Annotated in this window: 53 protein-coding genes and 1 tRNA gene (2 of these 54 cut by a window edge); 27 read left to right on the top strand and 27 right to left on the bottom strand. The window is 62.3% G+C overall.

Translation table 11 applies throughout. The annotated features are described in order from the left end of the window. Both AC0J41_RS23280 and AC0J41_RS23275 read left to right on the top strand, forming a co-directional pair. Positions 1-741, top strand: the 3' portion of a protein-coding gene (locus AC0J41_RS23280) for an MFS transporter (protein ID WP_473013718.1). The gene continues 657 nt to the left of window position 1, outside the view; the window shows 741 of its 1,398 coding nt (coding positions 658-1,398); its start codon lies beyond the left edge, outside the window; its stop codon occupies positions 739-741. A gap of 9 nt (positions 742-750) precedes the next feature. Continuing rightward, positions 751-1,269 (top strand): single-stranded DNA-binding protein, encoded by a 519-nt coding sequence (locus AC0J41_RS23275; RefSeq protein WP_003228709.1) that lies wholly within the window; start codon positions 751-753, stop codon positions 1,267-1,269. Between the two features lie 200 nt (positions 1,270-1,469). Here the strand turns inward: AC0J41_RS23275 and AC0J41_RS23270 are convergent, their stop codons facing one another. The 7 genes from AC0J41_RS23270 to AC0J41_RS23240 form a co-directional block, all read right to left on the bottom strand. Continuing rightward, on the bottom strand, positions 1,470-2,627 hold the full coding sequence (locus tag AC0J41_RS23270; protein WP_473013717.1) for a glutathionylspermidine synthase family protein: 1,158 nt from the start codon (positions 2,625-2,627) through the stop codon (positions 1,470-1,472). Between the two features lie 2 nt (positions 2,628-2,629). Then, positions 2,630-3,313 (bottom strand): DUF1190 domain-containing protein, encoded by a 684-nt coding sequence (locus tag AC0J41_RS23265; protein ID WP_025109508.1) that lies wholly within the window; start codon positions 3,311-3,313, stop codon positions 2,630-2,632. Positions 3,314-3,330: 17 nt separating this feature from the next. Next, positions 3,331-3,756, bottom strand: coding sequence for a DUF350 domain-containing protein (locus AC0J41_RS23260; protein ID WP_025109509.1), 426 nt, complete (start codon positions 3,754-3,756; stop codon positions 3,331-3,333). Between the two features lie 14 nt (positions 3,757-3,770). Further along, positions 3,771-4,418, bottom strand: a complete 648-nt coding sequence (locus AC0J41_RS23255) for a DUF2491 family protein (RefSeq protein ID WP_025109510.1) — start codon at positions 4,416-4,418, stop codon at positions 3,771-3,773. A gap of 209 nt (positions 4,419-4,627) precedes the next feature. After that, positions 4,628-5,326 (bottom strand): PspA/IM30 family protein, encoded by a 699-nt coding sequence (locus tag AC0J41_RS23250; RefSeq protein ID WP_025109511.1) that lies wholly within the window; start codon positions 5,324-5,326, stop codon positions 4,628-4,630. A 17-nt stretch (positions 5,327-5,343) separates the two neighbouring features. Continuing rightward, positions 5,344-6,012, bottom strand: a complete 669-nt coding sequence (locus AC0J41_RS23245) for a YjfI family protein (protein ID WP_025109512.1) — start codon at positions 6,010-6,012, stop codon at positions 5,344-5,346. 151 nt (positions 6,013-6,163) lie between these two features. Next, positions 6,164-6,712: a cysteine hydrolase family protein gene (locus AC0J41_RS23240; protein WP_473013716.1), complete on the bottom strand. Its 549-nt coding sequence runs from the start codon at positions 6,710-6,712 to the stop codon at positions 6,164-6,166. Positions 6,713-6,812: 100 nt separating this feature from the next. On the opposite strand from AC0J41_RS23240, the gene AC0J41_RS23235 reads away from it, so the two are divergent. From AC0J41_RS23235 to AC0J41_RS23225, 3 genes are all read left to right on the top strand, one after another. Beyond that, entirely contained in the window at positions 6,813-7,793 is a 981-nt protein-coding gene (locus AC0J41_RS23235; RefSeq protein ID WP_102354617.1) for a GlxA family transcriptional regulator, read from the top strand. 298 nt (positions 7,794-8,091) lie between these two features. Continuing rightward, positions 8,092-9,201, top strand: coding sequence for a DUF3182 family protein (locus tag AC0J41_RS23230; RefSeq protein WP_473013715.1), 1,110 nt, complete (start codon positions 8,092-8,094; stop codon positions 9,199-9,201). Next, a complete protein-coding gene (locus tag AC0J41_RS23225; protein ID WP_025109516.1) occupies positions 9,191-9,949 on the top strand; it encodes an alpha/beta hydrolase family protein in 759 nt (252 codons plus the stop codon). Before AC0J41_RS23230 ends, AC0J41_RS23225 begins: the two co-directional genes overlap by 11 nt. 114 nt (positions 9,950-10,063) lie before the next feature. On the opposite strand, the gene AC0J41_RS23220 is transcribed toward AC0J41_RS23225, so the two are convergent. The 5 genes from AC0J41_RS23220 to AC0J41_RS23200 all read right to left on the bottom strand — a co-directional run bounded on the left by AC0J41_RS23220 (position 10,064) and on the right by AC0J41_RS23200 (position 15,447). Beyond that, complete coding sequence (locus tag AC0J41_RS23220) at positions 10,064-11,038, bottom strand: lysylphosphatidylglycerol synthase domain-containing protein (RefSeq protein ID WP_473013714.1); 975 nt, start codon at positions 11,036-11,038, stop codon at positions 10,064-10,066. Continuing rightward, on the bottom strand, positions 11,035-12,309 hold the full coding sequence (gene clsB / locus AC0J41_RS23215) for a cardiolipin synthase ClsB (RefSeq protein ID WP_025109518.1): 1,275 nt from the start codon (positions 12,307-12,309) through the stop codon (positions 11,035-11,037). Before clsB ends, AC0J41_RS23220 begins: the two co-directional genes overlap by 4 nt. Continuing rightward, on the bottom strand, positions 12,306-13,103 hold the full coding sequence (locus tag AC0J41_RS23210) for an endonuclease/exonuclease/phosphatase family protein (protein ID WP_473013713.1): 798 nt from the start codon (positions 13,101-13,103) through the stop codon (positions 12,306-12,308). The genes clsB and AC0J41_RS23210 overlap by 4 nt, the downstream gene beginning before the upstream one ends. Next, a complete protein-coding gene (locus tag AC0J41_RS23205) occupies positions 13,100-14,026 on the bottom strand; it encodes a DUF72 domain-containing protein (protein ID WP_473013712.1) in 927 nt (308 codons plus the stop codon). The genes AC0J41_RS23210 and AC0J41_RS23205 overlap by 4 nt, the downstream gene beginning before the upstream one ends. A 215-nt stretch (positions 14,027-14,241) precedes the next feature. After that, positions 14,242-15,447, bottom strand: coding sequence for an MFS transporter (locus AC0J41_RS23200; protein ID WP_473013711.1), 1,206 nt, complete (start codon positions 15,445-15,447; stop codon positions 14,242-14,244). A gap of 233 nt (positions 15,448-15,680) precedes the next feature. Here AC0J41_RS23200 and AC0J41_RS23195 point away from each other — a divergent pair, with 233 nt between their 5' ends. After that, positions 15,681-17,774, top strand: a complete 2,094-nt coding sequence (locus AC0J41_RS23195; RefSeq protein WP_473013710.1) for a mechanosensitive ion channel family protein — start codon at positions 15,681-15,683, stop codon at positions 17,772-17,774. Positions 17,775-17,890: 116 nt separating this feature from the next. Here the strand turns inward: AC0J41_RS23195 and AC0J41_RS23190 are convergent, their stop codons facing one another. Beyond that, on the bottom strand, positions 17,891-22,192 hold the full coding sequence (locus AC0J41_RS23190; RefSeq protein WP_473013709.1) for a DEAD/DEAH box helicase: 4,302 nt from the start codon (positions 22,190-22,192) through the stop codon (positions 17,891-17,893). Between the two features lie 239 nt (positions 22,193-22,431). Between AC0J41_RS23190 and AC0J41_RS23185 the strand changes: the two genes are divergently transcribed. Together AC0J41_RS23185 and AC0J41_RS23180 are read left to right on the top strand one after the other, a co-directional pair. Continuing rightward, positions 22,432-23,316 carry a sugar nucleotide-binding protein gene (locus AC0J41_RS23185; protein ID WP_025109524.1) on the top strand — a complete coding sequence of 295 codons (885 nt, stop codon included), beginning with the start codon at positions 22,432-22,434 and terminating at the stop codon, positions 23,314-23,316. Then, the gene (locus AC0J41_RS23180; RefSeq protein WP_473013708.1) at positions 23,309-24,238 is read left to right on the top strand and encodes an NAD-dependent epimerase/dehydratase family protein; all 930 of its coding nucleotides are present in this window, start codon (positions 23,309-23,311) and stop codon (positions 24,236-24,238) included. Before AC0J41_RS23185 ends, AC0J41_RS23180 begins: the two co-directional genes overlap by 8 nt. Positions 24,239-24,420: 182 nt before the next feature. On the opposite strand, the gene AC0J41_RS23175 is transcribed toward AC0J41_RS23180, so the two are convergent. The 5 genes from AC0J41_RS23175 to AC0J41_RS23155 form a co-directional block, all read right to left on the bottom strand. Next, positions 24,421-25,119 (bottom strand): OmpW/AlkL family protein, encoded by a 699-nt coding sequence (locus tag AC0J41_RS23175; protein WP_025109526.1) that lies wholly within the window; start codon positions 25,117-25,119, stop codon positions 24,421-24,423. 223 nt (positions 25,120-25,342) lie between these two features. Next, positions 25,343-25,861: a DUF3299 domain-containing protein gene (locus AC0J41_RS23170; RefSeq protein WP_025109527.1), complete on the bottom strand. Its 519-nt coding sequence runs from the start codon at positions 25,859-25,861 to the stop codon at positions 25,343-25,345. A gap of 11 nt (positions 25,862-25,872) precedes the next feature. Next, positions 25,873-27,138, bottom strand: a complete 1,266-nt coding sequence (locus tag AC0J41_RS23165; RefSeq protein WP_025109528.1) for an ABC transporter permease — start codon at positions 27,136-27,138, stop codon at positions 25,873-25,875. 1 nt (position 27,139) lies between these two features. Further along, positions 27,140-27,850, bottom strand: coding sequence for an ABC transporter ATP-binding protein (locus tag AC0J41_RS23160; protein WP_473013707.1), 711 nt, complete (start codon positions 27,848-27,850; stop codon positions 27,140-27,142). 140 nt (positions 27,851-27,990) lie between these two features. Continuing rightward, positions 27,991-28,593: a DUF2796 domain-containing protein gene (locus tag AC0J41_RS23155; protein WP_473013706.1), complete on the bottom strand. Its 603-nt coding sequence runs from the start codon at positions 28,591-28,593 to the stop codon at positions 27,991-27,993. A 135-nt stretch (positions 28,594-28,728) separates the two neighbouring features. On the opposite strand from AC0J41_RS23155, the gene AC0J41_RS23150 reads away from it, so the two are divergent. Beyond that, positions 28,729-29,088: a hypothetical protein gene (locus AC0J41_RS23150; RefSeq protein WP_473013705.1), complete on the top strand. Its 360-nt coding sequence runs from the start codon at positions 28,729-28,731 to the stop codon at positions 29,086-29,088. 4 nt (positions 29,089-29,092) lie between these two features. On the opposite strand, the gene trxA is transcribed toward AC0J41_RS23150, so the two are convergent. The 3 genes from trxA to AC0J41_RS23135 form a co-directional block, all read right to left on the bottom strand. Further along, on the bottom strand, positions 29,093-29,965 hold the full coding sequence (trxA, locus tag AC0J41_RS23145; protein ID WP_025109531.1) for a thioredoxin: 873 nt from the start codon (positions 29,963-29,965) through the stop codon (positions 29,093-29,095). A gap of 175 nt (positions 29,966-30,140) precedes the next feature. Beyond that, on the bottom strand, positions 30,141-30,797 hold the full coding sequence (locus tag AC0J41_RS23140) for a class I SAM-dependent methyltransferase (RefSeq protein ID WP_025109532.1): 657 nt from the start codon (positions 30,795-30,797) through the stop codon (positions 30,141-30,143). Next, entirely contained in the window at positions 30,794-31,258 is a 465-nt protein-coding gene (locus AC0J41_RS23135) for a YbaY family lipoprotein (protein WP_025109533.1), read from the bottom strand. The genes AC0J41_RS23140 and AC0J41_RS23135 overlap by 4 nt, the downstream gene beginning before the upstream one ends. Positions 31,259-31,386: 128 nt before the next feature. Between AC0J41_RS23135 and nrdR the strand changes: the two genes are divergently transcribed. The 12 genes from nrdR (at position 31,387) to AC0J41_RS23075 (ending at position 40,223) form a co-directional block, all read left to right on the top strand. Then, entirely contained in the window at positions 31,387-31,851 is a 465-nt protein-coding gene (gene nrdR, locus AC0J41_RS23130; RefSeq protein WP_007910946.1) for a transcriptional regulator NrdR, read from the top strand. Then, a complete protein-coding gene (ribD, locus tag AC0J41_RS23125; protein WP_473013704.1) occupies positions 31,848-32,981 on the top strand; it encodes a bifunctional diaminohydroxyphosphoribosylaminopyrimidine deaminase/5-amino-6-(5-phosphoribosylamino)uracil reductase RibD in 1,134 nt (377 codons plus the stop codon). The genes nrdR and ribD overlap by 4 nt, the downstream gene beginning before the upstream one ends. Before the next feature lie 47 nt (positions 32,982-33,028). Beyond that, complete coding sequence (locus AC0J41_RS23120; protein WP_473013703.1) at positions 33,029-33,691, top strand: riboflavin synthase; 663 nt, start codon at positions 33,029-33,031, stop codon at positions 33,689-33,691. A 31-nt stretch (positions 33,692-33,722) separates the two neighbouring features. Then, a complete protein-coding gene (ribBA, locus tag AC0J41_RS23115) occupies positions 33,723-34,814 on the top strand; it encodes a bifunctional 3,4-dihydroxy-2-butanone-4-phosphate synthase/GTP cyclohydrolase II (protein ID WP_025109536.1) in 1,092 nt (363 codons plus the stop codon). Between the two features lie 91 nt (positions 34,815-34,905). Further along, positions 34,906-35,382: a 6,7-dimethyl-8-ribityllumazine synthase gene (gene ribH, locus AC0J41_RS23110; RefSeq protein WP_003228649.1), complete on the top strand. Its 477-nt coding sequence runs from the start codon at positions 34,906-34,908 to the stop codon at positions 35,380-35,382. Continuing rightward, entirely contained in the window at positions 35,379-35,879 is a 501-nt protein-coding gene (gene nusB, locus AC0J41_RS23105; RefSeq protein WP_025109537.1) for a transcription antitermination factor NusB, read from the top strand. Before ribH ends, nusB begins: the two co-directional genes overlap by 4 nt. 18 nt (positions 35,880-35,897) lie before the next feature. After that, on the top strand, positions 35,898-36,863 hold the full coding sequence (gene thiL / locus AC0J41_RS23100; protein ID WP_473013702.1) for a thiamine-phosphate kinase: 966 nt from the start codon (positions 35,898-35,900) through the stop codon (positions 36,861-36,863). Next, complete coding sequence (locus AC0J41_RS23095) at positions 36,860-37,363, top strand: phosphatidylglycerophosphatase A family protein (protein WP_003228639.1); 504 nt, start codon at positions 36,860-36,862, stop codon at positions 37,361-37,363. Before thiL ends, AC0J41_RS23095 begins: the two co-directional genes overlap by 4 nt. 34 nt (positions 37,364-37,397) lie before the next feature. Beyond that, complete coding sequence (locus AC0J41_RS23090) at positions 37,398-38,135, top strand: ABC transporter substrate-binding protein (RefSeq protein ID WP_473013701.1); 738 nt, start codon at positions 37,398-37,400, stop codon at positions 38,133-38,135. A gap of 254 nt (positions 38,136-38,389) precedes the next feature. Next, positions 38,390-39,007, top strand: coding sequence for a GTP cyclohydrolase II (gene ribA / locus AC0J41_RS23085; RefSeq protein WP_007968177.1), 618 nt, complete (start codon positions 38,390-38,392; stop codon positions 39,005-39,007). Continuing rightward, on the top strand, positions 39,004-39,423 hold the full coding sequence (locus tag AC0J41_RS23080; RefSeq protein ID WP_473013700.1) for an MFS transporter: 420 nt from the start codon (positions 39,004-39,006) through the stop codon (positions 39,421-39,423). Before ribA ends, AC0J41_RS23080 begins: the two co-directional genes overlap by 4 nt. After that, positions 39,423-40,223: a cobalamin-binding protein gene (locus AC0J41_RS23075; RefSeq protein ID WP_473013699.1), complete on the top strand. Its 801-nt coding sequence runs from the start codon at positions 39,423-39,425 to the stop codon at positions 40,221-40,223. Before AC0J41_RS23080 ends, AC0J41_RS23075 begins: the two co-directional genes overlap by 1 nt. Before the next feature lie 229 nt (positions 40,224-40,452). Here the strand turns inward: AC0J41_RS23075 and AC0J41_RS23070 are convergent, their stop codons facing one another. The 4 genes from AC0J41_RS23070 to AC0J41_RS23055 form a co-directional block, all read right to left on the bottom strand. Continuing rightward, positions 40,453-42,336, bottom strand: a complete 1,884-nt coding sequence (locus AC0J41_RS23070; RefSeq protein WP_473013698.1) for a TonB-dependent receptor domain-containing protein — start codon at positions 42,334-42,336, stop codon at positions 40,453-40,455. 141 nt (positions 42,337-42,477) lie between these two features. Further along, on the bottom strand, positions 42,478-44,376 hold the full coding sequence (dxs, locus tag AC0J41_RS23065; RefSeq protein WP_473013697.1) for a 1-deoxy-D-xylulose-5-phosphate synthase: 1,899 nt from the start codon (positions 44,374-44,376) through the stop codon (positions 42,478-42,480). Positions 44,377-44,467: 91 nt separating this feature from the next. Beyond that, the gene (gene ispA, locus AC0J41_RS23060) at positions 44,468-45,355 is read right to left on the bottom strand and encodes a (2E,6E)-farnesyl diphosphate synthase (RefSeq protein WP_473013696.1); all 888 of its coding nucleotides are present in this window, start codon (positions 45,353-45,355) and stop codon (positions 44,468-44,470) included. Then, positions 45,352-45,594, bottom strand: coding sequence for an exodeoxyribonuclease VII small subunit (locus AC0J41_RS23055; RefSeq protein ID WP_003228627.1), 243 nt, complete (start codon positions 45,592-45,594; stop codon positions 45,352-45,354). The genes ispA and AC0J41_RS23055 overlap by 4 nt, the downstream gene beginning before the upstream one ends. A gap of 364 nt (positions 45,595-45,958) precedes the next feature. Here AC0J41_RS23055 and AC0J41_RS23050 point away from each other — a divergent pair, with 364 nt between their 5' ends. Beyond that, positions 45,959-46,750: a YfaP family protein gene (locus AC0J41_RS23050; RefSeq protein ID WP_025108662.1), complete on the top strand. Its 792-nt coding sequence runs from the start codon at positions 45,959-45,961 to the stop codon at positions 46,748-46,750. 537 nt (positions 46,751-47,287) lie between these two features. On the opposite strand, the gene AC0J41_RS23045 is transcribed toward AC0J41_RS23050, so the two are convergent. Continuing rightward, positions 47,288-47,376: transfer RNA gene (locus AC0J41_RS23045), tRNA-OTHER, on the bottom strand. Between AC0J41_RS23045 and AC0J41_RS23040 the strand changes: the two genes are divergently transcribed. From AC0J41_RS23040 to AC0J41_RS23020, 5 genes are read left to right on the top strand one after another with little or no spacing between them, the layout of a single operon-like run. Beyond that, complete coding sequence (locus tag AC0J41_RS23040; RefSeq protein ID WP_473013695.1) at positions 47,347-48,501, top strand: DUF2138 family protein; 1,155 nt, start codon at positions 47,347-47,349, stop codon at positions 48,499-48,501. The two genes, AC0J41_RS23045 and AC0J41_RS23040, sit on opposite strands and share 30 nt — an antisense overlap. Continuing rightward, entirely contained in the window at positions 48,486-49,136 is a 651-nt protein-coding gene (locus tag AC0J41_RS23035) for a DUF1175 domain-containing protein (protein WP_034153738.1), read from the top strand. The genes AC0J41_RS23040 and AC0J41_RS23035 overlap by 16 nt, the downstream gene beginning before the upstream one ends. After that, complete coding sequence (locus tag AC0J41_RS23030; protein WP_473013694.1) at positions 49,133-53,707, top strand: alpha-2-macroglobulin family protein; 4,575 nt, start codon at positions 49,133-49,135, stop codon at positions 53,705-53,707. Before AC0J41_RS23035 ends, AC0J41_RS23030 begins: the two co-directional genes overlap by 4 nt. A gap of 1 nt (position 53,708) precedes the next feature. Next, positions 53,709-55,328: a DUF2300 domain-containing protein gene (locus AC0J41_RS23025; protein WP_473013693.1), complete on the top strand. Its 1,620-nt coding sequence runs from the start codon at positions 53,709-53,711 to the stop codon at positions 55,326-55,328. Positions 55,329-55,331: 3 nt separating this feature from the next. Beyond that, positions 55,332-56,144, top strand: a complete 813-nt coding sequence (locus AC0J41_RS23020) for a YfaP family protein (protein ID WP_473013692.1) — start codon at positions 55,332-55,334, stop codon at positions 56,142-56,144. On the opposite strand, the gene AC0J41_RS23015 is transcribed toward AC0J41_RS23020, so the two are convergent. Continuing rightward, positions 56,131-56,350: the 3' portion of a GGDEF domain-containing protein gene (locus AC0J41_RS23015; RefSeq protein WP_473013691.1), read on the bottom strand. 956 nt of this gene lie beyond the right edge of the window; 220 of the gene's 1,176 nt are visible here — the last part of the coding sequence; its start codon lies off the right edge, out of view; it ends in the stop codon at positions 56,131-56,133. The two genes, AC0J41_RS23020 and AC0J41_RS23015, sit on opposite strands and share 14 nt — an antisense overlap.

The following is a 56,350-nucleotide window of genomic DNA, read 5'->3' as shown; positions in this document are numbered from 1 at the left end:
CTGGATCTGGGCATCTTTGTGTTACATGCCATGTTGATGTCGAGCTTCGTTGCCTTGCCGCTGGCATTGGTGGAAAAAGCCGGGTTGCCCAAAGAGCAGCACTGGTGGGTCTACCTGACCGCGCTACTGATTTCTTTCTTCGCCATGATCCCGTTCATCATCTACGGCGAGAAGAAACGCAAAATGAAACGAATTTTGCTCGGCGCCGTCCTGACGCTGATGCTCACTGAGCTATTCTTCTGGCAGTTCGGTGACAGCTTGCGGGCGCTGGTGATCGGCACGGTGGTGTTCTTCACCGCGTTCAATCTGCTGGAAGCTTCGTTGCCGTCGCTGATCAGCAAGGTTTCACCGGCAGGCGGGAAGGGCACGGCGATGGGCGTGTATTCCACCAGCCAGTTCCTCGGTTCGGCACTCGGCGGGATACTCGGCGGCTGGTTGTTTCAGCATGGCGGTCTGTCGGTTGTGTTCCTCGGATGTGCCGGTCTGGCTGCCATCTGGCTGGCCTTTGCTGTTACCATGCGCGAACCTCCCTACGTGACGAGCCTGCGCTTGCCGTTGTCGCCCGAGGCGATCCGCGAAGCGGGTCTGGTCGAGCGCCTCAAGGCCCTCGTAGGGGTAACAGATGCAGTGATAGTTGCTGATGAAGCGGCTGTTTACATCAAACTGGACAAAGAATTAGTGGATCGCGACACCCTCGAACGCCTGGTGAACAACCCGGCCGAGGCTGCTTGCGAAGCCTAGGAGAACGTTATGGCCCGTGGGGTTAACAAAGTCATATTGGTCGGCACTTGCGGCCAGGATCCCGAAGTTCGCTACCTGCCTAACGGTAACGCCGTGACCAACCTGAGTCTGGCAACCAGCGAACAGTGGACCGACAAGCAAACCGGTCAGAAGGTCGAGAAGACCGAATGGCACCGTGTTTCGATGTTCGGCAAGGTTGCCGAAATCGCCGGCGAATACCTGCGTAAGGGTTCGCAGGTCTACATCGAAGGCAAACTGCAGACCCGCGAGTGGGAAAAAGACGGTATCAAGCGTTACACCACCGAAATCGTGGTCGACATGCAAGGCACCATGCAACTGCTCGGTGGCCGTCCACAACAGGGCGACCAACAAGGCGGTGGCAACAACTACCAGCAGCAGGCACCGCGTCAGCAGGCTCCACGCCCGCAGCAGTCGGCTCCTCAGCAGCGTTCGGCCCCGGCTCCACAGCAGGCTGCGCCGCAACCAGCTCCGGATTTCGACAGTTTTGATGATGACATTCCGTTCTGATTCGATGCTGTATCTGCGCTGAATAAAAAAGGCCCGTCGTTCAAAACGACGGGCCTTTTTCATTGCGCAAGGTCCGCGATTACCACCGATCTCCTGTGGGAGCGGGCTTGCTCGCGAAGGCGTCGGGTCAGTCGCCGCACTGGTTGAATGGCAATCCCCTTTCGCGAGCAAGGCCGCTCCCACAGGAGCCGATGTGTTCCTCAATCGAGGATCAGGTGCGGCAGAAACCGACTCGAATCCTTGGTGATCAGACTGTTGTCTTCGCGCACGCCAATCCCCGCCGCCTGATCGCCGATCACCCATGAGCCGATCAGCGTGTAGCTGTCGTCGAATTTCGGCAATGGCGCAAATTCCTGCAGGATGAACGGCGCATCGGTGTAAGGGCCGTCCTCTTTGACGATCAGGCCTTGCGCCGTTTGCAGTTCGATGTTGGCGCCTTCGCGGGAGAAGTACGGTTTGCGTACCCAGCCCCTAGGCACGGCGTTGGCCGGGTTCGGATCAAGATGCGCCGCGAGCAGATTTGGATGGCCCTTGTGCAGCTCCCACAGTAGCGGCAGTGCGCCTTTGTTCGACAGGATCGACTTCCACGCCGGTTCAAAAAACTGTGTATCGCACTCGGCAATCGCCGCGCCGAACGGTTCGTGGAAGATGAACTCCCAGGCGTGCAGCTTGAACAGGTGCGGAATCCAGCGATCTTCGAGGTCGACGAAACGACCTTCGGCGGTCAGGCCGATGTCTTCAATGTCGATGTGCCGGGATTCGATGCCGACTTTTTCCGCGATCAGCCGCAGGTAGTCGGTGGTGCCCTTGTCCTCGACCGAGTCTTTCATCGAGGCAAAGTAGAACGGCCGCTTGAGCTGCAATTCGGCGAACGCCTGATGCAGCTTGCTATCGATGCTGTTGAACTGGTCGGCATGGCGCGGCAGCATTCCGCGCTCGATGCATTGTTCCAGCCAGCCCCACTGAAACGCGGAGGCTTCATAGAGGCTGGTCGGCGTGTCGTAGTTGAGTTCCAGCAGCTTGGCAGGGCCGTTGCCGCTGTAGGAAAAGTCCATGCGTCCGTACAGATGCGGATGACCTTCCAGCCAGGACGTGCGAATCATGTCGTAGTACGAGGCCGGGATGCTCAGGCGATCCAGCAATTCTTCGCTGTGCACCACGCGGTCGACCAGGTCCATGCACATCTCGTGCAGTTCGGTGGTCGGGTCCTCCAGATCGTTTTCGATCTGCGCGAGCGTGAACTGGTAGTAGGCGCTTTCGTCCCAGTACGGCTCGTCGTCGATGGTGTGGAACAGAAAGCCGAGGCCTTCGGCAGTCTGTTTCCAGTCGGGGCGCTCGGCGCAGTGGATCTTCTTCATGGTCAGCTGCTCGAACGTCCGGAACTGCTGCCCCAGCCACCCCAACCGCTGCGGGCGGAGGACTGGCTGCCGAAGCCGCCACGGGAGGTCGACGAGGCGACGTTCACCGGTTTGCTTTTGCTGCTCTCGTAGTCCGGTTGACTGCGCGGTGCCGATTCGATTTTGCGGTACTGCGTCGAGGTGTTGTAGGTCTGACGCGTGTCGCGATCGCGGTAAACGGTGCGGTTGGCGTTGTTGCTCATCGCATTGCCGATCAGCCAGCCTGTGAGCCAGCCGTTGCCGCCACCGGATGAATGGGAAGTGCTTTGCGCGTTCTGCGCGGCGGCCGCTTCACCGGCAGGCATCTGCGCGTTGGCGATCGCATTCAGATCCTGCGGCGCCTCGCCGTTCTGCGGCACCTTGAAACCGCCGAGCTTGGGCACGAAGCGGCCGTCGGAGTTTTTCTGGCACCAGTCGGCGGCGAAGTCCGCGTCGCACTTGGCCTTGTCGTCGTAGGCCGGCGCAATGCGTCGGTGCTCGGTCAATGCCGCGACATAGGCGTTGGAGCAGACATCGGCGGCCACTTCGGCGCCGACGCACTGCTCGACCGTTTGAAATCGTTGCTGATCCTGCGCGGCAACCTCGCCGGAAATCGCCAGCGCCACCGAAGCGGCGAGGGACAGTTGAACGTACTTGCTGCGTTTCATCGAAGGCTTCCTGCCGATCAGTTGGACGGGGTCATGCACGCGGCGTTGAGCATGCCGACGCTGATGGCCACTGCGGCCACATAGATACCCGAGGCGATTTCACCGTTGGCAATGCGTCTGGATGTGCCCTTGAGCACCAGGCCGGTGGCGAGGAACGCCAGCAGTTGCACGACGGCAGCGATTACCGCCCACAGCACGAAGTCGAGGACATTGACCGAAAACGCGATGACATTGCTGGCTGGAATCGCAAAACCGATGATCGCGCCGGACAGGGCGATGGCGGCGGCGATGTTGCCGGAGCGGATCAGCTCGAACTCTTTGTGTGGCGTGATACGGGTGTAGACGAACTGAAACAGCATGAACAGCAGCACGGCGCCGATCAGGTAGACGACGAAGCCTACCAGCGCGGTCTTGTTCAGGGAAACGGCCAGCACTTCCAGCATGGAAAACTTCCTTTTTAAATGGTGCTCAGATCAGTCGTGTACAGCGAAATGCCCAGCGAGGTGCTCAGGCTGACGGTGCCTTCCTCGTCCTGTTCGACGGAGAACAGCAGCAATTCGCGGCGATCGGTCAGGCCGGTCTCGCGCGCGTAAAGCATGGAGTGGTGTTCGATGGTGTAGCTTTCGTCCGGGTTGACCACGTGTTCGGTCAGCGGCACCAGTTCGGTCTGGCCCAGCTCGGTGCCCCATTCGCGGCTGTACTGGACGCCCTCGTGAGTGTAGGTCGGCAGGCCGATCGGGCTGTCGGGGCCGGCGAGGCGCTGCAGCTCGGCGTCACTGTTGACGGTCACGTAGCTGAGGTAATTGAACAGCGTGACCGACTCGATCTGGTCGTCACCGGTGACGTGGATCTGCAGCCAGAAGTCCTCGTTGTTGAGGTAGTAGCGATGCAGCTTGTTGGATTGGCCGAGGTCGATCCAGCCGGCGCTCCAGATCGCCTCTGCTGCCGGAACCTGCACCGAGGTGCTGCCATCGAGCAGCAAGGCCAGGGTCGAATCGAACCGCACGCCTTTGCCTTGTGCCATTCCGAGTGGGCCGCCGGCTACTGGAGCGGGCGCGGCAGTCTGCCAGTTGCTGGTGCCCAGCAAATCTTTGAACCATCCCATGGGTACATTCCTTGAGGCGGGTGGAGGTGTTCGTCATAAAAAGCGCCGCTAGTGTACCGGGCCGGGCGACGAACTAGCAGAGTGATTTGCACAGCACAAACCCTGTGGGAGCGGGCTTGCTCGCGAATACAATGTGTCAGTGGGCAAATTATTCGCTGACACACCGTATTCGCGAGCAAGCCCGCTCCCACAGGTTTTTTATCGCGTTGTTACTGAGCGGATTTTTGTTTCAGGCGCTCAAGAATCGCATTGGCGCTGCCTTCGTTCGGCGTGATGCCGGCGTCGCGCAGTTTGCGTTCCAGGTCGTTGCCGGTCGAAGCGTCGGCCAGCTCATCGGCGGCGCTCAGCTCGGCGGCGCGTTGCTGCTGCTTGGCTTGCAGACGGTTCAGGGTACCGACGGCAGTTTCCAGTTTGCCGTTGGCGCCGCCGCTGGCGATGGACGCGCTGACTTGCGCCTTCTGCACGCTGTCGCGGGCCTTGGCCATGTCCACCTGCTGACGCAGGCTCTTGATCCGCGACTCGGCCTTGCTGATGTCTTTGCGCATGTTTTCGGCGTAGGTACCGAACTCATCGCTCTGGGCTTTTTCAGCAGTCAGGTCGTTGGTCAGGGTCGAAATCGCTTCCGCCACTTCCATTGCCAGGTCTTCGCGGCCGGCGTTCAGTGCGGAAACAGCCTTGGCTTCCAGGTCCTTGATCTTGGCGTCGTACTCGCTCACGCGGTCAGCGGCCAGTTTGTGCTTGGCCATGATGGTGACCAGTTCGCGACGGGCGTTGGACAGCGCGGTGTCGGCGTCGCGGATTTCCTGATCGAGGATGCGCAGGGCCTGTTGGTCGACGATCGCTTCGCCGACTTCATTGGCTCCGCCGCGCAGTGCGGTGAACAACTTGCTCCAGATGGACTGAGTCATTGGATATTCCCTGTTGATTACTTGAAGAAGTGTTCGAAGGCTTCACTCGCGCGCTGCACGTTGTCGACCAGGGTTTTCACCTCGGTGACGACGTTGGTCAGGCTCGAGTCGGCGCTGAGGGCGCCAAACATGTTGTAGACCGTCTGCCCGTTCGGCATCGACTCGATACCGATCGACGACAGCGGGAACATTTCCCGGCTGCGCAGCACGGCGTCGTTGAAGGCGCGCACGTCAGTGATCGAGTCGATGTCCACCAGCACGGTGTCGACGATGATCTGTGCACCGGCCACGGCGATGTGAATCGGCAGACCGCCGAATTCGTTCATTTCCAGCTTGATGCTGGGTTCGGAGCTCTGGATCAGAGACAGTGTGATCTCGTGCGAAGCCACCTCGTCCAGTGCCTTGAGGGCGTTGAAGAGGCTATCGATGTTCCAGTTGTTGCCTGCGCTCATGTAATTCTCCGACATGAATGAGCCAGCCAGAATCGGTTGGCGTAGCTGTTGCTCCATTAGCTTGAGCAAGCTTCGGTTTTCCGGAAGCACCCAAGTTTCGTGTTTCACATAACCGGCGGCAGCCAGGCCCGCGCGCATCTGCTTCATATAGAAGCTCGACGGCTTTTTCGCGGACGGTTTCGAGCGCTCTCCCTTTGGGCTCTCTGACGCAACAGTGGGGGAGCGACTTTTCATGGCAATGACTCCGTTATGAACATCTCACGCGTGAGCCACACTACAACCAATTCAAAGTGCCATCAATGGCTCACGCGTGAGATTTTCATGACAGGCGAAAAAACGCCCGCGATGGGGCGGGCGCAAGTTTTGCCAAGTGTGTCGTGATGGATCAGCGCCCTAGAAACTCCTCGGCCGAGACCACGCTGGCATAGGCGAAACCCAGCGCCGACATGAACGCGGCGTGAACCTGGGCGGCCGGTACGGTGACGCCGTTGAACTCGAGATCGCGGCTGGCGCAGGCGTCGTGAATCACCGTGACGCCGTAGCCCAGATCCGCTGCGGCGCGGGTGATGCCGTCGATGCACATGTGGCTCATGCTGCCGACGATCACCAGGTCCTTGATGCCTTGTTCGTCGAGGATCGATTGCAACTCGGTCTCACGGAACGAATTGACGAAATGCTTGAGCACCACCACCTCGTCCGGGCGATTGAGTACTTTGGAGTGCAATTTTGCGCCGTCCGAGCCCGGGGTGAAAAACGGTGCATCCGCCGAGGTGAATTCGTGGCGAATGTGCACCACCGGATCGGCTGCCTCGCGGAACGCGGCAAGCAGCCGCGTGGCGTTGTCGGCGGCGGCTTCAGCCCCCACCAGCGGCCACTTGCCTTGAGGGAAGTAGTCGTTCTGGATATCGACTACGATGAGCGCTTGTCTGGTCATGGGTGTGTCCTCGATGCATGGGCTGGAAGTGGATTCAGTATTGGCGCTGGCCGGCGTTTCGAGGATTGGCCGTACCGACAATAAGCAGGGGAAAACTGACATGGGCGTTGAAAGAGCCGCCACGGTGGAACTGGGCGTACTGATTTACCCGGGCGCGCAGCTGGCAGCGGTGCATGGTCTGACCGATCTGTTTGCGGTCGCCAACCGGATAGCTGCCGAGCATCAGGCGGCGCAGTTGCCCGTGCTGCGCGTGAGCCACTGGCAAGCCGACGCCGAGCTGGCGCCGCAGCGGATCCACGATAGTCATCCGGGCAGCGACTGTGGTTTACAGGCGGTGCTGATTCCACCGTCCCTCGGCGGCTTTTCTGCGGCCAGCGTTTCAGCAGCGCTGCTGCAATGGCTGCGGGATCAGCATGCCCGTGGCGCAACCCTCGGCGGTGTCTGTGTGGGGTCATTGCTGCTGGCCGAAAGCGGCTTGCTCGATGGTCGCAGCGCCACCACGCATTGGACCTCGACCAAGGCGTTTGCCGAGCGTTATCCGAACATCCGGCTCAAGGCGGATACGCCGATTGTCGATGACGGCGACCTGATCACCACGGCCGGGCTGATGGCTTGGTCGGAGCTGGGTTTGCGTCTGGTCGATCGCCTGCTCGGGCCGAGCATCGCCAGCGGTACCGCGCGGTTTCTGGTGATGGAACACAGCGACAGCGCCAGTGCCTGCGGCAGCAATTTTGCGCCGATCCTGGGTCATGGCGATGCGCCGATTCTCAAGGTTCAGCATTGGCTGCAAAGCACCGGCGCGACCGACGTTTCGCTGACTTCGATGGCCGAGCGGGCGGGGCTGGAAGAACGCACGTTTCTGCGTCGCTTCCGTGCTGCGACCGGGTTGAAACCGACCGAATACTGCCAACATCTGCGGGTCGGCAAGGCGCGAGAGTTGCTGGAATACACCAACGGCACCATCGACCACATTGCCTGGACAGTGGGCTATCAGGACCCGGGAGCGTTTCGCGCGATCTTCAAGAAAATCACCGGGCTGGCGCCGAGTGATTATCGGGCGCGGTTTGGTGTCACGGGATAGTCCCGACACTACATACCCTGTGGGAGCGGGCTTGCTCGCGATGAGGCAGGGGCCGTCAACATTGATGTCGACTGATACACCGCCTTCGGGAGCAGGCCCCTCCCACATTGGATTGTTGTGCTGCGGAAATCGTGCAAATTACCGGGGGGAGACGCCCGGTCGTGCAGATTGAAACAGGCCTGATGCCAGCACGTTTTCGCCAAGTTTTTGATTAGTCGAATATTTCGCCAGCGCCACCATTGGCCTGATCTCTGCACCGTTCATCACTACATCCACCGAACCGCTGCAAGGGGAACACATGACCCCGACACCGAGCAGGAAAATAGTCGTCGCGTACTCGGTGCGCGCTGGCGCGCCGCCACATGAGGTGCAGACCAACAAGGCGCTGGCCCGCTGGCTGGCGCACATTCTCGGGCTCAAGTTTGGCGGCAGCTACGACCCGGAAAAACACCGCGGTCGTGACCTTTACTGGCTGCCGACGCAAACCCTTGTCGGTGCCAAACAGGCACAGGCCTTGGGCATCAAAAGCGCGGACGACTTGTGGGGTGGATTCGTCGAACACGATTTCATCTGTACCAAAGCCATCAGTCACGGCCTGCGCAGTCATCTGGCCCATGCACCTCAAGGCTGGGCGCCGCTGTTCTCCGAACGTGTACGTGACGTGGTGCTCGATGGCCTGACCGTGTTCGCCCTGGAAGACGCGCGGCCTGCTGCCGAGCATTTGCTGTACAGCGGGCCGATCCGTCTGAAGCCGATTCACGCCTGTGCCGGTCGCGGCCAGGAAGTTATCAACAGCCTCGACGCGTTCGATGAAGTGCTCGCCCGTACGGAGGCAGCCCGGTTGTTTCGCGACGGTGTAGTGCTGGAGCAGGACCTGAGCAAGGTTTTCACCCACAGCGTCGGCCAGTCATTCATCGGCGGCAAGGTGTTGAGCTACTGCGGTGATCAATACTTGACCAAGGACGCTCACGGCGAAGACGTCTACGGCGGCTCGAATCTGCTGGTGGTGCAGGGCGGTTATGCAGAGCTGCTGGCGCTGGCGTTGCCGGACGAAGTCCGTCTGGCCATCAAGCAGGCGCAGATTTTCGACCGGGCGGCAGATGAGGCCTATCCGGATTTCTACGCCTCACGGCGCAACTACGACATAGCCCAGGGCCTGGACAGCAATGGCAAACCCCGCAGCGGTGTGCTCGAACAATCCTGGCGCATGGGCGGCGCCAGCAGCGCGGAACTCGCGGCGCTGCAAAGCTTCGTCAACGATCCGCAGATGCCGGCGATCCGTGTGTCGACGGTGGAAACCTACAGCGATCGAACCTTGCCGGCAGACGCCATCGAAATCTATCGCGGGCCGGCCGAGAACAGCGACTTTCTCCTCAAATACGTAACGGTCAAACCCTATGACGGCTAGAAGCGAAAGCATTCAAATCGACATTGATGACGAACAGATGAGCGGGACGTTTCTCAGTCCCAAATCGAAAGTGCCTGGCGTGTTGTTTGTCCACGGTTGGGGCGGTAGCCAGGAGCGCGACCTTGAGCGCGCCAAGGGCATCGCCGGTCTTGGCTGCGTATGCCTGACCTTCGACCTGCGTGGGCACACCGGTGGTACTGGCATCCCGCTGACCCGGGTGACCCGAGAAGACAACCTGCGCGACCTGCTTGCCGCTTACGATCGCTTACTGGCGCACCCGGCGCTCGACACCTCGGCGATTGCGGTGGTCGGCACCAGTTATGGCGGTTATCTCGCCTCGATCCTCACTTCATTGCGCCCGGTGCGCTGGCTGGCGCTGCGGGTGCCGGCGCTGTATCGCGACGAGCAATGGCACACGCCCAAGCGTGATCTGGACAAGGCGGATTTGCGTGATTATCGGGCGACGTTGGTGCGTGCCGACAGTAACCGTGCGCTGCATGCCTGCTCGCAATTCACCGGGGATGTGTTGCTGGTGGAATCGGAAACCGATGATTACGTGCCCCACACGGCGATCATGAGCTATCGCGCGGCGTGTCAGCAGACGCATTCGTTGACGCACCGGATCATTGACGGCGCTGACCATGCCTTGAGCGAGCCGGTTTCGCAGCAGGCCTACACCTCGATTCTGGTGGACTGGATTACCGAGATGGTGGTCGGTGAGCGGTTGAGCATTATTCAGTCCTCATGATCGGCGGTGTCCTCTGGGGCGCCTTCGCGAGCAAGCCCGCTCCCACAGGTTGGAATGCGTTCCCCTGTAGGAGTGAGCCTGCTCGCGATAGCTTTTTCAGCTTCGACAACGCAATCAGGAAGGCTTCTTCTCGATCTGCAACGCCTTCGCCTTGGCCTCCACCAACAGATACATCACCACCGTGATCAACAGCGGCAACAGAAAATAAATCGCCCGATACGCCAGCAGCCCCGCCACCAGGCTCCCGCGTGAAGCCTCGTGTTGCAGCAGCGCGACGAACACCGCTTCCAGCACCCCGAGCCCCGCCGGAATGTGCGTGATGACCCCGGCAATTGCACTGATCAGCAATACTCCGAGCACCAGCGGGTAATCCAGTTTGCCCGGCAGCAAGGTGAAAATCACCGCCGCCATCAGCGACCAGTTCAGCGCACCGAGCAGCAATTGCAGGACGGCCATGCGCAGCGACGGCAGGTTGATTTCTACCCCGCGAATCGACCACTCGCGGCGCTTCGAGAACTGGCACGCGGCGAGGTAGCCGGCACTCGACAGCAACAACAGCACACCGATGCCCTGCAGCGCGTCGCTGCTGACTTTCCAGCCCGGCGGCATGCTCACCAGGCCACTGCTGAACACCGCGCCGGCAATCGTCATGTAGCCGAACCAGTTGGTCGCCAGGCTCAGGCCGAGGATTTTGGCGATGTTGCCTTTGCTCACACCCAGGCGCGAATACAGCCGATAACGCATGGCGATGCCGCCGACCCACGCGCTGAGATTGAGATTGAAGGCATAGCTGATGATGCCTACCGGGAGTATCTGCTTCCAGGTCAGGTCCTGGCGGATGTAGGTGCGCCCGATCAGATCGAAACTGGCGTACACCAGAAAGCTCAGCAAGGTCAGGCTGGCGGCGATGAGCAGCGTGCGCACCTTGAACTCGGTCAGGGTTTGCAGCACTTCTGCCCATTCGATGCGCGTGGCGAACAGCGTCAGCAACACGATCAGCGCAAGGAAGAACAGCAAGGTCAGTGGACGTTTCCAGCGATGCCATCGCGAGTGCGTGGCCGGCGCCGATTGCGCGTGGGAATGGCTCATGACGCGTCACCTCGAAACGGCTTGAGCCGAGGTTTATGCGCCGGCAACCAACCAGCCATTGCCGGGAAATGGCGCAGGAAGTGGAACACCAGAAATCCCACGGTCATGTGCCAGATCCGCCCGCGTGGCGACTTGCTCGGGTCCATGGCCTTGCAGTGGTTCTGGCTCAGGTCTTCGAGGCGCTGGAACAAATGCTGATTGAACGCGCGATCGCGGATCAGCACGTTGGCTTCCAGGTTCAGTGACAGGCTCAACGGATCGAGATTGCTCGAACCGACCGTGCTCCATTCCTCATCCACCAGCGCGACTTTGCCGTGCAGCGGCCGCTGGCAATATTCGTGGATCTGCACGCCGGCCTTGAGCAGGTAGTCGTAAGTCATGCGTGCCGCCAGTTTCGCCACCAGCATGTCCGGCTGGCCTTGCAGGATCAGCCGGACATCGACGCCACGGCGCGCGGCATTGCGAATCTCGCGCAGCAGGCGATAGCCGGGAAAGAAGTAGGCATTGGCGATCACCACCCGGCGCTGGGCCCGGCGCAGCACCTGCAAGTACACGTCTTCGATATCGGTGTGGTGCTGATCGTTGTCGCGAAACACCAGACGCACTTGGCCGTCGTGGTCGCTGAAAGCCATTTCCGCGCGACGCTGGCGCCGACGCTGCCACCAGAACCGTGCGCGTCCCGGCCGACCGCTTTGCAGCAGGGCAAAGTGATGGATGTCAGCGACCGCCGGCCCCTGAACCTGCACGGCGTAATCCTGTTTCGCCTCAGGGCCGAAGTCGGCGAGGTGATCGCCGGAAAAATTGATCCCGCCAATGAACGCGACCAACCCGTCGACCACCACGATCTTGCGGTGCAAACGGCGAAACCAGTTGGTGCGAAAACCCAGGTGTTTGGGCGCCGGATCAAACATCTGCAGGTGCACGCCCGCGTCGCTCAACGCCGCGAGATAACCGGTGGTCAACTCGCCACAGCCGAAGCCGTCGAGGCTGACGGTGGTGCGCACGCCGCGCCGGGCTGCGTCGATCAGGACCTGCTGCAATTGCGCGCCGACCTTGTCTTCGAAGACGATGAAGGTCTCCAGCAGGATTTCACTCTTCGCCGCTCGCAGGGCGTCGAACACCCGGGGGAAATATTCCTCGCCGTTTTCCAGCAACTCGACACGGTTGTTGCCCTGCCAACTGTACTCGACGTCGACATGGCCGGGCTCGCGTACTGGCGGGTTGATGCTGATCGGTTCCACGGTGGATTTCTCCAGCGGCGCACTGCTCATAATTCGATCTCCACCGACAGCGGGGCGTGGTCGGACAGATGGGACCAGGGGCTGTTCGCCAGGACTTTCGGCTGGCGGGTCTTGAGGTTACGCACGTAGATGCGGTCCAGGCGCAGGGTTGGCAGCCGCGCTGGAAAGCTGCGCGCCGGTTTGCCGTGATGCTCGGCGAACACCTCGCGCAGACCGCAGGGTTTGAGCAACGCATCGGCGCGCTGGCGCCAGTCGTTGAAGTCACCGGCAACGATCACCGGCGCTTCAGCCGGCAGCTCCGCCAGATGCTGCCCGAGCAGCTTCAGTTGTGCATGGCGATGGCTTTCGCGCAGGCCCAGATGCACACAGATTGCATGCACCTCAACGCCATCGCCAGGCAGGCGCAGTACGCAATGCAGCAGGCCACGATTCTCATGGCCATTGATCGAGACGTCGAGGTTGTCGTGGCGGATGATCTGGAACTTCGACAGCAGCGCATTGCCGTGATCGCCCTCCGGGTATACCGCGTTGCGCCCGTAGGCGAATTGCGGCCAGAGGCTGTCGGCGAGGAACTCGTACTGCGGCATCGTCGGCCAGTTGCTGTAGCGCTTGGGATGGTGTTCGTGGGTGCCGTGGACTTCTTGCAGAAACACCACGTCGGCGGCCACACTGCGCACCGCTTCGCGCAATTCGGGGAGGATGAACCGTCGATTGAGCGCGGTAAAACCCTTGTGCGTGTTGACCGTCAGCACGGTGAAACTGCGCACTGATGGCGCGACGATCGAGCCTTCATCGGTGAAGCCCACCGGCTCTGGAATACTCATGCCAGCACACCTTCGTCAGCAGGCTCGCCAGGGGTGGTCGCGAGGTGTTTGTCGAGGGCGAAACGCTGGAGAAGATTGCGCGCGTCGTAAGGGGCGCGGACTTTGATGTCGTTGTCGAAATAGCAAAACACTTCACGGGATTTGCGCGCCCGTGGTTTGAGGCGCGGCGCGATCAGGTGCGCATCACCGGGCTGTCGACCGTGATGCCAGGCGTCGATGCGTTCAGCCCAGCGCTTCAGTGCGGAGTCGGTGTAGCCGCTGGCGTAAAGCGCTTCGGCGCCGTGCAGGCGCAGGTAGACGAAGTCACTGGTGAGGTCTTCGCGGTACGGCCATTTGCCGGCGGTGTCGGCGATCACCAGAGCGGTGTTGTAGCGTTTCAACAAACGAATGAAGTCGGGATCGATGAAGGTGTCGTTGCGCACTTCCACAGCATGGCGCAGCGGTTTTTTGCGCCAGGCTTTGAGGCTGGCATGGCTGTGCAGGTGGGCGTCGTGCTGACGGGCGAGGGCGGCTGCGGCCTCAGTGTCGTGGGGCAGCAATGACAGGAAGTGTTCGAAACGCTCGGGATCGAATTTGAAGTTTGGCGGAAACTGCCAGAGGATCGGCCCGAGCTTTTCCTTGAGTTCCAGCACCCCCGAGGCGAAGAAATTCGCCAGCGGCTTTTCGATCTCGCGCAAGCGGCGGATGTGCGTGATGAAACGCGGCGCCTTGACGCTGAACACGAAGTCGTCGGGCGTTTCGCTGTACCACTGGGCGTAGCGTTCGGGCCGTTGCAGGGCGTAGAACGATCCATTGATTTCGATGCTGTTGACCGCCCGTGAAGCGAATTGCAATTCACGCTTCTGGGTCAGTCCCTTGGGGTAGAAATCCCCGCGCCACGGGGCATAGCGCCAGCCGGAAATACCGATGTGAATCGTTGCCATGTCGCCCTCCCGTTGTCAGTCCTCGTACAGCCTGTGTCTGTTGATGACTGTGGGCGGTTCGGGAAAGTTTCGGTGGCGTTACGGACGGTACACATTCTGCAAAAAGCACGGATCGCAATGTGGGAGGGGGCTTGCTCCCGAAAGCGGTGGTTCAGTCGCTATCGATGCTGACTGACCCTCCGCCTTCGGGAGCAAGCCCCCTCCCACAGGGTTACTCAGTGCCCCGTGAATAATCGGCCTTGAGCCGGTTCGGCATAGGTCGGACCGAGGCGATCAAGGCGTCCGCTCCACGCTGTGAGCGCCAACGCCACCAACACCACCAGACCACCGATCCACGCCGTGTGAATCAGGCCAAGGTGCTCGACGATCAGTCCGCCGCCCCACGCACCGCCGGCAATCCCGAGGTTGAACGCAGCAATGTTCAGCCCCGATGCCACGTCCACGGCCTGCGGTGTGTGATGCTCGGCCTGACGCACCACATACACCTGCAGGCCCGGTACGTTGCCGAACGCCACCGCGCCCCACACCAGCACCGTGGCCAGCGCCAGCCATGGATTGCCAGCGGTGAAGGTCAGCACCAACAGCACCGCCGCCAGCAGGGAGAAAATGATTTTCAGGGCGCTGATCGGCCCGCGTTTGTCGGCCAGTTTGCCGCCCCAGATGTTGCCGACCGCCACCGATACGCCGTACACCAGCAGCACCAGGCTGACGGTGCCGGCGCTGAAGCCGGAGAGGTCCTGCAGGATCGGCGCGAGGAAGGTGAAGGCGATGAACGAGCCGCCGTAACCGATGGCGGTCATGGCGTACACCAGCAGCAGGCGCGGTTGTTTCAACACTTGCAGTTGCTGCAGCAACGATGCCGGTTTGCTGTGGGCGATGTTGTTCGGCACATACAACAGGCTGCCGATGAAGGCGATCACACCCAGTGCCGAGACGGCGAGGAAGGTTTCCCGCCAGCCGAAATGCTGACCAATGAACGTGCCCAGCGGCACGCCGGTGACCAGGGCCACGGTGAGGCCGGTGAACATGATCGCAATCGCACTGGCGGCTTTTTCCTTGGGCACCAGGCTGGTGGCGATGGTCGAGCCGATGGAGAAGAACACCCCATGCGCCAGGCCGGTGACGATCCGCGCCAGCACCAGCGATTCATAACTCGGCGCCAGCCACGCCAGCAGGTTGCCGAGGGTGAACAGCACCATCAGCGACAGCAGCAACAGTTTGCGCGGGACTTTGCCGGTGAGGGCGGTCAGCACCGGCGCGCCGATGGCAACGCCCAGCGCATAGAGACTGACCAACAATCCGGCGGACGGCAGGCTGACGCCCAGATCGGCGCCGATGGTAGGTAGCAGGCCAACGATGACGAACTCGGTCGTCCCGATGGCGAATGCGCTGAGGGTCAGCGCGAGCAAGGCAATGGGCATGACAGCACTCCGGTAGAGGTTTGAATGGAGCGCAGTGTCGGGGTTTGGGTTGTGCGGAAAAATACGGGGGTGAGCATTTGATATTTGCCTTGGGCGCAAAGATCAAAAGCGCTCCCCCTCACCCCATACCTCGCGAAACGTCGTACCGCTGCCAATGGGGTAAGGGGGCTCTTGAACTTGCCGTGCAATTACTGATCAGTTCCTTACAGGTTCAGCCAACGGAGAATGGAGTTTTGATCAAGTTCAGGATCGCCATTGTGCTGGGAGCACTGCTGTTTCTCGGCGCCAGTGAACTGGAAGCCGCGGCATTGCCCGGCGTGCCGGCCACCGCCACCAAGGCCGCCGAGCCCGAGCCGATAGTGCAGGGTGGTCTGCTCGGCGCGATCAGTTCGAGCATCGACGACGTGCAGGACAAACTCGACCTCAACGAGCACCTGGTCGACGCCTGGCGCCTGCGTGCCGACCGCGCGGCGGACGAAGTCGACAAGTTGGTCAACCAGCCATCGGATCGCTCGGGCTGGAGCGTCGCCGGGGATTTCCTGATGTTGTCCGGGGTGTGGCTTGGCGCCTTCGCACTGCTCACGGTACTGGGCAGCCTGCTGGCCAAACGTCTGCGCGAAGGTCGTTGGCTGCGCACCCGCCAGCGCAGTCAGGACCTGCTCGGTTATCTGCTGCCGTACACACTGCCGGCGCTGGTCTGCCTGCCGCTGACGCTGTACTTCAGCCACTTTCTGCAAGCCTCGGTTGGGCGGGCGCTGGCGCTGTGTCTGGCGTATGCCACCAGCAGCGGTATTTTTTCCACCTCGATGTTGCTGTGTGTGGTGGTGCTGTTCAACGTCGGCCACAAACGGCCCGCCGCGCGGATCATCCGCGATTACTGCCCGAAACCACTGTTCCTGATCGGCTTCCTCGCCGCCCTCAGTGACGCGTTGACCAGCCCGCAGATCGCCCGCCAGCTGGGCGGCAACATCACCAGCAGCATCGCTGTGTTCACCGGATTGATCGCTTCAATCATTTTCGGTCTGCTGGTGATTCGTCTGCGCCGGCCGGTGGCGCACCTGATCCGGAACCGGCCGCTGGCGCAGCGCTTGAAACAACCTTCGTTGCAGGAGTCACTGCGGATTTTTTCCGGGCTCTGGTACTGGCCGATCGTGCTGATGGTGCTGGTCTCGGCGGTCAATCTGATCGGCATCGGCGAGGACAACCAGAAAGCCCTGCGCTGTGCGTTGTTCACCACGGTGCTGCTGATCGGCACGGTGTTCCTCAGCACCATTCTTCAGCACCTGTTCAAGTCGCGAAAGGCCGAAGCGATCCAGCGCAGCAGTGCTTACAAGGAGCGGTTTCTCAGGCTGTTGCACGCCTTGTTGCGGATCGTCATCGCCGTTGCCTTTATCGATATTCTCGGGCGTATCTGGGGCGTCTCTCTGCTCGATTTCGCCCAGAGCAGCACCGTCGGCCGCGCGATCAGCAACGCGTTGAGCAGCATCGGCCTGATCTTCCTCGTCACCTGGCTGTTGTGGGTAGTGCTCGACACGGCGATTCAGGAAGCGCTGAAACCACCGGTCAGCAAACGCTCGTCGCGCCAGCCCAGCACCCGGGTCAAAACCATCCTGCCGCTGCTGCGCAACGCGATCAAAATCATCCTGGTGGTGATCTGCGCGATCACCACCATGGCCAATCTGGGGATCAACGTTGCGCCACTGCTGGCCGGTGCCGGGGTGGTCGGGCTGGCGATCGGTTTCGGTTCGCAGCAACTGGTGCAGGACGTGATCACCGGGCTGTTCATCATCATCGAAGACACGCTGTCGATCGGCGACTGGGTGGTGCTCGATTCCGGGCACGCCGGCACGGTCGAGGGCCTGACCATTCGGACCCTGCGCCTGCGCGACGGCAAGGGTTTCGTGCACTCGGTGCCGTTCGGCCAGATCAAGGCGGTCACCAACCAGTCGCGGCAGTTTGCCTATGCGTTTTTCTCGGTGCAGTTCACTTACGACACTGATGTCGACAAGGCCATCGAACTGATTCGCGAGACCGGCGATTCGATCCGCGAAGACCCGTTCCTCAAGTACAACCTGCAAGGGCCGCTGGATGTGTTTGGTGTGGACAAGATGGATTTGAACGGGGTCGTGCTGACCGCGCAGTTCCGTACCGTGTCGGGCGGGCAGTATGCGGTGAGCCGGGCGTTCAACCAGCGTTTGAAAAAGCTTGTGGATAACAGTCCGGTGGTGCATTTCGCGCAGACTTATCCACAGCAGGTTTTGTTGCCCAGGCGTCAGGGTGAGGAGGAGCTGATGGCGAGCAAGATGCCGCAGGAATCGCGGACCTAGCGCAAATTTCTGGAGTGGGATTGCTGGCCCTTTCGCGAGCAGGCTCGCTCCCACAGGGGGAACGCGATCAAACTGTGGGAGCGAGCCTGCTCGCGAAGACGTCCGTCCAGCTCACATCAATGCCGTATCAGCTTGCTGCGCACCTGTTCCATGGCGATCTGATCCAGCGCTGTCCAGAAAACCTGCTTGCCGGCAATTTCGGCAGCGACAGGCAGACCGTCCCGATACACCAGCCGATTACTCGCCAACGCTGGCACCTTCGCCCCCGGCAACAACGTCCCGGCCAGATTCAGCGGATCCACCCCGCACACGGCGATCAAGCTGCCGTCATGGGGCCGTCGCCGTACCTCGCGCAGCAGCGCAATCGCCTCCGGCAAGGCAAATTGCTCCCCCGCCAGACCACTGACAAATCGTCCGCCGCGAATCTCGCCACGGGCCTCCAGCCGATGAAATGTGCGCAGCAATTCGCGCCAGCTCGGCAGCCAATCCGCCTCGCGTTCCAGCAGGCGCCAGAACACCACGCCGTAGCGCCGCAGCAAGGTCATGGCGATGTGTTCCAGGGTTTGCGGCGAAGGCGTCTGGCTGTTCTCCACCAACGGCCCTCGGCGCAGCAATGCCCAGCGTCCGGCATCGTCCATGCCACCGACAAACGCGCCGCGTCCGCGTCGGCTGCTGCGCTGCTGGCGCTTGCTCGCCGGGGTGATCAGCGCGCGCAGGCCGGCGAAGCTGTCGGCGTTTACCAGACCGGCGCCAACCAGTTCCTGCAAGGCGATTTCCAGCTCGGTGCGCAGCAGGTGCGCTTCATGAATCAGTTCATCAAAAAACAGTGCCCCGTGCTGACTGAGCGCCGCGTGGACCTTTTGGGTTTTCGGCGACAGCTCGCTGACCGGCGTCTGCTCGGTCAGTGCACTCCACAACCCGACCTGACTGCGTGGCAGCAGCACAATCGGCGTACTGCGCAGGGCCGTGCCGCTGACTTTCTGCCGGGCACTGAGCCGCGTCCACACCCGTTTGCCGTTGCGGCACAGGTCATCCAGCCAGCTCGGCGAATAGTCCCTGAGCCGTGCCGGGAGAATGTCGCTGTCCCACGCCGAGGCCGCCGCCGGGTAGCCTTCGAACTGGCCGACAATTGCCGGCAACACCGCGCTGCCCTGACCGCGCGTGGTACTGGACAGGTGCTGCCAGTCGAACAGGAAACGCATGAAGTCCTGCAACGCCACCGGTTCGATTTCCCGGCGCAAACGCTTGACCGTGTAACGATGGATACGCGCCAGCAGATGCCGTTCGCACCATTCTTCGACCGCCACGCCCGGGGTGAAACGACCGCGCAGCACATAACCTTCGCGTTCCAGTTGCGCGAGGGCTTGCGAGGCTTGCGCTGTGGGCAGCGCCAGCGGTCCGGCAATCGCCGCGAGCGGCAGCGGACCAAACGCGCCGAGCCGTGCGCGGATCACTTCGACCTGTGCGTCATCGAAACTCCAGGGTTCGTCGAAACCGGGCAAGGCCTCCTGCTGCGGTTGCAGCGTAGCCTGTGGATAAAGCGCCAGCAGGCAGGTCAGGCGTTCTCGCGCCAGCCACAACCAGCACTGTGGCGCGATCATCAGGCGGCAGGCGCGGCCACTGTCTGTCAACGTGTTCAACCATTCGCGCCAAGATTCGTTGGCCTGCAATTCGGCCTCGCTGACGCACGCCAGGCTCATCAGCGCCTCGTGCATTTCATCGATGTTGGCCGGCGTCGGCCACGCTTCTTCACGCACCGCGCTGATGGCGTCGGCATCCAGTGCACCGAGATCATCGGTGGATTGCGGATCGCTCCAGCGCCGATTGATGACCGCCTGGGTCCGGCGCTCCTCCAGCGGTGCGTCGTCGAGAAAGGTGTATGGCCGCGCGCTGAGAATCTCTGCCGCCAGCGGTGACGGCGCCGGCAGATCACGGCTGAGCAAACGCACCTCGCCACGCTCCATGCGCCGCAGCAGCGCCAGCCAGCCTTTGCTGTCCATGGCCTCGTGCAGGCAGTCGTCGAGGGTTTGCTCCACCAGCGGATGCTCGGGAATTTCCCGCTCGCCCGCGAGGTTTTCCAGACAGGCGATCTGATCGGGAAATACGCTGGCGATCAGGTCTTCGCTTTTCATCCGCTGCAACTGCGGCGCGACTTTGCGCCCACCGGTAAAACGCGGCAACGCCAGTGCCACCCCGGCATTCCAGCGCCAGCGCACGCCGAACAACGGCGCGTCCAGAACCGCTTGAATCAGGATGTGCTCGGCGCTGTTGCTGTGCAGGTAACGCCAGACGTCATCGAGTTCGAAACTGTGGCTTGTGGACAGCGACAGGACGATCGCGTCTTCGCTGGCGGCAGCCTGTAATTCGAAGTTGAAGGTGCGACAGAAACGCTTGCGCAAGGCCAGGCCCCAGGCGCGGTTGATGCGGCTGCCGAACGGTGAGTGGATGATCAACTGGGTGCCGCCGGACTCGTCGAAAAACCGCTCCATCAGCAGCGTGTCTTGTGAGGGCAGGGCGCCGAGGGTCAGGCGAGCGCGGGCGAGGTATTCCACCAGTTGCTCGGCGCTGGCGGCATTCAGGCCGAGGATCTCGGTCAGCCAGTCGAGCGCCGGTTGCAGGTCGCCGGGGCTGGCGCCGAGCAGGTTGTCGAGGGTGGCCTGCAGGCGCGCCACCGCCGAGGACAATTCGTCGCTGCGTCCCGGGGCTTCGCCGAGCCAGAATGGAATGGTCGGCGGCTGACCCTGGGCATCCTCGACCCGCACCTTGCCGGTTTCCACCCGCAGGATGCGATAGGACGTATTGCCGAGCTGGAACACGTCGCCGGCAATGCTCTCCACAGCGAAGTCTTCGTTGACGCTGCCGATGTTCAGGCCTTGCGGCTCCAGCAGCACGCTGTAGTCGGCGTTGTCCGGGATGGTGCCGCCGCTGGTCACGGCGGTCAGTTGCGAGCCACGGCGGCCACGCAGAGTGCCGCTGACGGCGTCGCGATGCAGGTAGGCGCTGCGGATGCCCTGACGACCGTTGTAGCCTTCGGCGAGCATCGTCAGCAGCGCCAGATAGTGTTTTTCGTCGAGATCGCGATACGGCGAGGCTTGGCGAAATAGCGCCAGTAGCGCGTCTTCCGACCATTCCTGGCAGCTGACTTCGGCAATGATCTGCTGCGCCAGTACATCCAGCGGCGCTTCGGGAATGTGCAAGGTGTCGAGTTCGCCACGGCGCACGCAGTCGAGCAGGGCGGCGCATTCGATCAGGTCGTCGCGGGTGGTGGCAAACAACCGGCCTTTGGGCGTGCCGCCGACCTGGTGCCCGGAGCGCCCGACTCGTTGCAGAAATCCGGCAATCGAACGCGGCGAGGCGATCTGACAAACCAGATCGACTTCACCGATATCAATGCCCAATTCCAGCGAGGCGGTGGCGATCAGCACTTGCAGCTCGCCGCGCTTGAGCCGCTGTTCGGCGTCGAGGCGAAACTCCTTGGCCAGACTGCCGTGGTGCGCCGCTACCGCGTGTTTGCCCAGACGCTCGCTGAGGTGTCGGCTCAAGCGTTCAGCCAGACGCCGGGTATTGACGAAAATCAGCGTGGTGCGGTGTTCGCGGCCCAACTCGGCGAGGCGGTCGTAGACCCGTTCCCAGACATCGTTGGGCATCACCGCCGACAACGGCACTGGCGGTACTTCGATGCCCAGATCCCGCGGACGGGCGTGGCCGATGTCGATGATTTCGCAGGGGCGATCATGGCCGACGAGAAATTGCGCCACGGCTTCGACCGGTTTCTGTGTGGCGGACAAGCCGATGCGGGTCAGTGGTTCGGCGCACAGCGCTTGCAGTCGCTCAAGGCTCAGGGCCAGGTGACTGCCGCGCTTGCCGGCGGCCATGGCGTGGATTTCGTCGACGATTACCGTGCGCGCGGTGCCGAGCATTTTGCGCCCGGATTCGGAGCCGAGCAGCACGTACAGCGATTCCGGGGTGGTCACCAGAATGTGCGGCGCACTTTTGCGCATGGCGGCGCGTTCTTTTTGCGGGGTGTCGCCGGTGCGCACGGCCGTGGTGATCTGCAATTGCGGCAGGCCCATCTGGCGCAACTGCTCGGTGATCCCCGCCAACGGGTTCTGCAGGTTGATGCGGATGTCGTTGGACAGCGCCTTGAGCGGCGAAACGTAGACCACCAGGGTTTCGTCGGGCAGGCCGTCGGGGTTTTCCAGGCCACGGTGGACGAGATCGTCGAGTACGGCGAGAAACGCGGTGAGGGTTTTACCGGAGCCGGTGGGCGCGGCGATCAGCGTCGAGCGGCGCAGGCGGATCAACGGCCATGCGCGGGCCTGGGCGGCGGTGACCGTCGGGAAGGTGCTGCTGAACCAGGCGCTGACGGCGGGGTGAAAGCCTGCCAGGGCCGCGTCCTTGGAGATGGGCAGATTCATGCTTAAGTTATGCGGGTGGGGGCGGCAAGATGCAAGTACCGCTGGGATCTCCAGTGGCTGGCAGGGCTTCATCGCGAGCAGGCCAGTTGATTCAGCACAATTCCCGGCGATCTACACTTTACGGGTGACGGTTGCGCACTAAACCCGCAAAATGCAACGATTCCGGCAATTATCGACGGCGGTGTCACAAACACTGTCGTTAAAGCCATCGTTCCAATCAGACTGGGCCTGCTGACTCTATGCGAATGCGCCTTATGTTACTGGGCGGCGGAAATGCCCTTGGGCAGGCGCTGATTCGCCTCGGTGCAGAGGAAGACATCGGTTTCCTCGCCCCCCGCCCGCCAGAAGACGGCTGGGATGCCGCGAGCCTGACGCAACTGCTCGACGACACCCGTCCGGATGCGTTGATCAACCTCGCCTACTATTTCGACTGGTTCCAGGCCGAAACCGTCAGCGAAAGCCGTCTGGCCGGGCAGGAGCGCGCCATCGAGCGGCTGGCCGAGCTGTGCCAGCACCACAACATCATCCTCGTGCAGCCTTCCAGTTACCGGGTGTTCGACGGTTCGCGGGCGACTGCCTACAGCGAAAAAGACGAGCCGGTGCCCTTGGGCCTGCGCGGTCAGGCGCTGTGGCGCATCGAACAAAGCGTCCGTGCGACGTGCCCGCAACACGTGCTGTTGCGCTTCGGCTGGCTGCTCGATGACAGCCCTGAAGGCACCCTCGGGCGCTTCCTCGCCCGCGCCGAACAACCGGACGAATTGCTCATGGCCGACGACCGTCGGGGCAATCCGACGCCGGTGGATGACGCGGCGCGGGTGATCATTTCGGTGCTCAAGCAACTCGATTGCGCGGCGCCGCTGTGGGGCACTTACCATTACGCCGGCCATGAGGCGACCACGCCGCTGGCGCTCGGTCAGGCGATTTTGACCGAAGCTCGCAATTTGCATCAGCTGGCGATCGAAGCCCCGACCGCCCAGGCACATGCCGCGCGACCGGACGCCGCCGAAGAACCGCAGCACGCGGTACTCGCCTGCAAGAAAATTCTGCACACTTTCGGGATCAAGCCACGCGCCTGGCGCGCGGCACTCCCGGCTTTACTGGATAGGTTTTATCGTCATGGCTGAAGGCCCTGTTTTAATCACCGGTGGCGCCGGTTTCATCGGCTCGCACCTGACGGATGCGCTGCTCGCCAAGGGCCACTCGGTGCGGATTCTCGATGATCTGTCGACCGGCAAACGCGCCAACCTGCCGCTGGACAATCCGCAGGTCGAGCTGATCGTCGGTGACGTCGCCGATGCCGCGCTGGTCGCACAGGCGATGCAAGGTTGCAGCGCGGTGGCGCATCTGGCAGCGGTGGCCTCGGTCCAGGCTTCGGTGGACGATCCGGTGAAGACTCACCAGAGCAATTTCATCGGCACCCTGAATGTTTGTGAAGCCATGCGCAAAGCCGGTGTGAAGCGTGTGCTGTTCGCTTCCAGCGCTGCCGTCTACGGCAACAACGGTGAAGGCGAGTCGATCGACGAGGAGACGCCAAAGGCTCCGCTGACCCCGTACGCTTCGGACAAACTGGCCGGCGAGCACTACTTCGATTTCTACCGCCGCCAGCATGGCCTGGAACCGGTGATCTTCCGCTTCTTCAACATCTTCGGGCCACGCCAGGATCCGTCCTCGCCGTACTCCGGAGTCATCAGCATTTTTAGCGAACGGGCGCAGAAAGGCCTGCCGATCACCGTGTTCGGCGATGGCGAGCAGACCCGCGATTTCCTCTATGTCGAGGATCTGGTCGATGTGCTGGTGCAGGCGATCGACAAGCCTGAAGTGGAAGTGGGCGCGATGAACGTCGGCTGGAATCAGGCAATGAACCTCAAGCAGATGCTGCAAGCGCTGCAGGAAGTGGTCGGCGATTTGCCCCCGGTCAGCTACGGCCCGGCGCGCTCCGGTGACATCCGTCATTCGCGGGCGAACAACGCGCGTTTGCTGGAGCGTTTCAAGCTGCCAGAGCCGACGCCGATGCGTGTGGGGCTGGCGCGGTTGCTCGACAAGTAGGTTTATCGCAGACATGAAAAAGGCGCCTTTTTACAGGCGCCTTTTTCACGGCCGGAATATGTCGCTATTCCTGTGGCGAGGGGATTTATCCCCGATCGATCACACGTGATCGTCGTCAGTTCCAAGCCTGCTCACCCAAAGCCTCATTCACCACCACGTGAACGTTCTTGGTTGAATCTGCCTTAGAACTTGTAGCCCAGACCCACCATGTACACAAATGGATCGACATCAACATTCACCTTGGCACGGGTGCCCGGCGCCACGGCGTTGTTCTCGACGGTGGCGCGGGTATCGATGTCGATGTAGCGCACCTGGGCGTTGAGCATGATGTTGTCGGTCAGCATGTAGTCGGCGCCGACCTGCCAGGCCAGACCCCAGGAGTTTTTCGCCTTGAAGTTGCTGAAGCCGTTGGATTGGGCTTCGCTGCCGACGTGCTCGTCGTAGATCCAGGTGTAGTTGATGCCGCCGCCGATGTACGGCTGGAACGGCGACTTGGCATCCAGCGGGTAGTACACGACGCTGAGGGTTGGCGGCAGGTGTTTCAGGGTACCGAGTTTGCCGTTGGCAGCTGGCAGCGCGGTGCCTTTGATTTTTACGTCATGCTCGAACGGCGAGGCGGCCAGCAACTCGATACCGATGTTGTTGGTCAGCATGTAGGCGAAGTTCAGACCCAGTTGGGTGTCGCTGCTCATGGTCGCCTTGCCGCCCAGATTGGTGCCGCTCAACGGACCCTGATCGACCTTGACGCTGGAGCTGTCGGCCTTCGGGTTGACGGTGATCGCACCGGCGCGAACGATGATGTCGCCGGCTTCGTGGGCGTGGGCGAGCGGGGCTGCGAGCGCGAATGCAAACAGCGAAGCGCTGAGCAAGGACTTGTTCATGGGAGCTCCAAAAGGACGTTAAAAATGTCTGATGCCCTATGGTATGAAGCCAACTGATACGGTCTTTTGACTCAGCTCAATGAAACAGTGAAGGGGTGGTTTTTTGTGGAACCTTTGCCGCCCCTTCGCGAACAAGCCCGCTCCCACAGGTGAATGCTTTTCAAATGTGGGAGCGGGCTTGTTCGCGAAGGCGATTGATCAACCGGTACAAAACTCTCGGGATTCACTCCGGCAGTTCATACACATAAATCTTGTCGGCATCCATCTGATACCCGGCATCGGCCAGTTCGCTGGTGGACGCCTTGACCTGCAGCGGCCCCTCGACCCAGTACGGCTGATACAGCTCGTCGAGCTTTACGCCGACTTCGCTTTTCACATGCACGATCTGGTTCGACGGCGGTGGCGGCACGTGGATGCAGGCGCCGAAGTACGGCACCAGCAGGAAGTCCGTGGTGCGCCCCTCTTCGTTGACTTCCAGCGGCACGATGTAGCCCGGCAGGCGGATGTTCTGCCCGTCGAGGCTCGGCACCACCGGCGCGTTGGGCAGGTCCTGCCTGGCGGCTGGCGCGGACTCGGCGGAGAGTGCATCACTCATCTTCGACATGTCGTGCAGAGGCGTCATGTTCGGCACTTCCGGCGCGGCGTCCGGCGGGATCATTTCCGACCAGGTCAGGTCTTTCGGCGCCGCTGCCCACACGGGCAGGGCAACCAGCAACAGCAGCGCAAGTACAGCGCGGGGCATGGTGAGCATCCTCATAAACGGATCGACAGGCCATCAGCCAGGGATTGGCGATATGCACGCCAGGCCGGCACGCTGCCCATCAGCAGCGCGGCTGCCAGAATGCCACCGAGCAGCGTCCATTCATACTCGCTCGGCCACGCCAACGGCAGGTACAGCCCGTAATTGGCCTGCACGTAACCCTGCGCAGCGGCGATGCCGATGTACAGCAGCGCCAGCCCGGCGATCACCCCGGTCAGCGCCAACGCAAAGGCTTCCAGCACCAGCAGGCTTGCGATGTGCCACGGCCGCGCACCGACCGAACGCAGAATCGCCATCTCCCGGCGACGCTCGTTGAGGCTGGTGAGAATCGCCGTGAGCATGCCGATCAACCCGGTCAGCACCACGAACAACGAGACCACGAACAGCGCTTTTTCAGCGGTGCTCATCAGGCTCCACAACTCCTGCAAGGCCACGCCCGGAAGGATCGCCAGCATCGGCTCGCCACGGTATTCGTTGATCTCGCGTTGCAGGGCGAAGGTGGAAATCTTGCTGTTGAGACCGAGCATGAACGCGGTGATTGCCTGTGGCGTCAGGTCCATGTTGCGCGCCTGATCGGCGCTGATCCGCCCGTTGCCCCGGGCCGGCACACCGTTGTGCCAGTCGATGTGAATCGCTTCCATGCCGCCGAGGCTGATGTGCAACGTGCGATCCACCGGGGTGCCGGTGCGCTTGAGAATGCCGACCACGGTGAACGGTTTGTCGTCGTGTTTGACCAGACTGATCGCCGCCACACCGTGGGCCAGCACCAGTTGGTCGCCGAGCTTGTAATGCAGCGCCTCGGCCACTTCGGCGCCGAGCACCACTTCGAACGGGTCGGTGGCAAACGCCCGGCCATCAGCCAGTTCCAGATGTTGCTGGCGGCCGTACTGGTAATGCTCGAAATACGCCTCGGTGGTGCCCATCACCCGGTAGCCACGATGCGAGTCGCCGAGGGACATCGGGATCGCCCACTTCACTTTCGGGTTGCTGGCGAAGTGTTCGAAGCTGTCCCAGCGAATGTTGTTGGTCGCATTGCCGATACGGAACACCGAGTACAGCAACAGGTTCACCGAACCGGAGCGGGCGCCGACGATCAGGTCGGTGCCGCTGATGGTGCTGGCGAAACTGGCTTTGGCTTCGGTGCGCACGCGCTCGACGGCGAGCAGCAGACACACCGACAAGGCGATCGCGAAAGCGGTGAGCAGGGCGGTGAAGCGGCGGTTGGCCAGGCTGGCCATGGCCAGACGAAACAGATACATCTCAGACCTCGGCAGACGTGGCGGCGCGATTGAGCTCGGCCAGGGACAGGTGACGGTCGAACAGCGGCGCAAGGCTCTGATCGTGGCTGACGAACAACAGGCTCGATCCGGCTTCGCGGCATTCGGCGAACAACAGGCGAATGAAGTTTTCCCGGGCGTCGTAATCCAGCGCCGAGGTCGGTTCGTCGGCGATCACCAGTTCCGGTTGGCCGATCAAGGCGCGCGCGGCGGCGACCCGTTGCTGCTGCCCGATCGACAGTGAGTCGGCGCGACGACCGAGGATGCTTTCATCCTTCAAGCCCAAGTGGGCGAGCAGGGTGGCGGCGGCCTGATCGACACTGCCGTGACGTTGTTTCGCCCGTTCGGCACGCAGTTTCGAGAAGTGGCAGGGCAGCTCGACGTTCTCGCGCACCGAGAGAAACGGCAGCAGGTTGAACTGCTGGAAAATGTAGCCAGTGTGATCGACACGAAAGCGATCGCGGGCGCCGGCACCCAGTTCGGTCAGCTCCTGGCCAAGCAGGCGAATGCTGCCGCGCCCGGGTTTTTGCACCCCGCCGAGCAGGCCGAGCAGGGTGGTCTTGCCACTGCCGCTGGGGCCTTTGAGGAACAGGGTTTCGCCCGGTTCCAGGCGAAATGCCGGGATGTCCAGCAGCGGCGGGTGACCGGGCCAGTTGAAGCCCAGGTTGGACAGTTCGATGAGTGCTTGGGTCATGGCACCAGTTTCTTGAAGTGAACACATAACCCCTTGTGGGAGCGGGCTTGCTCGCGAATGCAATGGATCAGCCAAATCTTTGTTGACTGATCCACCGCATTCGCGAGCAAGCCCGCTCACACAGGGGATCGTCGGTGTGATCAGAATTTCAGGGCAGCCGCCTTGGCCGTCACTTCCGTCCCTTGCTGGCCGCTCGGACCGATCAGTTGTACCTGAATTTTCTGGGTCGCCGGGAAGGTATTGAAGATGTTCGCCAGATCCAGCGTCTTCAGAGCACCCGGGGTCGCGCAGCTGAATTGATAGTGGGCGTGGATTTCGCTGTGATCGTGGTGATGCGCTTCACCGCCCTTGGCATCTTCGTCGTGGTCATCATCGTCATGGTCGTCGGCATCCGGCTTGTCGCCGAACAGCGGGCTTTGCAGTTCCTGACTGGTGACTTTGCAACCGGCGGCGGCTGGCAGGTTGAACAGCGCCAGTGGGTTTTCCAGTTTGGTGCGCGCGGCCACGACCTTGGCCTTGTCGGCGTCGGTGGTGGCAGCGTGTTCGAAGCCGACCAGGTTCATTGCCGGGCTTTCCAGTTCCAGCTCCAGGGTCTGGCCGTCGAGCGCAGCGTTCAGCCGGCCGACGCCATGTTCATGGGCGCCGAGGCTGCCGTGCTCGTGGTCATGATCGTGCTCATCGGCGGCGTGGGCGATGGCCAGCGGCAACAGGGCAAACGGCAAAGCGAGCAGCAGACGGCGCATGGCGATCTCCGGAAAGTAAAGTGAAGAGTTTGTTATGTAATCTTATAACGAAAGTGCGCAGAGTTTGCCCGCCTGCTTGGCGTTGCACAAGTCCCGTGGGAGCATGCAGGTCAGAAATGTGCAGGAGCGAAGCAGATGTTGCGGATACGTGGAACCGTCGGCGCGATGCCGGTGGATTTGACGGTGGAGCTGGATGACAGCGATTGGGCGAAGCTGGGCGCGGCGCTTGGGGCGCACACGCAGAGCGAGCAGCCGCAGGCGGCAGTACTGACCCCGGCAGCCAAACCGCAGAACCAGGACGATGCGTTGTGGCAAGTCGCGCAGGACCTGTTGCGCAAGGCCGGTCAGCTCAGCGGCCCGGACTTGCTGGATCAGCTTGAGGGCCTGACCGGCAGCGCGGCGGCGGGCAAACGCCTGCTGGTGCGCTTGCGCCATAGTGCACGGGTGAAAGTGGCGAGCGGCGGGGATACGCCGCTCTACAGCTGGATCGAGTGAGCGCTTAATAAAGCGCCGCAAACACCTTGCGCCGGTAAGCGGTCACCAGCGGGTGATCGTTGCCCAGCAGTTCGAACACTTGCAGCAGGGTCTTGTGCGGCAACCCTTCGCCGTAGCTGCGGTTGCGGATGAACAACTTGAGCAAGGCTTCCAGCGCCGCCTCGTATTGCTGGCGCGCCAGCTGCTGGATCGCCAGTTGATACACCGCTTCGTCGTCCTGCGGATTCTGCGCAAGACGCGCCTTGAGGTCAGCGGCATCCGGCAGGTCGCGAGCCAGGCCGAGGAACTTGATCTGCGCCTTGGCCCCGGCCAGTGCAGCCTTGTGCTCATCGCTCTTGACCGCGTCGAGCACGGTTTGCGCTTCGCCCAGTTCGCCGCGTTCGGTCAGGCAGCGGGCGTAGAGGATCAGCGCCTTGGCGTTGCTGTTGTCTTCGGTGAGCATCACCACCAGCGCCGCTTCGGCATCGGCGTAACGCCCTTCATCGAACAGCGCCTGAGCCTGCTCGAACGGATCGGCAGCGGTTGGCGCCGGCATCTGCACATGCGGTTCGAGCAGGGCGCGCACCGCGGATTCCGGTTGCGCACCGGCAAAACCGTCCACCGGTTGGCCGTCCTTGAACAGCACCACGGTCGGCAGGCTGCGGATACCGAAGCGGGCGACGATGTCCTGCTCGATGTCGCAGTTGACCTTGGCGAGCAGCAGTTCGCCCTGATAGCTCTCGGCGATGCCTTGCAGCATCGGCATCAGCGCCTTGCACGGCGCACACCATTCGGCCCAGAAATCCACCAGCACCGGTTTGTTGAAGGAAGCTTCGATCACCGACTGGTCGAAATCGGCAGTCGTGGCGTCGAAGATGTACGGCGTTTGCTGACTCATGGGGGATCTCGTAAAAGCGTGGATGGGGCAACTATACGGCTTGGCGGGGTGTGGCCGGAAGCGGTGCAGGTTTGAGCGTGGTGCCGCCTGGCAGGACGCTTTCGCGAGCAAGCTCCCACATTGGATCTCTGACGTTCACCCACCCCTTGTGGGAGCGAGCCTGCTCGCGAAGCTTCTAGTCACGCCGCGCATGGTAAAGGCTGACATGTCTGAATTCTTCCGGCTCGGCCAGATCCGGCAGGGTCATGGCTTCGAGCATTTCGATGCGCCGGTACAACGGATGGCGAAAATCGCGAACCCGCGAATCCGCCACCAGCGCCTCACGCCCGCGGCTGAGAAACGCATCGAGCAATGGCAGGTTCTCGCGGTCGTACAGCACGTCTGCCACGAGGATCAGGTCGAAACGATCGGCCTCGGCGAAGAAATCCGTCGAGTAACTCATTTGCACATCATTGAGTGCGGCGTTGGCCCGGCAGGCAGCAATCGCCAGCGGATCGAGGTCACACGCCACCACTTCCAGCGCGCCGGCCTTCACGGCGGCAATCCCGGCAATCCCGGAGCCAGCGCCGAAATCCAGTACCCGCTTGCCGCGTACCCACTCGGGAAACGCCGCCAGATAACGCGCCACCGCCAGACCACTGGCCCAGCAGAAGCTCCAATACGGTGGCTCGTGGAGAATACGGCGGGTTTCGTCGGGGCTGAATTCGCGGTGCATGTTGTCTCCGTCGATCAGCCATAGCTGCAAGTCAGTGCCCGGCAATGCACAGGCTTTGAGCCTGGCATCGCCGAGCAATTCACCTAACGCCTGTTGCAGGTCGAGCGGTGCCGTCATGGTGCTTTGACAAATTGCAGTTGGCCCAGCGCCTGAGTGGTCGGCTGGGTGATGGTTTGCGACGGCAGATGCAGGATCAACTGGCCGGACTGCGTGGCCCGACCGCGCAGCTCAACCCTGGCGCCGGCTGGAAAGGCTTCCGGATTGAAACGCAGGCGGAACGGCAGGATCTGGTTGTTACCGATCAGGCTGGAACTGGCGAGCAATTGCTGCGGGCGCGACTTCTCGTCGATCACCAGCAGCGCCAGTTCGACTTCGGCACCGGCCGGCACGCCTTGCAAAGTGCCGCTCAGTTCACGTTGATAGGCCGGCAGCGGACCCAGATCGGCAGCCTCTTTGGCTTTTTTCTGCGCCTGTTGCGGCGCAGGGCCTGGTGTCGGCGGCTGCGGCTTGGGCTTGTCGCTGCCGCAGGCCACCAGCAGGGCGAAAAGACTGAGCAAAACGAGCGGTCGTAGCGGCATTGGCAGCTCCAGCAAAATGAAATCCATGGATCAAACGATCATGGCAGTCTGTATACCGCAAACCCTATGGCTTGTCTTGCCACCGGGATGCGCTACCATGGCCCTCCCTTTTTTTGTTGCCAGCCACCATGCACTGTCCCTTCTGCGGTGCCAACGACACCAAGGTCATCGACTCGCGTCTGGTCGCCGAGGGCGAACAGGTGCGCCGCCGGCGTGAATGCCTGGCCTGCGGCGAACGTTTCACGACGTTCGAGACGGCCGAACTGGTGTTGCCGCGCCTGATCAAAACCGACGGCAGCCGCCAACCGTTCGACGAAGAAAAACTCCGCGCGGGCATGCAACGCGCCCTGGAGAAGCGTCCGGTGAGCGTCGAGCGCCTCGAATCCTCTCTGGTCCACATCAAGCACAAGCTGCGCGCCACTGGCGAGCGCGAGGTCAAGTCCCTCGTGGTCGGCGAACTGGTGATGGCCGAGCTGCAAAAGCTCGATGAAGTGGCCTATATCCGTTTCGCGTCGGTGTACAAGCGCTTTCAGGACCTCAACGAATTCCGCGAAGAGATCGACCGCCTTGCCCGCGAGCCGGTGAAAGAATGACCAGCGCCACCGAGCAGGCCATCCTCGACGCTCACTTCATGGCGCGCGCGCTGGAACTGGCGCGCAAGGGCCACTACACCACGCACCCCAATCCTCGGGTTGGCTGCGTGGTTGTGCGCGACGGGCAGATTGTCGGCGAAGGCTTCCACGAGCGCGCCGGCGAACCCCACGCCGAAGTCCACGCCCTGCGCGCTGCCGGTGAACTGGCCCGGGGCGCGACGGCTTACGTCACCCTTGAGCCGTGCAGCCACCATGGCCGCACGCCGCCGTGTGCCGATGCGTTGGTCAATGCCGGTGTCGGCCGGGTGGTCGCGGCGATGCGTGATCCGAACCCGCAAGTTGCCGGGCGTGGCTTGCAGCGTCTGGCTGATGCCGGCATCGCCACTGAAAGCGGGGTGCTCGAAGCTGAAGCGCGCCAGCTCAATCAAGGTTTTCTGAAGCGCATGGAACACGGCTTGCCGTTTGTGCGGGTCAAACTGGCCATGAGCCTGGACGGTCGCACAGCGATGGAAAGCGGCGAGAGCCAGTGGATCACCGGCCCGGCCGCGCGTTCCGCCGTGCAGCGTTTGCGCGCTCAGGCCAGCGTGGTGCTGACCGGCGCCGACACCGTACTGGCTGACGGTGCTCGCCTGACCGTACGCGCCGACGAACTGGGTCTGGATGCCGAAAAAACCGCTTTGGCCATGAGTCGCCCGCCGCTGCGAGTGCTGATCGACGGGCGTCTGCGGGTGCCGCTGGATGCGCCGTTCTTCAAGGCCGGCCCGGCATTGGTCGCCACCTGCATGGCGGTCGAGGAACAATATGCCAACGGCCCGGAATGCCTGATCGTGCCGGGTGACGACGGTCAGGTCGATCTGCATCAATTGCTCATCGAACTGGCCAGCCGTGGCGTCAACGAAGTGCTGGTCGAGGCCGGCCCGCGACTGGCTGGTGCGTTTGCCCAGCTTGGTCTGGTCGACGAATTCGTGATCTTCATCGCCGGCAAGTTCCTCGGTTCCACGGCGCGTCCGCTGCTGGACTGGCCGCTGGCCTATATGAAAGACGCTCCCGAGCTGAAAATCACTGAAATCCGCGCGGTTGGCGATGACTGGCGAGTCACTGCGACGCCGGTGCTTTCGGCGAGCGTATAATTCCCGGCCATCGCCTTAGCGCTGGCTTCGTTCTCAAGGAGAACCCCATGTTTACCGGCATCATCGAATCCATCGGCAGTATCCGCGCACTGACCCCCAAGGGCGGTGATGTACGGGTGCACGTCGCAACCGGCAAGCTCGACCTGAGCGACGTCAAACTCGGCGACAGCATCGCGGTCAACGGCGTGTGCCTGACGGCGGTTGAGCTGCCGGGCGACGGCTTCGCCGCCGATGTCAGTCGTGAAACCCTCGACTGCACTGCCATGAATGACCTGAAAAGCGGCAGCCCGGTCAATCTGGAAAAAGCCCTGACCCCGACCACCCGTCTCGGCGGGCACCTGGTCAGCGGTCACGTCGACGGTGTCGGCGAAATCGTCTCTCGCAGCGACAACGCCCGCGCCGTGGAATTTCGCATTCGCGCGCCGAAGGAGCTGGCCAAGTACATCGCCCATAAAGGCTCGATTACTGTCGACGGCACCAGCCTCACCGTGAACGCGGTCGATGGCGCCGAATTCATGCTGACGATCATTCCGCACACCTTGAGCGAAACCATCATGGCGTCCTACAAGCCAGGTCGCCGGGTGAACCTGGAAGTCGACTTGCTGGCGCGTTATCTGGAGCGCCTGCTGTTGGGCGACAAGGCTGCAGAGCCAACGTCCGGTGGCATCACTGAAAGTTTTCTGGCCCAAAACGGCTACCTCAAATCCTGAAGCTCTAAATTCGAAAGAAGGGGGGTGCCTTGTGGCGCTCAATAGCATCGAAGAACTGGTTGAAGACATCCGCCAAGGCAAGATGGTCATCCTCATGGATGACGAAGACCGCGAGAACGAAGGCGACCTGATCATGGCCGCCGAATGCTGCAAGGCCGAGCACATCAACTTCATGGCCAAGCACGCTCGTGGCCTGATCTGCATGCCGATGAGCCGCGAGCGCTGCGAACTGTTGAAGCTGCCGCTGATGGCGCCGCGCAACGGTTCCGGTTTCGGCACCAAGTTCACCGTGTCGATCGAAGCCGCCGAAGGCGTGACCACCGGTATCTCCGCCGCTGACCGCGCGCGCACCGTGCAAGCGGCTGCCGCGAAAGACGCGAAAGCTGAAGACATCGTCAGCCCGGGCCACATCTTCCCGCTGATGGCCCAGGCCGGTGGCACCCTGGCCCGTGCCGGTCATACCGAAGCGGCTTGCGACCTGGCGCGCATGGCCGGTTTCGAGCCGAGCGGCGTAATCTGCGAAGTGATGAACGACGACGGCACCATGTCCCGTCGCGCTGAACTGGAAGCCTTCGCCGCCGAGCACAACATCAAGATCGGCACCATCGCCGACCTGATTCACTACCGGATGATCCACGAACGTACCGTTCAGCGGATTGCCGAGCAGCCACTGGACAGCGAACTGGGCCAATTCAACCTGGTGACCTATCGTGATTCGGTGGAAGGCGACGTGCACATGGCCCTCACTCTGGGCACCGTTTGCGCCGAAGAGCCGACCCTGGTTCGCGTGCACAACATGGACCCGCTGCGCGACCTGCTGATGGTCAAGCAACCGGGCCGCTGGAGCCTGCGCGCCGCGATGGCCGCGGTCGCCGAGGCCGGCAGCGGCGTGGTGCTGTTGCTCGGTCACCCGCTGGACGGTGACGTGTTGCTGGCGCACATCCGCGAAACCGGTGATCAGGCGGCGGTGAAAAAACCGACCACCTACAGCATCGTCGGTGCCGGTTCGCAGATCCTGCGTGACCTCGGTGTGCGCAAAATGCGCCTGATGTCGGCACCGATGAAATTTAATGCGATATCCGGTTTCGATCTGGAAGTTGTAGAATACGTGCCCTCCGAATAATGACCGGTTGTTTCCGGCCCCGAATTCGCGGCAAATAAATCACTGAGGGACGCGAAACAGACGCGTCCCGGCTCTTTAAGAGATCTGACGAATGACCCTGAAGACCATCGAAGGTACCTTCATCGCCCCTAAAGGCCGCTACGCTCTGGTAGTGGGCCGCTTCAACAGCTTCGTAGTTGAAAGCCTGGTCAGCGGTGCAGTGGATGCCCTGGTTCGCCACGGCGTGAGCGAAAGCGACATCACCATCATCCGCGCACCTGGCGCCTTCGAAATCCCGCTGGTTGCGCAGAAAGTCGCCCAGAAAGGCGAGTTCGCAGCCATCATCGCCCTCGGCGCGGTCATTCGTGGTGGCACTCCGCACTTCGAATACGTGGCAGGCGAGTGCACCAAGGGCCTGGCCCAGGTGTCCATGGAGTTCGGCGTACCGGTCGCTTTCGGCGTCCTGACCGTTGATTCCATCGAGCAAGCCATCGAACGTTCCGGCACCAAGGCCGGCAACAAAGGTGCTGAAGCTGCCCTGTCCGCTCTGGAAATGGTCAGCCTGCTGGCGCAGTTGGAGGCCAAGTGATTAGCGACGATAGCGATCGTTTCAACCCGCGCGATCCAAAACCTGCGGCCGCCGGCAAGCCATCGAAGAGCGTCAAGCGCCGCGAAGCCCGTCAGCTCGCGACGCAGGCCCTGTATCAATGGCACATGGCCAAGCAGTCGCTGAACGAGATCGAAGCGCAGTTCCGGGTCGATAACGATTTCACCGATGTCGATGGCGCTTACTTTCGCGAAATCCTGCACGGGGTTCCGCAGTTCAAGAGCGAAATCGACACCGCGCTCAAGCCTTGCCTGGACATCGAAATCGAAGAGCTGGACCCGGTTGAACTGGCGGTTCTGCGCCTGTCCACCTGGGAGCTGCTCAAGCGCGTCGACGTGCCGTATCGCGTTGTGATCAACGAAGGTATCGAGCTGGCGAAAGTCTTCGGTTCGACCGACGGCCACAAGTTCGTCAACGGCGTACTCGACAAGCTGGCTCCGCGCCTGCGTGAAGCTGAAGTCAAGGCGTTCAAGCGCTGATCAGCGCTTGATATCGCAATGGGCGAGTTTGAGCTGATCCGCAACTTCTTCGCCGCCGCGCCTTGTGCGCAGGGCGGCGAGGGCGTTGCACTGGGGATCGGTGACGACTGCGCCTTGCTGGCGGTTCCCCCCGGGGAACAGCTGGCGATTTCCACCGATACGCTGGTGGCCGGCGTGCATTTCGCCGATCCCTGCGATCCGTTTCTGCTCGGTCAGCGCTCGCTGGCCGTCGCGGTCAGCGATCTGGCCGCCATGGGCGCCACGCCCGTTGCCTTTACCCTTGCCCTGACTGTACCGACGGTGACTGCCGATTGGCTGCAAGCCTATGCCCGCGGTTTGAACCGCATGGCGCAGAGCTGCGGCGTGGCACTGGTCGGCGGCGACACCACGCGTGGGCCGTTGAGCCTGACGGTCACGGTGTTCGGTCGCGTTCCGTCCGGCCAGGCCTTGACCCGCAGCGGTGCGCAACCGGGGGATCTGCTGTGTGTCGGCGGTGAGTTGGGCAATGCCGCTGGTGCCTTGCCACTGGTACTCGGTCAGCGTGAAGCGGATGCTGAGATAGCCGAGCCGCTGCTCAGTCATTACTGGTCACCGCAGCCACAACTGGCGCTCGGTCAGGCGTTGCGCGGCAAGGCCACTTCAGCCCTCGACATCTCCGATGGCCTGCTCGCCGACTGCGGGCATATCGCCCTGGCCTCGCAAGTGCGGCTTGAGGTTGAACGTGAGCGCGTCCCGTTGTCGAACGCCTTAGTGGCGTTTCTTGGTCAGCGCGGCGCGGAACGGGCGGCGTTGAGCGGCGGCGATGACTACGTACTGGCCTTCACCCTGCCGTCCGTCGAGTTGTCGGCGTTGCTGGCCGATGGCTGGCCGATTCATGTGATCGGGCGGGTGGCGCAGGGCCAGGGTGTGGTGCTGCTGGATCGCGAAGGACACGACATCACCCCGCAAATCCGGGGTTATCAACATTTTCAGGAGACACCGTGACAGATCACCCGAAACAGGTTCCGGCCGAATTCGTTCCGCCGTCGGTCTGGCGCAATCCCTGGCATTTTCTCGCGTTCGGCTTCGGTTCCGGCACCTTGCCGAAAGCGCCGGGCACGTGGGGCTCGTTAGTTGCGCTACCCTTTATCCCGTTGTGGCAGATGCTGCCCGACTGGGGTTACTGGCTGATGCTCGGGATCACCATGCTGTTCGGCTTCTGGCTGTGCGGCAAGGTCGCCGACGATCTGCGGGTACACGACCACGAAGGTATCGTCTGGGACGAGATGGTCGGGATGTGGATCACCCTGTGGCTGGTGCCGGAAGGCTGGTACTGGTTGCTTGCCGGTTTCCTGATGTTCCGTTTCTTCGACATTCTCAAGCCATGGCCGATCCGCTGGATCGACCGGCATGTCCACGGTGGCGTCGGCATCATGCTCGATGACGTGCTGGCCGGCGTGTTCGCCTGGCTGGCAATGCAGGGACTGGTGTGGATTTTCGCCTGATCCGGATCGTCAGGGTTAAGTGAGGAGAGTAGGGATGGCTCGACGCTGGCTGGCGCTGGTGTTTCTGATCTTGCTGGGCACTGTTGCCAGTGCGCAGGAAGCTGCGCCGACGCCTGCGGTCATCCACCTGGCCAGTGAAGAATGGGAAGATTACACCGCCGCCGACGGTCATGGCCTGGGCTGGGACGTGCTGCGCAAGGTGTTCGAACCGGCCGGGGTGAAGCTCGACATTCGCAGCGAACCGTATACCCGCTCGGTCGGTCTGGCCGAGCGCGGTGAAGTCGACGCCTGCGTCGGCTCCTATCATGACGAGGCCAGTGATCTGCTGTATCCGCGCTGGAATTTTGATACCGATCACATCTACGCCCTGGGCCTGGCGAGCAATCCGCCGCCGAGCCAGGACACCCTCGGCAGCTATCGGCTGGCCTGGGTTCGTGGTTATGACTATCAGAAATACCTGCCCAATGTGCGCAACTACAATGAGGTCATCCGGCGTACCGGGATCCTGTCGATGCTCACCCACAACCGCGCCGACTATTACATCGATGCGCAGACCGAAATCGATTACGTGGTCGGCCGGGCCAAGGATCCGACGCAGTTTCGCAAGACCCACATCGCCGAGTTGCCGTTGTACCTGTGCTTCGCCGACACGCCGCAGGCTCGCACGTTGATGGCGCTGTTCGACAAGCGCATGGAGCAGTTGGTGAAGAGCGGCGAACTGAAACCGGTGTTCGAGAAGTGGCAGCAGCCGTATCCGTTCGACGCGAACTGAGCGCAGGTCTTGTGTCCAGCACTGCCCCCCTGTGAGAGCGCGCCTGCTCGCGAAAGCGCTGGGTCAGGCAACACAGAGATTGAATCTGCCGACGCCTTCGCGAGCAGGCTCGCTCCCACGGGGATCTGCACTGGCCGGGTGTTATCAAACTTTTTGATCGTTATGCCCGATAATTCAGCCTAAGCGTCTGCAGGCACCTGCTGTTACAATGCCGGCCTGCGAATCTTCAGACTTTTTAGATCAGGAGCACACCGGTGCCTGTCGTTTTTGTCGCCGCTTCCAAGCTGCCAACGCCTTTTGCGCAATTCACCATGCACGGTTTTCTCGATGAAGCCACCGGCCGCGAGCACGTCGTGCTGAGCCTGGGTGAAATTGACGACGGTGCCCCGGTCCTCGGCCGGTTGCACTCCGAGTGCCTGACCGGTGACGCCCTCTTCAGCCAGCGCTGCGACTGCGGCTCGCAACTCGAAGCGGCGCTCAAGGCCATCGCCCGTGAAGGCCGGGGTGTGCTGCTGTACCTGCGCCAGGAAGGGCGTGGTATCGGTCTGTTGAACAAGATCCGCGCCTACGAGTTGCAGGATGGCGGTGCCGACACCGTTGAAGCCAACGAGCGTCTGGGCTTTGCCGCCGACCAGCGCGACTACGCCATGTGCCTGCCGATGCTTGAGCATCTGGGCGTGAAGTCCTTGCGCCTGATGACCAACAACCCGCGCAAGGTCAAAGCCCTGACCGACATGAACATCGTCGTCGCCGAGCGCGTGCCGCTGCACACCGGCCACAACCCGCACAACAAACTGTACCTGGCGACCAAGGCCAGCAAGCTCGACCACATGATGGGTAACGAGCACCAGGGCGAGGTAGACCGGGCGTGACCCGCGGGCAGGTGCGACGCCGTCTGGCGATCGACTGGTGGAAATATCTGGCGCTGGCGCTGGTGCCGTTGTTCGTGCTCAATGCACTGTTCGGCCAATATGAGGCGTTGCTGCCGGTGCTGACCATGCCGATGTTCATCGCCGGTGTGGCCTCGATGTTTGTCAGCCTGAAGTTTTTCGGTGGCTACAAACATGCATTGATCGCCACCCAGAAAGCCCTCGATACGCCTGGCGAACCGGCGGCCTGGATTGCCCTCGCGGCACGCCGCCGCACCGCGTTTCTGGCGGCAGCGCTGCCGGCGTGGATCGGCGCGTTGGCGGTGTTCGTCGGCCTCGAAGCGGTACCATTGATGCTGCTGGCGTTGTCCACTGCCGTGCTGTTCTACCTCTATCGCATCCCGCGTCAACTCGGCTGATGCGTCGTCTGTGGCTGGCGGTTCTGCTGCTGGCCTGTGCCGGCCCGGTGCTGGCGAGCCTGCGGGTGGTCAGCCTCGCGCCCTCTCTCTCTGAAATCGTTGTTGAACTGGATTCGGCTGATTTGCTGGTCGGCGTGCTCGACGCTGGTGAGCGTCCTGTTGCGCTCAAGGATCTACCGTCAGTGGGGCGCTACGGCCAGTTGGACATTGAGCGCCTGCTCAGTCTCAAACCTGATTTATTGCTGCTGTGGCCCGGCAGTGTCGGCCCGGCGCAACGCGATCAACTCAAGCGCCTGAACATTGCGACTTACGTCGCCGAACCGCATGATCTTGAACAGCTGTCGGCGCAGATCGAGGCCATTGCCGCTCGACTGGGGCGACCTGAGCATGGGGTGACACTGGCGTCGGAGCTGCGCAGAAAACTCGACGATTTGCGTCAGCGCTACCACCGGGATACGCCGCTGAAAGTGTTCTATCAAGTCTGGGACAAGCCGTTGTACACCATTGGCGGCGGGCAGATCATCAGCGATGCGCTTGAGGTGTGCGGCGCGCGCAATGTATTCGCGGACCTGAGCTTACCGGCACCGCAGGTCAGTATCGAGGCGGTGTTGCAGCGCAATCCCGAGGTGATTCTGGCCACTGATCAGGCCCAACTTGATGCATGGAAGGCCTGGCCGCAGGTGGCTGCGGTAGCGCATGGGCAGTTGCTGTTGGTCAGCGACAAAGGCCTGGAGCGGCCGAGCGGGCAGATGATCGAGGCCACCGCCAAGCTCTGCCATTCGATCGCGCCAGACCGCTGAGACCGTGGTGAATTGTTCGCGAGCAAGCCCGCTCCCACATGGGATCTGTGCTTTGCCAGAGTTTGAGGACAGGCCCCGATCTACTGTGGGAGACCGAGGTGAATTGTTCGCGAGCAAGCCCGCTCCCACATGGGATCTGTGTTTTGCCAGAGTTTCAGGGCAAGCGCCGATCTACTGTGGGAGCGGGCTTGCTCGCGAAGAGGCCAGTCAAAGCAGCGTGAATTCTGGATCAGAGCTCCGGTGTCCAGGTCACCCCAAACACCCACGCCCGACCTTCCTCGCGATAGCCATATTGGCTGCCGTCATAGCTGTACAACGCGCGGCTGTAGCCCTTGTCCAGCAGGTTATCCAGCTTCAGATCCAGTTTGATCTCACGGTTCAGCGCCCAGCTGCTGCGCAACCCGATTGTGCCGTAGCCACCCAGCGACTGGGTGTTGTTCAGGTCGTCGTAGCTGCCGCTGACCAGTTGCCAACTGGCGCCCAGTCCCAACCGGTCGAACTGGCGATCCAGATCCCAACTCGCGGTACGCCGTGCACGACGCGCCAGGGTGTGCCCGGTATCGCGATCGCGCGGGTCGATGATCGTCACGCCGAGGTTGCTCTGCCAGCCAAACAGTTCCTGTTTCAGCGCCGCTTCAAAACCATTGATCCGCGCCGAGGCAACGTTCTCCGGGCGTGAGTTGCTGCCGAAGATGATCGCGTCTTGCAGGTCAGTACGGTAAATCGACGCTTCCAGACGGCTGCTATCGCTCAATTGGCTGCGCCATTGCAGCTCGTAGCTTTTCGAGGTTTCCGGTTTCAGGCCAGGGTTGCTGAAGTCCGGGTAGTACAGGTCGTTGAAGGTCGGTGCACGGAAACCTTCGCTGTAGCTGAGCAACAGGTCGTTGTCCGGGTTCAGCGGCAGGGTAAAGGTGCCGCTCCAGGTGTTCTGGCTGCCGAACTGCTGGTTGTCATCGTGACGCAGGCCCAGTTCAGTCGAGAAGCTGTCGGCCTGATAGCGATGCTGGATGAAGACGGCGCGGTTCCAGCGGCTGTCCTCGTTGAACGCGGTGCTGCTGTTGATCCGGTCTTCGTACCAGTCGCCGCCAAGGATCAGGCTGTTGCGCGCATCCAGGGCCAGGTCGTTCTGCCAGGTCAGCGAGTCGCGGTAGGTATTGAACACCGTGCGCTCGTCGCTGAGCTTGTCGAGGGTCTTCTCGCGGTTCTCGGTGTGGCCGAACTCGACGCGGGTTTTCCAGGTTTCGTTGACCCGCGCATCGACGTAGCTGCTGACACTGCTGACGTTGAAATCGCTGTAGGGCTGCTGCTGCACCGATTCGAAGGTGCTCGTGTCGAAGCGGCCGAACGGATTGTCGAACTCGCTCTTGCCACGGTTATCCAGCAGATTGGCGCCGACTTCAATGTCATCGGTCAGCGCATGGCTGAGGCTCAGGCTGATGGATTTGTTGCGGTAGGCGTCATGATCGCTGTCGCTGGGGTAGGACTCGTGAGTGCGATTGAGACCGGCGGTGTCATCGAGGCTGGCGCCAAGGTTGAAGCGGGTTTTGTCATCGCCCCCTGACAGGCCGAGGCTGCGCTCCCAGGTCTGATGGCTGCCGAAACCGACGTGCAGGCGCGGCTGCAGGCCTTGGCCGTTGCCGCGCCGGGTGAAGATCTGAATCACCCCGCCAATCGCATCGCTGCCGTAAATCACCGAGCGCGAACCGCGCAGCACTTCGACGCGCTCGATCTGATCGATGTTCAGGTGCTGCAGGTTGCTGTCGCCGGAGGTCGAACTGCCAATGCGCTGCCCATCGACCAGCACCAGGCTCTGCGCCGACTGCGTGCCGCGAATGTAGATTCCCGGCAGACTGCCGCGTCCGCCGGTCTGCGCCACTTGCACGCCCGGCACCCGTTGCAGCAGGTCGGTAACGCTGCTCGGCTGCAGGCGATCGATGTCTTCGCGGGTGAACACGGTGTTGGCAGCGCTGCTGTCGTTGCGCGCTTCAACCTGGCGGTTGGCGCTGATCAGCGTGTCCGGCAGCTTCAGGGCTTCGTCGCGTTCGAAGGTGTCGGCGAGGGCGCTGGTGGCTGGCAGCAGGAGCAAGGGCAGGGCGAGGCGCGAGAGGTTCATCGGTGATCCATTGGGTATTTCTGATGTACACAAATCAAATGTGGGAGCGGGCTTGCTCGCGAAGGCGGTGAACCAGTCAACACTGAGTTGATTGACAGTCCGCATTCGCGAGCAAGCCCGCTCCCACATGGGTATTGCGTGTTACTTGTTGAGCAGTTCCAGGCGCTCGCGAATCGAGGCCTCGATTCCGGCCTCGTCCAGCCCGCATTCGGCCAGCATCTGCGCCGGTTTTGCGTGTTCGACGTAAACATCCGGCAAGCCCAGGTGCAGCATCGACTTGAGGATGTTCTCGCGTGCGAGAAATTCGCTGACCGCCCCACCGGCGCCGCCCATGATCGCGTTTTCTTCGATGGTCACCAGCAGCTCGTGGCTAGCGGCAATCTCGCGCACCAGTTGTTCATCGAGCGGTTTGACGAAGCGCATGTCGACCACAGTGGCGTCGAGCTTCTCGGCGACTTTCAGCGCTTCGGTCAGTTGCACGCCGAACACCAGCAAGGCGACGTTGCGGCCCTGACGACGGACGATGCCCTTGCCGATTTCGATCGGCTCCAGATCTTTGTCGATGCTCGCGTTCGGGCCAGTGCCGCGCGGGTAACGCACTGCCGCCGGGCCGTTGTACAGGTGACCGGTGGTGAGCATCTTGCGCAGTTCGTTTTCGTCGCTCGGGGTCATGATGACCATGCCCGGGATGCAGCGCAGGTACGACAGATCGAAGCTGCCGGCGTGGGTCGGGCCGTCTTCGCCCACCAGACCGGCACGGTCGATGGCGAACAGCACGTCGAGGTTCTGCACCGCGACGTCGTGCACCAGTTGGTCGTAGCCGCGTTGCAGGAACGTCGAGTAGATCGCCACCACCGGTTTGGCACCTTCGCAGGCCATACCGGCAGCGAACGTCACGGCGTGCTGTTCGGCAATCGCCACGTCGAAGTAGCGCAGCGGGAAGCGCTCGCTGAACGCCACCAGGTCCGAGCCTTCCTTCATCGCCGGGGTGATCCCGACCAGGCGTGGGTCAGCCGCTGCCATGTCGCACAGCCATTCGCCAAACACTGCCGAATACTTCGGCCCGCCGGCCTTTTTCGGCGCAGCGGCCGGGGCGTCGACCGGTTCGAGCTTGGTGATCGCGTGATAACCGATCGGGTCGACTTCCGCCGGGGCGAAGCCTTTGCCTTTCTTGGTGACGATGTGCAGGAACTGCGGGCCTTTCAGATCGCGCATGTTGCGCAACGTGGCGATCAGGGTCGGCAGGTCGTGGCCGTCGATCGGGCCGATGTAGTTCCAGCCCAGCTCTTCGAACAGGGTGCCGGGCACCAGCATGCCCTTGGCGTATTCTTCAGTGCGACGGGCGATTTCCCAGGCGCCGGGCAGGCGCGACAGGACTTTCTTGCTGCCCTCGCGCATGCTTGCGTAAGTGCGGCTGGAAAGGATCTTCGCCAGATAGTTCGACAGGCCGCCGACGTTGCGCGAGATCGACATGTCGTTGTCGTTGAGGATCACCAGCATGTTGGCGTCGACTTCCGGCGCGTGGTTCAGCGCCTCGAAAGCCATGCCGGCGGTCAGCGCGCCGTCACCTATCACGGCAATCGCCTTGCGATCGCTGTTTTGCAGGCGGGCGGCAATCGCCATGCCCAGCGCTGCACTGATCGAGGTGCTGGAGTGACCGACGCCAAAGGTGTCGTATTCGCTCTCGGCGCGACGCGGGAAGGCCGCAATGCCGTCCTTCTGGCGCAGGGTTTCCATGCGCTGGCGGCGACCGGTGAGGATCTTGTGCGGATACGCCTGATGACCGACGTCCCACACCAGCCGGTCATCCGGGGTGTCGAAGACGTAATGCAACGCGATGGTCAGCTCGATGACGCCCAGGCCGGCACCGAAATGCCCACCGGTCTGACCGACCGTATAGAGCAATTCCAGGCGCAACTCATCGGCCAGGGTTTCCAGCTCGGCTTCGCCTAACCGGCGCAGGCCGTCCGGCGTGTTCGCGCGGTCGAGCAGGGGCGTGGTCGGGCGCTTGCGGGGAATCTCATGAAACGTCGTGGGCATCAGGCGAATCGTTATAGGTATAAAAGATGCGGCAGTTTACCTGATGCATCGCCCCCTGCCCACGCGTTGGTCTTTTTTGGCAGGTTGGCGTTCAGTTACGCCGCTCGACGATATACCGGGCCAGGTCGCGCAAAGGCTCTGCCGCCGCGTCAAACGGTCGCAGTGCGTGCAGCGCCTGATCGCGCAGTTCCAGAGCGTAGGCCTTGGCCGCGTCCAGACCCAGCAGGGCCGGGTAGGTCGGCTTGTCGCGGGCGATGTCGGCGCCCTGGCGTTTGCCGAGGGTTTCGGTATCGCTTTCGACGTCGAGAATGTCGTCCTGGACCTGGAAAGCCAAGCCAATGGCCTGTGCATAAGTCTGCAGGGCCTTGAGTTCGTCCTTTTCGGCACGACCACTGGCCAAGGCGCCAAGCTGGACGCTGACTTCGATCAGCGCGCCGGTCTTGTGCCGGTGCATCAATTCCAGTGCTTGCTGATCGAGCTTCAGGCCGACCGAACCGAGGTCGATGGCCTGCCCGCCGACCATGCCCGCCGGGCCTGCCGCGTGCGCCAGCGCCGTGACCTGTTGCAGGCGGATGTCGGCGTCGAGGGTGCTCAGGCGTGGGTCAAGCAGGGCGCTGAACGCCAGGCTCTGCAAACCGTCACCGGCGAGGATCGCGCAGGCTTCGTCGAATTTTTTATGAGTGGTGGGCTGGCCGCGACGCAGATCGTCGTCGTCCATCGCCGGCAAATCGTCGTGCACCAGCGAATAGGCGTGGATCAACTCCACCGCGCAGGCCGCGCCGTTGGCTTGCTCGACCTTGCCGCCGAGCGCTTCGCAGGCGGCGTAGGCCAGCAGCGGACGCACGCGTTTGCCACCGATCATCACGCTGTAGTGCATCGCCTCATACAGACGCGACAGCTCTGGCAGCGGTGCCTTGAAGAGAATTTCCAGTGCCGCATTGACCCGCGCCTGGCTGGTCGCCGAATACGCTGCAATCATTCTGGCTGTTCCGCGTCGAAGGGTTCCTCGGCGAGTTCGCCATCGCGCTCCAGCAGCACTTGCACCTTCTGCTCGGCCTGGGCCAGCGCTGCCTGGCAGTCACGGGTCAGGCCGATGCCCTGCTCGAAAGCGGTCAGCGAGTCTTCCAGCGACAATTCTCCGTTCTCCAGACGCTCGACCAGTGTTTGCAGGTCGGCGAGGGACTGTTCGAAATCCAGTGCAGCTTTTTTGCGGGCCATGGCGGCGATTTCCGGTTGACGTTAAACCGGCGCGACACTAGCAGATAGGGGGGGTATGGGCAAATGAGCGGCGGTTTCACGGCCATCGCGGGCGGATGGGAAACGGGTTTTGGACGTGGTGAAAGTTATTCGGCTCATTTTGTGAGCCGAATAAGTCCGCTATTCGGCTCACGCCTCGTAAATGTGCGTGATTCCCACCGCATTTCAAGATGTATCCGATTGTTAAAAAACTGCCGAATCGCTAATCTTCGCGCCTTCTACGACCCGGTAGTCACGGGTCTTTCAGACGAAACGCAGTTTTCACCGCTGTGAAGTACCGAGGATCGGGTGCAAGGTTTCGTCCAGGCATGGCAGGAGGCATTACATGCGTTCATTTCTTTTGCTGCTGATCGGCCTGGCTTGCGCGCCTGCGCTCTCGGCGGCGCCGAGCGCTGAACTGTCGGAACCGGCGGGCGGCTGGCGTTACCACGGCCTGCTTGATCGCAGTGAAAACCCGCAGGTCGCTTACCCCACGCCGCCGATCGATCGCGGTATCCAGCGCAATCGCACGATGATCCAGGGCCAGCTCAAGGCCATTGGCAATCAGCGCGGGCCGCACACGCTGGCGGTCAACGGCAATCCATTGAATCTGTACACCGACGATGACGGGCGTTTCGCCCGGCCGTATGCGTTCGGCGCCGGCTCCAACAGTGTCGAGGTGCGCAGCGCCGCGGGCCAGTCGCTCAAGCGCGTGCAGTTTTACGAAGCGAATAACCTGCGCACGCCGGCGAAGATCCGTGTGGTGCTCGGCTGGGACGACCCCAAGGCCGAGCTCGACCTGCACATCATTACCCCCGACGGCCAACACGCGTTCTTCGCCCACACGGCGCTGACCAACGGCGGCGGTCTGGACCCGGATGGCGTCGATGGCCCCGGCCCGGAAATGTTCACCATGACCGCGCCGCTGCATGGCACCTATCTGGTTTACGTCAACTATTGGGGCAACTTCGGTGACGGCGGCTATAACTTCGAGGAGGCCAGCAATCAGAACGAGGTCATCACCTCGCAAATCACGCTGGTGCTCAACGAAAACACGGTCGACGAAAAACGCGAAACATTCATCGTGCCCCTGCGGGCGATCGGTGATCTGCTGCTGGTCAAGACTTTCAACTATTAAGCATCCCGCACCACGGATGAACTTCGGGTTTTGTGAACATGAGTGATAACGCTGCTTCTCCGGCCGTCCCGACACCTGCCGGCCAACCTTCCCGGCGCTGGCCGGCGCTGCTGATCGGCCTGGTCCTGGTGGCCGGGGTGGCCGGTGGTCTTGGCTGGCTGCTGCACAAACCCAAATTGCCGGCGGCGGCACTTGCCAGCGACAAGCTCGGCCTGAGCCGTCCGGACGCGCTGCTGGAAACCCGCTCCTTGAGCCAGTTGCCCAAAGACCTGCTGACGGTGCCGTTCCTCAAGGCCACGCTCACCGAAGATTTCGTCTTCTATTACGAAACCCACGCCGACCGCCTGGGGCTGATCGGCAGCCTGCGGCGGATCATCTACGAACATGATCTGAAGCTGCAGGACAGCCTGATCGAGCAGCTTTTCGATCAGCCGGCCGATGTCGCGCTGTGGCGCGGTGCCGATGGCCGGCTCAAGGATTTCCTGCTGGTGATGGATCGCGGCGGGTTGGCGAAGCTGCTTGAACCACTGGCGAAAGTGGCGCTGGACGATTCGCAGCTCAGCGTCTTCGGCAGCCTCAAGGTCGGCAGTGACGAGGTGCCGCTGTACCAGCTCAGCTACAACGCCAGCAAATCGCTGCTGTTCGCTTCGCGCGGCGACAAACTGGTGGTGCTGTCCAATCCGAACAAGTACTACGACCCGGCCACCGGTGAATCCGAGGAGTCGGGGCACGTCTCGCCACAAGCGCTGGCGGCCCTGCTCAACGGCGACAAACTGTTCCCCGAGGCCTTCGGCTTGCCGGCCAAGGCGCCGGAGATCAAGCAGCGTCTGTCGGTCAATTCCAGCGTCCTCGCCATGGGCTATCAACGCTTCATCCCGAACTTCGCCGGGCTGCGCTTCGACATGGACGACAAGGGCTGGCACAGCTTCCTTGCCATGGACGAGCTGGATAACCAGCCGGACTTCGATTTCAAACCGGTGTGGCAAGCCATGCCGCTGGGCGCCAGTGCCTGCGTGACCTTGCCGGTGGCGGCCGAACCGCAGAAACCGCTGCTGGTGAAACTCGGCGCCGACGAAGCGGTGGCGCAGAAACTCACCGAGCACGTGGCCGGTGCGGCGGGTCTGTGCTGGTACGCCGACTCGCGGTTGTACACACCGTTGCTGGTTGCCAGCCTGAAGGACGAGGACAGCAGCAAACTCGACGGTGACCTGGGCACGTTGTTCGGTTCGATGGTTGGCGCCTACGAGTCGAATGTCGACGAACACGCGTTTCCGGTGGTCGAGAAACAGCAAGGCCAGAGCCACGTCTGGCAGCGTCAGGTCAGCTCCAACTTCGGCCCGTACGCGGCGAAGACGGCCGAGAACCCGGACGCGATCAGCGGCCGCGCCTTCATGAAAGTCAGCCTCGCGCGTCATGGTTCGACGCTGCTGTTTTCCCTTGACGACAAACTGGTCGACAAGGCCCTTGGCACTCTCGACAAACGCTTCCCGCCGATGGCTGACGTATTGCCCAAAGACGTGCTGATGCCGATCTACTTCGGCCCGGATTCGATGGCGCAACTGATGCAGCAGGAAACCCTCGACAGCCTGCCGCAGGACATGGAACCGGTGTTCTACAACGCGGCACAGACTTACCTGATCCCGAAACTGCGCACCCTCGGTGGCTACGGCAAATACGCGCTGACCCTGCCGCAAGGCAGCGAGCCCGACGGCCACTGGCAATGGCTGCCGCTGGAATGGAAAGCGCTGTGACGGCACTGATCCGCAGCCTCGGCCTGCTCGCGCTGCTGCTCAGTGCGGGTGCTCGAGCCGTTGAAGCGCCAGCACTTGATCCGGCGCAGTCCCAGGTATTCCGCGCCTGGTTCGTGCGTATCGCTCAGGAGCAATTGAGCCAGGGGCCGAGCCCGCGCTGGTATCAGCAGGACTGCGCCGGGCTGGTGCGGTTTGCCGCCAACGAAGCGCTGAAAGTCCACGACGACAAGTGGCTGCGCAGCAATGGTCTGTCCAATCGCTACCTGCCGCCGGAACTGTCGCTGAGCGATGAGCAGCGCAAGCTCGCCCAGCAATGGCAGCAGGGCGGCGGCAAGGTCGGGCCATACGTCAACGCGATCAAACTGATTCAGTTCAACAGCCATCTGGTCAGCCGCGACGTGTCCCAGGCACGCCCCGGCGACCTGATGTTTTTCGATCAGGGTGACGACCAGCACCTGATGATCTGGATGGGCCGCTACATCGCCTATCACACCGGCACGACCACCCCCACTGACAACGGCATGCGTTCGGCAAGCCTGCAGCAACTCATGACATGGAAGGACACCCGATGGATACCCGACGCAGCCAACCCCAACTTCATCGGCGTCTATCGACTGAACTTTCTCTCCCAATGACCGGTGCCCGCATGCTGCGACTCTGCGCTCGAATTCCCCTGCTGCTGGCGCTGTTGCTGCCATTGGCAACCGTCAACGCTGAAGATTCGGTGGAGCCGAGCGGCTACACGCCGGTCGCCGGTGAAAGCTTCTTCCTGCTCGCCGACAGCAGTTTCGCTGCCGACGAACAGGCGATGGTGCGCCTCGAAGCACCGGGCCGCGACTATCGTCGTTTCCGCATGGAGCCTTACGGCGGCGCCGACATTCGCGTGTACCGCATCGACAAGCCGCTGGATTTCCTCAAGCGCCAGAAGAACCTGCACCGCGTGGTCAGCGACGGCCAATTCAAGGGCGAAGGGCTGTCCAACACCCTCGCGTACCTGTGGGACAACTGGTACCGCAAATCGCGGCGGGTGATGCAGCGCGCGTTCTCCTATGAGTCACGCAAGCAGGTCACCGAGGAAGTGCCGGAACTGAAGATGGGCACCGCCATCGCCGCGCCGACCCCGTACGACGCGCAGCCGCAATTCGCGCTGATTCCGGGTCTGCCGGTGGTCAGCCAGTTCCGCTATCCGTTGTGGCAGGCCAAGCCGATCCAGCCGCCGGCCGGGGTCAATCTGGCCGGCTCTTCCAGTGAGTTCGTCAGCGTTGCACCGGGTAACGTGTACATCCCGTTGGGCAACCTGAAACCGGGCCTGTACCTGGTCGAAGCGCTGATCGGCAAGTACCGCGCGACCACCATGGTTTTCGTCTCCAATACCGTGGCGGTGAGCAAGATTGCCGGTGATGAACTGCTGGTGTGGGCGGCGCGCAAACACGAAGGCAGTTCGGTGCCGAAGGTCAATGTGCTGTGGACCGACGGCCTCGGCGTGATGAGCAGCGGTGCTACCGATGCCGATGGTTTGCTGCGTCTGAAACACGTCAGTCCCGAGCGTTCGTTCGTGATCGGTGAGGACGAAGAGGGCGGGGTGTTCGTCTCCGAAAACTTCTATTACGACAGCGAAATCTACGACACCAAGCTCTATGCGTTCACTGATCGACCGCTGTATCGCCCGGGTGATTGGGTGTCGCTGAAAATCGTTGGCCGTGAGTTCAAGAACGCGCGGGATTCGGTATTGCCAGGTGCGGCGGATGTCACCGTCAGCGTACTCGACGCCACCGGCACCGAGCTGCAACACCTCGACCTGAAACTCGATTCGAAGGCCGGCACTCAGGGCCGTTTCCAGTTGCCGGACAACGCCGTGGCCGGTGGTTACGAGATCCGTTTCAACTACAAGGATCAGGCCTATAGCAGTGCCTTCCGCGTGGCCGAATACATCAAGCCACACTTCGAGATTTCGCTGAATCTGGCCAAGCAGGATTACCGCACCGGTGAACCGGTAAAGGGCAGTCTGGTGCTGCTCTACCCGGACGGCAAACCGGTGGCCAACGCCAAGTTGACCCTGAGCCTGCGCGCCCAGCAACTGTCGATGGTCGATAACGAACTGCAATACCTCGGGCAATTTCCGGTGGAGCTGACCAGCACCGAACTGACCACCGACAGCAAAGGCAACGCGACCCTCGACCTGCCGGCCGCCGACAAGCCGAGCCGTTACATGCTCACCGTGTTCGCCAGCGACGGCGCGGCGTATCGGGTCAAGACCACCAAGGAAATCCTTATCGACCGTGGCGCGGCGAGCTTCCGCCTGAGCGCGCCGCAGCGCTTCAGTGCGGTCAACGACAAGGTCGCGTTCAGCTACGCCAACGAAGGTGGCAGCGAGCAGAGCAAAGCGGTCACCCCGAGCAGCTACAGCTGGGTGCGTCTGGAAGACCAGAGCACGGGTGAAGGCAAACTTGCGGCGACGGACAAGGGCTTCAGCATTGCCTTCGAACGTCCCGGTACTTACAACCTGACGCTGAAAGATCAACACGGCCGCGTCCTCGGCGCCACCGGCCATTCGGTCACTGGCGAGGGCGTCAAAGCGGTGCCGGGCACCGTGGAAATCGTCCTCGACAAGCCCGAGTACAAGGCCGGCGATGAAGCGCTGGCGCTGATCACGTTCCCTGAGCCGGTCAGCGATGCACTGCTGTCGCTGGAGCGCGACAAGGTCGAAGCCACCGCGCTGCTGGGCAAGGGCGGCGACTGGCTGAAACTGGAAAAGCTCAGCGACACCCAATACCGCGCGCGCATTCCGGTGAAGGACAACTTCGCGCCGAACCTGACCTTTTCGGTGCTGTACACCAAGGGCGGTCAGTACAGCTTCCAGAACGCCGGGATCAAGGTGGTTGCGCCGCAAATCGACGTGGCGATCAGCACCGACAAAGCGGTGTATCAACCGGGCGATACCGTCACCGTCGACCTGACTACCCAGTTCGCCGGCAAAGCGGTGCCGGCGCACCTGACCGTCAGCGTGGTCGATGAAATGGTCTACGCGCTGCAACCGGAAGTCGCGCCGACCATCGACCAGTTCTTCTACCACCCGCGTCGCAACAACGTGCGCACCAGCGCCAGCCTGTCGTTCATCAGTTACGACGTGGCGTTGCCGGGCAGCCCCGGTGCACCGGGCAAGGCCAACCGCAGCGAGCGTGGGGTGAAAGTGCTGGAGCGTCCGCGTCGCGAAGACGTCGATACCGCGGCATGGCAGCCGGAACTGCTCACAGGTGCCGACGGCAAAACCCGCTTCACCTTCAAGATGCCGGACTCGCTGACCCGCTGGCGCATCACCGCCCGGGCCATCGCCGATGACGGTCAGGTCGGGCAGAAGAAGCAGTTCGTGCGTTCGGAAAAACCGCTGTACCTGAAGTGGAGCGGGCCAAGCAAATTCCGCAAGGGCGATCAGCCGCAACTCGGCGTGTTCGCTTTCAGCCAGGCCGAGAAACCGGTCAAGGCGGAACTGGTTACGCATTACGCGGGCGCCGAACAGCGCCTGCCGGTGACCCTGAACAACGGCATCAATTACGTGCCGCTGCCCGCGTTCGCCCTGGCCTCGGGTGAGTGGACTGCCGAATTGGTGCAGGACGGTAAAACCGCTGACGCCCTTGTTGTGCGCCTGAGTGCGACCGGTGACGGCTGGCAAGTGACGCAAACCCAGAGCCTCGATGTGGCTAGCGGCGACACACCGTTGAGCCTGCCGGCGGACGCCACCGACATTCGCCTGCGTCTGGATGACAGTCCGCAAGCGCTGTTCCGTTCGGCCCTCGATGATCTGCTGAGCTACCCGTACGGCGGCGTCGAGCAGACTGCCAGCCGTCTGCTGCCGCTGAGCATCGCTTATCCGTCGCTGGCGTCGAACCCGCAGATCCGCGATCGCCTGCGTCTGATCATGCAGAACAGCCGCTTGCGTCTGGTGCAAATGGCCGGGCCGTCGGCGAGTTTCACCTGGTGGGGCTTCGACGGTGAGCCGGATGCCTTCCTTACCGCTTACGCCTACTACGCCGACTGGAACGCCAGCCAGGTGCTGGAACTGACCCTGCCGCCAGAGCACTGGCAGCGTGTGCTGGAGGTCTACGCCAAGCAAGCGCCGAACACGCCGTTGCTGCAGCGGGCGCTGATCCTGTCGTTCGCCAAGCAGATGCACCTGCCAGTGAACACTTTGCTCAGCGGCTTGATGGACGATCTGGCCAAGGCCGGTGAAGGCAATGCCGAAACCCTGATGGACGACGGCGAAGACAGCCTGGTGATGAGCGACCCGGATTCGGCGCTCGGTCTGGCGGCGGCGCGGGTGTTGACCGCATCGTTGGCCACCCAGTCGAAAGTGGCGTTGCCGGAGGCGTTCAATCGTCAGGTCGGCGCGGCGCAACAGCGTCTGGCGGTCAGTTCGCAGCCGTTTGCCGAGGCGCTGAACCTGTCGCTGCAAGCGTTCGATCAGGCCCGCGCGAGCGCATTGCTGCAACGTCTGCTGCCACAACAATCGACTCTCGAACGCGCACTGGCGCTGAGCTGGCTGCAACGCAGCATCGCTCAGGCCTCGCCGACCATCGCGCTGATGCCGGGTGAAGGCTGGAAGAAAAACTACGGCACAACCGGTGAGATGTTCTGGACGTGGCAGGGCGCGACGCCGGTGCCGAGCGTGTTGTCGGTGTCCGGTACTCAGGAGCGTCCGCTGCGTGCGGCGCTGAGCTTCCAGACCCAGCAACCGGCGGTCGATCCAATGGCCGTGACCATCACCCGTCGCCTGTCGCGACTGGTGCCGGGCGATGAAGCGTTCACCTTCAAACTGGAGCCGGTCGGCACCAGGCCGCTGTCCAGCGACAGCCTGTACCTGGACGAAGTGATCCTCACCAGCAAGGCGCCAAAACCGCTGCGCTACGGCATGCTCGAAGTGCCGCTGCCACCGGGCGCCGATGTCGAGCGCACCACCTGGGGCATCAAGTTGCAGGGCAAGGACGGCACCGAACCGACCGCGCTGGAGAAGGCGCGCTTCGAGCCGGGGCAACTGGCCTACGCGGTGCCGGTGGATGCACTGAGCGGCGAATTGCGTCTGCGCCATCTGGTGCGTTTCTCGCAGAAGGGCCAGTTCAACCTGCCGCCGGTGCGTTTCACGCAGGTGTACGCGCCGCAGCATCAGGCCCAGGAAGCGAAAGCCGCCCTCGGCCAGGTCACGGTCAACTGACATGAACCGGCCGCTGCTGTGGCTGCTGATGTGTGTGATTCCTGCGCTGGCGACGGCGCAGGATGAGCCACTGCGGCTGGCGTACAAGGGCGAGCTGCTGTCGTTGAATCACACGCAACTGATCGCTCGCGAGCCCTTGCCGTCGACGCTGGATACGCCGCTGGGCAGCCTGTGGAAATTGTTCGTGTACGCGTGGCTGGTCGATACCGATGCGCGTGAGCCGGCTTATGAATGTCGCGGGCAGTCCAAGGAAGAGGTTTATTGCTGCTCGGCGGGCGGCAAGATCGAGCGTGATCAGGCGTTGGTGAAATCCTGCGGGTTGTACTTTGATCCGTCACGGTTGGGCATTGCTTCTGCCGATTGGCGCACGTATTGGCAGGCGCGGCAGGCGCCGTCGTGGTTGCTGGATTTGCCAACCGTGCAACCGGCAACAAGGGTTTCGGTGGCTGAGTTATTGGGCGTTTTGGCTTTGCTGCCGGCGCAGGATCAGATGCGCCGCGTGTTGCTCGACGTCGTGCTGAACGCGGCGGACGGCAACGTCGTCGGTGAACTGGGTGGGCGTTTGCGGGTGAAGACCTGGAGCTGGCTCGGTGATCAGGATCCGCTATCGCGCCAGGGTGGTTTTGCCGGCTGGACGGCGGACGGTTCGCCGATCTGGGCCGGTGGGCGTGGCACCAGTCAGATGGTTTTGCGCCATTACGGGCAGGCGTTGGCGACGGTGTTGCCTTCTTCCTGGCCGGCTGACGCAGGGCGTTGTGTCGAGGTCGGACTGTTCTCGCGTTATCCGGTTTCGCGAGTCTTGTCGGGTGAGCGCGTTGCCGGCGCCGGGCCTTTGCAGGGCGACTACCGCGTCGAATTCGCCAACGGTAACGCGCTGGATATCCACAGCGCCGGCGAACTGTTTCTGCTCAACGACAAACTCGTCGCACGGCTTGACCGTGAGGAATACGTCGCCCGCGTCCTTGAGCGCGAAGCCAGACCCGAACCCGCCGAAGCCGCCAAGGCACTGGCCGTGGCGATCCGCACCTATCTGCTGCAAAACGCCACGCGCAACGGCGATTGCCTGAGCATCGACGACAGCAGCAACCGTCAGCGCGTCGCCCCACGCCCGGCTTCCGCCGAGTCGCGCAACATCGCGGCGTGGACAGCGGATCTGGTGCTGGCCGGCAGCACCGTCACCTATCATTCCGACCAACCAGGCCCGGACAAACTCGCCTGGCAACAAGCCGTCGAACAGGCCAACGCCGGCCAGCGTTACGACGCGATTCTGCTGCACGCCTATCCGCGCGCCAGCCTCAGCCGTTGGGACAACCCGGTCGCCTCCTGCGAAGCGCTGCCGGCCGCCCAGGACTGGCTGCAAAAGCAGCGTCGCGGCTGGCGTCCGACGCTGGAAAGCGAAACCGGCTACAACGAAGTCAGTACCTTCGCCGTGTGCAAACTGGCTTTCGGCCGCCCGTTTGTCGACCGCGAGCGTCAGCGCATCTACGTGCGCGGCGTGCTGACGCTGCAGGATCGCCTCGACCTGACTCACGAATATCTGCACCTGGCTTTTGAAGCACATCCCAACGGCCAGGATGAAACTTACATCGAAGGGCTTGCCCGTCACCTCTTGCTGGAATAGACCATGACACTCCGTTATCCACAGGTCTTGCTGTTGCTCTGCGCGTTCAATGCGTTGCCGATGGCAATGGCCGCTGACAGCGTCAAACTCGACACCCCGGTCGGCGGCTGGCGCACCGGCGCGCCTGAGGGCGAAGGCGAAAACTTCCGCCAGACCGTCAACTACCCGGCCTCCTCGGTGAACACCCCGGTCGGCCAGGCCAACACCGCGCGCATCAGCGGCGAAATCAAAGCCACCCCCAAAAGCAAAGATCCCGGCCGACTGATCGTCAACGGCGTCAGCATGCCGCTGAAAATCGACGACAGCGGCCGCTTCGACCGCCCGTTCTCCTTCCCCAACGGCAGCAACAGCGTCGAAGTGCGCAGCCCCGACGGCCAGCAACGCCACCGCACCCAGTTCCTCAACGCCAGCGGCGGCGCCACCCCGGCCAAGCTGCGCGTGCTGCTGTCGTGGGACAGCGACGGCACCGACCTCGACCTGCACCTGATCACCCCCGACGGCGCGCACATCTGGTACGGCGACCGCGTCGCCCCCAACGGTGCAGCGCTCGACGTCGACGTCACCACCGGTTATGGCCCGGAAATCTTCGCCATGCCGGCGCCGATCAAGGGCCAGTATCTGGTGTATGTGAACTACTTCGGCGGCGGTTATCGCGGGGATGACGAGGGCGGCGAAGAGGCGGTGCAGCCGCTGACGACGGCGCAGGTGACGGTGATTACCGAGGAAGGCACGCCGAGCGAGAAGATGGAGACGTTTGTCGTGCCGATGCGGGCGGTGGGGGAGTTGACGTTGGTGAAGTCGTTTAGTTATCCGTGAGGCTGAGGTACAGCGAGCGCAGCGTCTGTACACGATTGCGTCCCTGATCCTTGGCGCCGTATAGCGCCTGATCCGCTTCCGAGAGCAGGCGCGACAAGTCATAGCCGGATTCGCGAGTGGTCACCACGCCGATGCTGACGCTGAGCAGGCCCGGCTCAAGAATCGACAGTTGGGAGAATGAGCGGCGGATCCGCTCGGCAATCTCC

Source organism: Pseudomonas sp. Arb-4-2C (genome assembly GCF_055755015.1).
Note: the sequence above shows the minus strand (reverse complement) of the source record. Positions and strands in the feature narration are given on the sequence as shown.

Coding starts and splice junctions, on each gene's coding strand:
- AC0J41_RS23275 (WP_003228709.1), top strand. CDS start 751: ATGGCCCGTGGGGTTAACAAAGTCATATTGGTCGGCACTTGCGGCCAG.
- AC0J41_RS23250 (WP_025109511.1), bottom strand. CDS start 5,326: ATGACTCAGTCCATCTGGAGCAAGTTGTTCACCGCACTGCGCGGCGGA.
- AC0J41_RS23135 (WP_025109533.1), bottom strand. CDS start 31,258: ATGCCGCTACGACCGCTCGTTTTGCTCAGTCTTTTCGCCCTGCTGGTG.
- AC0J41_RS23220 (WP_473013714.1), bottom strand. CDS start 11,038: ATGAGCCATTCCCACGCGCAATCGGCGCCGGCCACGCACTCGCGATGG.
- AC0J41_RS23190 (WP_473013709.1), bottom strand. CDS start 22,192: ATGAATCTGCCCATCTCCAAGGACGCGGCCCTGGCAGGCTTTCACCCC.
- AC0J41_RS23055 (WP_003228627.1), bottom strand. CDS start 45,594: ATGGCCCGCAAAAAAGCTGCACTGGATTTCGAACAGTCCCTCGCCGAC.
- clsB (WP_025109518.1), bottom strand. CDS start 12,309: ATGAGCAGTGCGCCGCTGGAGAAATCCACCGTGGAACCGATCAGCATC.
- AC0J41_RS23255 (WP_025109510.1), bottom strand. CDS start 4,418: ATGGGATGGTTCAAAGATTTGCTGGGCACCAGCAACTGGCAGACTGCC.
- AC0J41_RS23210 (WP_473013713.1), bottom strand. CDS start 13,103: ATGAGTATTCCAGAGCCGGTGGGCTTCACCGATGAAGGCTCGATCGTC.
- AC0J41_RS23025 (WP_473013693.1), top strand. CDS start 53,709: ATGAACCGGCCGCTGCTGTGGCTGCTGATGTGTGTGATTCCTGCGCTG.
- ispA (WP_473013696.1), bottom strand. CDS start 45,355: ATGATTGCAGCGTATTCGGCGACCAGCCAGGCGCGGGTCAATGCGGCA.
- AC0J41_RS23020 (WP_473013692.1), top strand. CDS start 55,332: ATGACACTCCGTTATCCACAGGTCTTGCTGTTGCTCTGCGCGTTCAAT.
- AC0J41_RS23030 (WP_473013694.1), top strand. CDS start 49,133: ATGACCGGTGCCCGCATGCTGCGACTCTGCGCTCGAATTCCCCTGCTG.
- AC0J41_RS23270 (WP_473013717.1), bottom strand. CDS start 2,627: ATGAAGAAGATCCACTGCGCCGAGCGCCCCGACTGGAAACAGACTGCC.
- AC0J41_RS23070 (WP_473013698.1), bottom strand. CDS start 42,336: ATGAACCTCTCGCGCCTCGCCCTGCCCTTGCTCCTGCTGCCAGCCACC.
- ribD (WP_473013704.1), top strand. CDS start 31,848: ATGACCAGCGCCACCGAGCAGGCCATCCTCGACGCTCACTTCATGGCG.
- AC0J41_RS23240 (WP_473013716.1), bottom strand. CDS start 6,712: ATGACCAGACAAGCGCTCATCGTAGTCGATATCCAGAACGACTACTTC.
- AC0J41_RS23185 (WP_025109524.1), top strand. CDS start 22,432: ATGCGAATGCGCCTTATGTTACTGGGCGGCGGAAATGCCCTTGGGCAG.
- AC0J41_RS23225 (WP_025109516.1), top strand. CDS start 9,191: ATGACGGCTAGAAGCGAAAGCATTCAAATCGACATTGATGACGAACAG.
- AC0J41_RS23205 (WP_473013712.1), bottom strand. CDS start 14,026: ATGGCAACGATTCACATCGGTATTTCCGGCTGGCGCTATGCCCCGTGG.
- AC0J41_RS23120 (WP_473013703.1), top strand. CDS start 33,029: ATGTTTACCGGCATCATCGAATCCATCGGCAGTATCCGCGCACTGACC.
- AC0J41_RS23170 (WP_025109527.1), bottom strand. CDS start 25,861: ATGCCCCGCGCTGTACTTGCGCTGCTGTTGCTGGTTGCCCTGCCCGTG.
- AC0J41_RS23245 (WP_025109512.1), bottom strand. CDS start 6,012: ATGAAAAGTCGCTCCCCCACTGTTGCGTCAGAGAGCCCAAAGGGAGAG.
- dxs (WP_473013697.1), bottom strand. CDS start 44,376: ATGCCCACGACGTTTCATGAGATTCCCCGCAAGCGCCCGACCACGCCC.
- AC0J41_RS23230 (WP_473013715.1), top strand. CDS start 8,092: ATGACCCCGACACCGAGCAGGAAAATAGTCGTCGCGTACTCGGTGCGC.
- nrdR (WP_007910946.1), top strand. CDS start 31,387: ATGCACTGTCCCTTCTGCGGTGCCAACGACACCAAGGTCATCGACTCG.
- AC0J41_RS23090 (WP_473013701.1), top strand. CDS start 37,398: ATGGCTCGACGCTGGCTGGCGCTGGTGTTTCTGATCTTGCTGGGCACT.
- ribH (WP_003228649.1), top strand. CDS start 34,906: ATGACCCTGAAGACCATCGAAGGTACCTTCATCGCCCCTAAAGGCCGC.
- AC0J41_RS23180 (WP_473013708.1), top strand. CDS start 23,309: ATGGCTGAAGGCCCTGTTTTAATCACCGGTGGCGCCGGTTTCATCGGC.
- AC0J41_RS23155 (WP_473013706.1), bottom strand. CDS start 28,593: ATGCGCCGTCTGCTGCTCGCTTTGCCGTTTGCCCTGTTGCCGCTGGCC.
- AC0J41_RS23075 (WP_473013699.1), top strand. CDS start 39,423: ATGCGTCGTCTGTGGCTGGCGGTTCTGCTGCTGGCCTGTGCCGGCCCG.
- trxA (WP_025109531.1), bottom strand. CDS start 29,965: ATGAGTCAGCAAACGCCGTACATCTTCGACGCCACGACTGCCGATTTC.
- AC0J41_RS23160 (WP_473013707.1), bottom strand. CDS start 27,850: ATGACCCAAGCACTCATCGAACTGTCCAACCTGGGCTTCAACTGGCCC.
- AC0J41_RS23150 (WP_473013705.1), top strand. CDS start 28,729: ATGTTGCGGATACGTGGAACCGTCGGCGCGATGCCGGTGGATTTGACG.
- AC0J41_RS23165 (WP_025109528.1), bottom strand. CDS start 27,138: ATGTATCTGTTTCGTCTGGCCATGGCCAGCCTGGCCAACCGCCGCTTC.
- AC0J41_RS23235 (WP_102354617.1), top strand. CDS start 6,813: ATGGGCGTTGAAAGAGCCGCCACGGTGGAACTGGGCGTACTGATTTAC.
- AC0J41_RS23140 (WP_025109532.1), bottom strand. CDS start 30,797: ATGACGGCACCGCTCGACCTGCAACAGGCGTTAGGTGAATTGCTCGGC.
- AC0J41_RS23265 (WP_025109508.1), bottom strand. CDS start 3,313: ATGAAACGCAGCAAGTACGTTCAACTGTCCCTCGCCGCTTCGGTGGCG.
- AC0J41_RS23050 (WP_025108662.1), top strand. CDS start 45,959: ATGCGTTCATTTCTTTTGCTGCTGATCGGCCTGGCTTGCGCGCCTGCG.
- AC0J41_RS23200 (WP_473013711.1), bottom strand. CDS start 15,447: ATGCCCATTGCCTTGCTCGCGCTGACCCTCAGCGCATTCGCCATCGGG.
- AC0J41_RS23175 (WP_025109526.1), bottom strand. CDS start 25,119: ATGAACAAGTCCTTGCTCAGCGCTTCGCTGTTTGCATTCGCGCTCGCA.
- thiL (WP_473013702.1), top strand. CDS start 35,898: ATGGGCGAGTTTGAGCTGATCCGCAACTTCTTCGCCGCCGCGCCTTGT.
- AC0J41_RS23260 (WP_025109509.1), bottom strand. CDS start 3,756: ATGCTGGAAGTGCTGGCCGTTTCCCTGAACAAGACCGCGCTGGTAGGC.
- AC0J41_RS23035 (WP_034153738.1), top strand. CDS start 48,486: ATGGAAAGCGCTGTGACGGCACTGATCCGCAGCCTCGGCCTGCTCGCG.